This is a genomic window from Pseudomonas sp. 10S4 (assembly GCF_034344865.1).
Lineage (GTDB): Bacteria > Pseudomonadota > Gammaproteobacteria > Pseudomonadales > Pseudomonadaceae > Aquipseudomonas.
In genome coordinates, this window is record NZ_CP133774.1 from 4135070 (window position 1) to 4192740 (window position 57671).

The following is a 57671-nucleotide window of genomic DNA, read 5'->3' on the forward strand; positions in this document are numbered from 1 at the left end:
TGGCGATTTATTCCCGGAAAAAAACTTATTTTCCGACACGGAATAAAGACTCGCCTTGCTCGGTTGTATCTCCTGTCAGCTACATCACTGTAGTCCGCCAGCGAGGGCATACCGATGGACATTCACTCAAAATACGAACGGCGCACCGACGGTCCGCTCAACCCCGACCGCAGGACGCTGCTCAAGTGCTCCGCGTGGGCCGGCGCCGGCGTGATCTGGGCCTTGAGCGGCGGCATTCCGCGGGCCTTTGCGCTGGACGAGGCCGGCAACGCCTCCGACCCCAAAGCGCTGGCCGCGAGCACGTTCCACTTTGTGCAGATCAGCGACTCGCACATCGGCTTCAACAAAGAGGCGAACCCGGAACCGCTGAAAACCCTGCAGGTGGCCATAGACAAGGTCATTGCGCTGCCGAAACGGCCGTCGCTGATCCTGCACACCGGCGACATCACCCACCTGTCGAAACCGGAAGAGTTCGACACTGCCGCGCAACTGCTCAAGGGCTTGCCGTCCACGATTCACTACGTGCCGGGCGAGCACGACACCCTCGACGAGGGCGGCGGCAAGCTCTACCTCGAGCGCTACGGCAAGGGCACCAAGGGCAATGGCTGGTACAGCTTCGATGACCACGGCGTGCATTTCATCGCGCTGGTGAATGTCTTCAACTTCCAGGCCGGCCACGAAGCGACCCTCGGCGCCGATCAACTGGCGTGGCTGGCCGATGATTTGCGCGCCGTGTCCACCAGCACGCCCGTGGTGGTGTTTACCCATATTCCGTTGTGGACGATTTATCAGCCCTGGGGCTGGGGCACCGAGGACGGCGATCAGGCGATTGCCATGCTGCGCAAGTACGGTTCGGTGACGGTATTGAACGGGCATATTCATCAGGTTATCCAGAAGGTCGAGGGCAACATCACCTTCCACACCGCCCGCGGCACGGCTTATCCGCAGCCCGCACCAGGCACGGCGCCGGCACCTGGGCCGATGACGGTGGCGGCTGATCAATTGCGCAACTATCTGGGGATCACTGAAGTGCGAGCGACACAGGGCGAGCACCCGCTGGCGCTGATCGATTCGACACTGGTTTAGGGAGGATTTGAGATGAAAACGCGACTCTTGGCCGCGGTTTGCCTGATGCTGTCGATGCCGGTGTGGGCGGCGGAAGTGAAGGTCGATATCAAGGAATTCATGTTCGGCCCCAAGGATTTGATCGTGGCGGTGGGCACCAAAGTGACGTGGGTTAACGACGACCAGATCCCGCATACCGTGGCAGAAACCCACAAAGTGTTCCGCTCGGGAGCGCTGGACACCAATGACAGCTTTTCCTACGTGTTCAACACGCCGGGGGAGTTTGAGTATTTCTGTGTGCTGCACCCGCAGATGATCGGGAAGATTGTGGTCAGCCAATAAACGGGCGGCCCCGGGCTTTTTGATCAATACCGAATCACTGTGGGAGCGGGCTTGCTCGCGAAGGCGGCCTGTCAGTCGACATCATTGGTGAATGACAAACCGCTTTCGTGAGCAAGCCCACTCCCACAGTTGATTTCGTGTGGTCGACACTCAGCCTCGTGGGAGTGAGTCTGCTCGCGAAAGCAGCGTGGCAGTCGCCATCAATGTCGGATGTGAAGGCCTCTTCGTGAGCAAGCTCGCTCCCACAAGGGGAAGTGCAGGGGATCAGAGGTCCAGTCCCTCCTGTATCACCGACAGCAGATTCACTTCCGTCAGCGCCACTGCGTCCGGTTGTTGCCCGGATTGCTCGATTGCCTGCAACCACCACTGCGTTTCGCCGTGTTCGTTTACAGTTCGCAGCAGGGGGATTTCTTTGCCTTTGAGGTGAATCTCGACACGCCCTGCGCCGTCAGCGGTGAAGCGCACGATTGGGATCAAGGTGATGTGGCGGTGATTGCCTTCGATCATCAGTTGGTCAATGGCGTAGGCGTAGGTCGCGCCATCGGGGTGACGCTCGAAGACATGAGTGGGGTTTCGGCGGATGTTCAGGCCGGCCTCCAGCAGCGGCTTCAGCCAGGCTTCGATCTGGTGATACATTGCATAAACTTGGCTGGGCCAACTGTCGATCGCCTGATCGGTGCTGGTGCTCGCATCCGAGCTGGTTAGTCGGCTTTCTTTCAGTTTTGCGGCGAGCTCGTCTGCCTTACTCATTTCGGTTCCCTGTCGTGATGTAAGTGTGATCGTAGCCCTTTCAAGGTAATGCACGTTTTGCCCTGCGTCATGCGCTTGCAACACAAGCGTGACAAAAACCATCCGTTGGCCGTTCTTCGGTCAGGCATCAAATCTGTCACTGTCCCCAAGGAGTGGGTATATGAAGAAGCTTTACGCAGCCATCGCAATCCTTGCGATTACTTTCGGCAACATCGGCCTGAGTTCGGCTCGGCAATCACACCAAGGCAAAGCCCCGACCGAGTCGGTGGCGGGGGTGTTCGATTACTACTTGCTGACGCTGTCCTGGTCGCCGACGTTCTGCCTGACTCACAAAGACGACACGCAATGCTCCGGCAAAGGCTACGGCTTTGTGCTTCACGGCCTCTGGCCGCAATACGCCAAGGGTGGCTGGCCGGAGTCGTGCCCGCCAATGGTGGCGTTGTCGCCGGCCGAGCAGAAGCAGGGGCTGACGCTGTTCCCGACGCCCAAGTTGCTTGAGCATGAATGGTCCAAGCACGGCACTTGCAGTGGTCTCGGCGCCTCGGGTTATCTGGACGTGGCGGACAAGGCCGTCGGTGCGGTGAAAATCCCTGAGCAGTTGCAACCCTTCAGCACCACCACCCATTACTTCCAGGCCCAGGAAATCATCGACCTGTTCCGTCAAAGCAATCCCGGGATTGCCGCGAACGGTATCGCGGTGATCTGCAATGGCCCGCAGTTGTCGGAAGTGCGGGTATGCCTGGGCAAGGACCTGGGGTTTGGCGCGTGCGGGAAAGGTGTGAAGACCTCGTGTCGTGACGGCGATATTCGGGTGCCACCGTCGCGCTGAAATCGGTGAGTTAAAACGCAGAACCTGTGGGAGCGAGCTTGCTCGCGATAGCGGACGACCAGGCAACACACGTGTTGAATGTGAAACCGTCATCGCGAGCAGGCTCGCTCCCACAATTGATCTTCAGTGAGCACAGATTTTGTGCACGACACAGATCCAGTGGGGGAGTGAGCCTGCTCGCGAATGGGCATCCTCCAATTTCAGCCTGCTTGAAGCGGCAATCCCAGCGCCACCAAATCCTTGCGCAACTGCGCCGCGTCGAAGAACTGCACCGCGTGAAATCCTTCGCGCTGCGCCCCTTCAATGTTTGGCCGGTGATCATCAATGAACACCGCCCGAGTACTATCCACGTCGTAGCGTGACGCCAGCAACTGGAAGATCTCCGGTGAAGGCTTGATCACGCCCTCGACGCCCGACACCAGAATCCCCTCGAATCGCTGCAAAAACTCGAAACGCTCAAGGGCAATCGGGAAGGTTTCGGCGGACCAGTTGGTCAGCGCCAGCAGCCGAATGCCGTTGGCGTGCAGTTCATCAAGGATCGCTACGGTGTCTTCGATGGCGCCGCCGAGCATTTCTTCCCAGCGTTCGCGGTAGGCGCGGATCAGCGCTTCCTGGTCCGGATGCCGGGCGATGGCTTCCTCAATCGCTTCCTGCCAGGTCCGGCCCTGGTCTTGTTGTTCGTTCCAGGCGGTGTGGCAAACCTCTGCCAGGAAGGTTTCCATGGCCTCGACGTCATCTCCGAACAACTTTTTGTAAAGGTTTCTGGGGTTCCAGCGGATAAGTACATTACCGAGATCGAAAACGGCGGTATTGATGGTGGTTGGGTGAGGGTGGGCAGTCATGTTTTTTCCTCCTTGGGCAAACTTGTCGGGACAGGGTTTGAGGCCTGTGATCCTAGCAGAGATGGTTTTCCCATTGGCCCCTGACGCCCCCGTAGACTAAGCTCACAAAAAATAAGGGCTTTGGGCCTTTCGCCCACGCCGTGCCCTCCAGGAAGCACTTTTGCCGATCCCCATTCATGACTTGCACCACGCTCCTGGTGCCCTGAAACGCCTGCCTCTGCTCAAGGCTGCGGCGCTGTTTATTGCGGCGGTGTGCCTATGCCTGTGCGGCTTGCTGTACTTGCAACTGGAGCAGTCACGCCGTCATGACCTGGCCCTGGCGCAAATCGCATCATCTAACCTTACCCGGGCGATGGCGCAGCAGGCTGAAGACACGTTTACCAAGGCCGATCTGGTGCTGACCAGTCTTGTGGACTGGATTCAGGCAGATGGTTTCGATGGTGAACAAAAGCCGCGTTTGCAAAAACCTTCGCCCGACGGGTGCAGGCGTTGCACCAGTTGCACGGGATTTTCCTGTTCGACAAACAAGGTCAGTGGGTCGTGACCTCGTTTCAGGATTTGCCCCGGGGCTCCGGTGTAATGGATCGCGAATACTTCAAATACCACCAGCAAAACGTCTCGTCCCTGGCGCACATCGGGCCGGCGATTCGCAGTCGCGAGAACGGCGAGTGGATCATTCCGGTGACCAAGCGCATCAACGACAAGGACGGCAACTTCGAGGGCGTGTTGCTGGCCGGCATCAAGATGTCGTACTTCGATCAGTTCTTCAAAAGCTTCAGCATTGATGACCACGGGGCAATGTTTTTGGCGCTCACGGACGGCACGTTACTGGCGCGCCGACCGTTTGTTGAAGCGCAAATCGGCACCTCGTTGGCCCAAGGGGCGATTTTCCAGAAGCATCTGCCCGTCGCCACCTCTGGCAACGCGATGATCAGTTCGGTGGTCGACGACACGGTTCGCTTGTATGGCTACCGACAGTTGGAGAGTTATCCGCTGGTGGTGTCGGCGGCATCCTCCAGGGACGCGATTCTCAAGGAGTGGTACGCCACCGCGTTTCAATCCAGCGTCATTGTGGCCTTGGTGGTATTGGGCGTGGGGCTGTTCGGCTGGGTGTTCATTCATCAAGTGCGCGACGGGGGGCGGATCGAAGCTGACCTACGCAAGGCCCAGGAAGCGCTGGAACTGATCGCGACCCATGACAGCCTGACCGGCCTGGCAAACCGGCGTCTGTTCGAACGGGCGCTGGAGATCGAATTCGGCCGTGGCGCCCGACAGGGAAGCCCGCTGAGCCTGGTGATGCTCGATATCGATTTCTTCAAGCGTTACAACGATACCTACGGCCACGTGGCCGGAGATCACTGCCTGGCCGAAGTGGCGCGAGCGCTCAAGAGTTGCTGCCATCGCAAGGCTGATCTGGCGGTGCGCTACGGTGGCGAAGAGTTTGCGGCGTTGCTGCCCGACACCGACATTCACGGTGCGATGGCGATTGCCGAGCAGATCCGCCGCAGCGTCATGGACAAGAACATCACCCACAGCGGCTCACCCACCGGTTACGTGACGGTCAGTCTGGGTTGCTATTCGTTTGTGCCGACTGGGCGCGACAGTATCGAAGTATTCATCCAGCGGGCGGACGCTGCTTTGTATCAGGCCAAGCACTCGGGACGAAACCGATCAGCGGTATTGTCGATGGAGGGCGGCGTCGAGGCGTTGATGCGTTCGGACCGGTGAATCAGTCAATCGGCTGATAGCGCCCAAGGGGCGTACCTGACCCAATCATGTGTTTACAGCAGTCGACAGACCATGACTGATGTCATGGCCTGCGTTGATGCGTTCAACTGCCTTTACCGTTCCCGGCAGCGCTGGTTCCGCCGTCAGCAGGCTCCGTTCCGCCAGTGGTGCCGGCTCCCGAACCGCTGGCGCCACCGTTACTGCCAGTGGCCGGGCTGTCATTGTCCGACGTGTTACCGCCGGTGGGGGAGCTCGGGGTGTTGGTTTTATTGGGCGACGTTGTCGCGCTGCTGCTAGCGCCTGACGAGGTGCCACTGGAATCGTTGGATGCCGCGAACGTGGTCACGGACGCCGCTGACAGCACTCCGGCCAGCAACAACGCGGTGATTTTGGTATTCATCATGGTTCGTCTCCAGAAATGAGGCATTACATGATGTTGGTGTGACTCGCGGTCCGGTTTGTGCCGTTTGCGTGACGAGTGGTAGGCCCGACCGTCAACGGAACGCTGCACGTAAAAGGCAGATCGCCTCTTCTACGGTCGTGCGTCGTGCGGTTGGCGCTGGTGGCGTAAGTGTCGAGGAACACTTGAGTGGCGAGGCCGCTGATGCACAAGGCGTCAGCGGGTTGGCCCAAGCGATAGTGGAGGGGCATGGTGACGATTTCCTTTTCGTTCCAGGATTTAAGCATTGGCAAATTTCCACTGTGGGGGCGGGCTTGCTCGCGAAAGCGTCGGCACATCCAGCATTGCTGTAACTGACACACCGCTTTCGCGAGCAAGCCCGCTCCCACAGTAGATCGTGTGTTAACGGGGCTCGTATTCAGCCAGTTTCTTTTCCAGATTCTGCCTAACCAGTGGCCACTCATCATCAATGATGCTGAACCGCACCGAGTTGCGTTTGCGTCCGTCCGGCATGATCCGCTCGTGGCGCACGATGCCTTCCTGTTGTGCGCCCAGCCTGAGGATCGCGTTGCGGGATTTCTGGTTGTTTTCGTCGGTGATGAATTGCACCCGAACGCAATCGAGCACTTCGAAGGCATGGCGCAGCATCAGGTACTTGGCTTCGGTGTTGACGAAGGTTTTCTGCCAACTGGCGCCGATCCAGCTACTGCCGATTTCGAGCTTGCGGTTGAGCCGGTCGACTTTCCAGAAGCGTGTCGAGCCGATGACCTTGCCCGTGTCCTTGAGCACAATGACGAACGGCAGGACGCTGCCGGCATCGCGTCCGTCGAGGGCTTTTTTGAGGTAGCTGTCGACGGTGGTCGAGGAGGGCACGATGGTGACTGTCAGGTTCCACAGTTCGCCATCTGCGGCGGCGCGCACCAGCGCTTCGGCATCGGTGTATTGAAGCGGGCGCAGGATGATTCGGTTGCCTTCCAGGAGTGTTTCCATGAGGTCGATGTTCTCGGCAGATCGGGCAGGGCGCTGGGCACTTATTACGCCGTACATTGCTTCGTCGGCGCAACCACCTGAACGGGTCGATGTCACACACTAGGCACCTCGCTACCCGGAGCTTTGGTCGATGAAAAATTTGCGAATCGCGACGTTCAACGTCAACGGCTTGCGTGCGCGGTTGCCAAGCCTGCTGGCCTGGCTGACGCGAGAACAACCCGACATCGTCTGCTTGCAAGAGCTCAAATCAGTCGACAGTGCTTTCCCCGCCGCGGAGCTGGAAGCGGCCGGGTACGGTGCGATCTGGCACGGCCAGTCCTCGTGGAATGGCGTGGCGATCCTGGCCCGGGATGCGCAGCCGCTGGAGAGTCGGCGCGGCCTGCCGGGAGACGAAAGCGACACCCAGAGTCGCTACCTCGAAGCGGCGGTTCACGGGGTGCTGGTGGGGTGCCTGTACTTGCCCAATGGCAACCCGCAGCCGGGGCCGAAGTTCGATTACAAACTGGCGTGGTTCGAACGCCTGATCAGTTATGCACAGGCGCTTCAGGGCAGCGAGCATCCGGTGGTGCTGGCCGGCGACTACAACGTGGTGCCCACTGACCTGGACATCTACAACACACGCTCCTGGCTCAAGGACGCGCTGCTGCAACCCGAGAGTCGCGAGTGTTATCAGCGACTGCTGGATCAGGGCTGGACCGATTCCCTGCGTCATCTTTATCCCGAGGATCGTCTCTATACGTTCTGGGATTACTTCCGTCAGCACTGGCAGACAAACTCCGGCTTGCGCATTGATCATCTGCTGCTCAACCCGGCGCTGAGTCCGTACCTGCAAGAGGCTGGCGTCGATGCCTGGGTGCGCAACGAGCCCCATGCCAGCGACCACGCGCCGACGTGGATTCGGCTGGGGGCGCGCAAGCGGCGTTGATTTTTGTGGACGGCGATTGGCGAAATCAATTGTCGGACAAAGTGCTTTATCCCTTATATATGGCGCCCATCGGCGGAGTGATCCGCGGCACCGTGCATAAGGACCGAGCAATGAGTGAGCCACGCCTGACGTATCTGAACCTATATTTGCAACGCTTGGGTTTCAGCGCTACCCCTGCGCCAACCCTGGAAACCCTGCGTCAACTTCAACTGCGCCACACCGGTGCTTTCCCGTTCGAGAACCTCACCACGTTATCGGGCGAGCCGGTACTGATCGATTTGCCTTCGGTCGAGCAAAAAGTCCTGCACCAGGGGCGCGGTGGTTACTGCTACGAACTGAACAGCTTGTTCCTGGCCTTGCTGCAGGACTTGGGTTTTAACGTTCGCGGTATCAGCGGTCGCGTAGTACTCGGCCAGCCCGAAGGCACGTGGACGGCGCGCACCCACCGCTTGAGCCTGGTGACCCTGGACGGCGTACGCTACATCAGCGACGTCGGCTTCGGCGGCATGGTGCCCACCGCGCCGCTGATGCTCGACACCCTCGACGAACAGCTCACGCCCCACGAGACGTATCGCATCGAACAGCATGAGGACGGCTACACGCTACGCGCCAACGTTGCCGGTGAGTGGCGGGCGATGTACGTCTTCGACCTGCAACGCCAGGAAGACATCGATTACACCCTCGGCAACTGGTACGTCTCGACCCATCCAGATTCGCCGTTTAATAAGCGTTTGATGGTGTCGCTCACCGGGGAGGGGTGGCGGCGGACATTGAGCGACGGCAGTTTCACCATTCACCGGATTGGCAGCGAGAGCGAACGGCGTGAGGTGAGGGATGTGGATGAGGTGATCGGGGTGCTGGAAAGTGAGTTTGGGATTCGGGTGCCGCCGAATGTTCATCTGAGGCAGGTGATCGAGCGTTTGATTGAGCCTAAAGAGCAGGTTTGACTGATCAGGCGGAAGGCAGGCCTATCCGGTTTGCCTTCCTTGTTCAGGTCGTCGCAGGCCAAATTGTTGCTTGGGCCACTTTTTAACGAATGTCGCGCCTCCACAGCCCGTTGTTAACATTCAAGCGCCTGCAAGCGAGCCCCAGTCGTGGATAGATCCAAGGAATGCCAAATCGGCGAATGGTGAAATAAAACCGGTAGTCGGCCAAGCCGTCGATGGTGGCGTAGAAGTTTGCTGCGTCCAGCCAGATCACCTCCTCGAGCCAGAACGAGCTGTACATTTGGTAGATCGTACGTTCGCTCAACACCGTTTTGAGGTCCTGGCTGACCAGTACAAAACAAACGGCCTCTTCGTAGGGGCAGTCGAAGTCGGTCACCAGCAGATAACCGGCTGCGGTTTCGTACTGGCGCAATAGATTGAAGCCGGAAATCGCCAACGAAGATGCGCAGCCATCGATAATGACGGGGTTTTTCTCCGGCCAGTTTTCATAGGGGCCGTGATGCTGTACCAGTGCGAATCGCTCAATCGCTTTCATAGTCGTAACTCAGCGCCGGTTACTGACTATGGCCGAACATCCGGCGCCATCACCCGATGGATTTCGCTGAGGGCCTCTGCGAGTTTTTTCTCGAGGCTTTTCAGGTCGGTGGTCGTTACGCCTTTTTTAGATGGGCTGCGTTTGCGCCGCTGTATTGATCGGCCTTCGCGACGTGCCCCTTCTCGCAGAGCAAGGCCTGTCGCAACGTGTTGTTGATCACTGTCTGATAACCAAACCCCTCGTTCTCCGCGAGGGAGCGAGCCGCCTCGATCACGGCATCATCGAGCATGATGGTGATGCGGGTCTTGCCTTTGCTGGAGGCAGCCGCCCCGCGCTTGGCGTTACTGAAGTCGTACTCGTCTTTCATGGTCATGCCTCCTTGTACTGACGGCGCTCGTTTTTGGTGGCGATGCGCGCGGAAATAATTCGAACGAAATTCGGGTCGCGCCAAGTGTAGGCAACCACCAGCAAACGACCTTTCGCATCCTGCCCCAGGATGATCCAGCGCTGCTCATCGTGATCGCAGTCCGGCAGCGTCAGGGCTCGCTCGTCATCGAATATCGACTCGGTATCCGCAAGGCTGACGCCTCGATGCTTGAGTTTATTGGCCGCGTTCTTTGCCTTGTCGTACTGAATTTCGAATGGCTTAATTATGCATACTTTATATGTATAAAAAAGAGGGCATCCGTGCCGGCGGTCGCCATGAAGACAAAAGACTAGCGGGAGAAGGGATGTGTGCTGTGCTGGATGTATTGCAAGGTTTTTGGTGCGTCAGGCGCACCGCGCATTGATCAAAATGGATAGATGTCCATAATCTGACTGATGAGTTGTATACAACTCTATAGACATTTGTCCTGAGTCTTGCATACAGTGTGCGCATAACAAAAACCAGGGAACCCCCCAACCATGAAAACGCCCCATGTTTCACACCAACGGCCTGAGGATGAAAACCTTGGGATCGGCGCGAATATGGCTTACGGCCTGCAACACGTTCTGACCATGTACGGCGGCATCGTTGCGGTGCCATTGATCATTGGCCAGGCCGCCGGGCTCTCGCCGGCGGACATCGGTTTGTTGATTGCTGCATCATTGTTTGCGGGGGCTTGGCGACGTTGCTGCAGACCCTCGGGTTACCGTTTTTCGGTTGTCAGTTGCCGCTGGTTCAGGGCGTGTCGTTCTCCGGCGTCGCGACCATGGTGGCGATTGTCAGCAGTGGCGGGGAGGGTGGTTTTCAGTCGATTCTCGGGGCGGTCGTTGCCGCGTCGTTGATCGGTTTACTGATCACGCCGGTGTTCTCGCGAATTACCAAGTTCTTCCCGCCGCTGGTCACCGGCATCGTCATCACCACCATCGGCCTGACGCTGATGCCGGTGGCCGCCCGCTGGGCCATGGGCGGCAACAGTCATGCGCCGGACTTCGGCAGCATGGCAAATATCGGTCTGGCGGCGGTGACACTGGTGCTGGTATTGCTGCTGAGTAAAATCGGTAGCGCGACCATCTCCCGATTGTCGATCCTGTTGGCCATGGTCATCGGCACCGTGATCGCCGTATTTCTCGGCATGGCTGACTTCTCGTCCGTCGCCCAAGGCCCGATGTTTGGCTTTCCGGCGCCGTTCCACTTCGGCATGCCGACCTTCCACTTTGCCGCGATCCTGTCGATGTGCATCGTGATCATGGTGACCCTGGTTGAAACCTCCGCCGACATCCTCGCCGTGGGCGAAATCATCGGCACCAAGGTTGACTCCAAACGTCTGGGCAATGGCCTGCGCGCCGACATGTTGTCGAGCATGATCGCGCCGATCTTCGGTTCCTTCACCCAGAGTGCGTTCGCCCAGAACGTTGGCCTGGTGGCGGTGACCGGCATCAAGAGCCGCTTCGTGGTGGCCACTGGCGGTGTGTTCCTGGTGATCCTCGGCCTGTTGCCGTTCATGGGCCGGGTCATCGCCGCCGTGCCGACCTCGGTACTCGGCGGCGCCGGTATCGTGTTGTTCGGCACCGTGGCCGCCAGCGGCATTCGTACGCTGTCCAAGGTCGACTACCGCAACAACGTCAACCTGATCATCGTCGCCACCTCAATCGGCTTCGGCATGATCCCCATCGCCGCACCGAACTTCTACGATCACTTCCCGAGCTGGTTTGCGACGATCTTCCATTCGGGCATCAGTTCGTCGGCGATCATGGCCATTGTGCTGAACCTGACCTTCAACCACTTCACCACCGGCAACTCGGATCAGCAGTCGGTGTTCGCGGCCGGCACCGAACGTGTCCTGCGCTACCAGGATCTGGCGGCGTTGCGCGAGGGGGATTACTTCAGCGAAGGCAAGCTGCATGACTGCGACGGCAAGGAGATTCCGGTGGTGGAAGCCGCCCATGAGTCGAGCGAGCATCGAGCGGTTCATGCAAAAAGCAGTGAACATGTCTGACAGCCACTGGCTGTAACCGGAAGGAGCAGAGCGGATCGAATCCTCTCTGCCCTTTTTGCATGGCGCCGCCGCGATTGCCGGAACTTCACTACGCTAATGCTTCGGGAGTGCATTGTTTTCTCAACCTGAGCGAATGAACCCATGAACCGAATATGGCTGAGCCTGATCCTCGGCGTGGCGTTGGTCCTGATGATTCCGGCCGTCATGGGGATTATGAACTGGTCGTTAAGCGATGCGACGGCGGTGATTTTAGTACTCGCGGTGCCAGCCACGGTGATGGCGTTGTGGGTGCCGGGGAAGGGCAAGGCGCAGTGCAAAGTGTTGGAAGTCTGGATGTCCGCTGATGCTGAGCAGCTTGGAGTGACCAATGCGTTGTGGTCATTTTCCGTCAATGCCCGGGTCACCAATACCGGGGAGAGGGATGAGCTGTTGGAGGATGTGCTGCTTGAAGTGAGCAAAGGTCGAGAGCTACTTCATACCGCCAAGGCTATTTTCGGTGCCGGGCCGGTCGGCTTGCGGGAAGGAACGATACTGCCTTATGCGATGGCGCCGGGCGTGAGCATCGAAACGCGTGGGGTGTGTCACCTGAGCATGAAGCCAGTGGAGATGGACCGTTTGGCGGCCGACCTGCAACCGCCCTGGACGGTGACCTGCACGTTTGTTTTTTCTCGCAGCCGTAAGAAGCTTGTCCGGTTAACCGTCGACAATCCGCACTGGCCCTGAAACGTCGCCCACAAAAAAGCCCCTGGACCTTTCGATCCAGGGGCTTTTCGGTACTTCTGTCTGGCTCCACGACCTGGACTCGAACCAGGCGACCCAAGTGATTAAAAGTCCTTTGCTCTACCAACTGAGCTATCGCGGAATGGCGTGTATGTTACTGATTCAAAAAGAGAAGTCAAGCGCCCATTGGTAACTTGACCGATTCAATGGCACGAACGGTGGTTTATCGGCCATTGGCGGTTACCAGAACCGTAGCAGAGGTCTACCATAGCCGCCCGGAAGTGTTTACACGCGCTGCCGGCCATTCGCCGAAAAGGTAAGCGCCATGAACCATCCCGCATTCTTCACAGCACCTCGACTTAATGAGGTGTTCGCATGAGCATCGCTCAGATCAGCCTGCCCAAAGGGGTTGGCCCGCACGCCGAGAAACTGTTCGACGCCATCACTCAGGCCAGCACCGCCGACGAATTGAACCGCGCCGGTGGCAAGGCTGAAGGGTTCGTCCTTGGCCTGGAAAGCACCAAGGCCATCAAAAGCCAGGTCGCTGAGTCGCTTTACGTGGCCTATGACGACGCCGCCAGCCAGCGCGCGACCGAACTGGCCTAACCGCCGAAGGTGAAGGTGCCGAGCATCAGCTTGGCATACAGCATCGTTGCGCCCAATTGCACCAGCCATAAGGCCAGGCCGCCGAGAAACACACCGGCAGCCACTTGCAGCACCAGGCTGTTACCGCGTTTGGCCGGGGTGGTGCGGGGCACGAAGTGGTCCAGTTCGTCCCGGTCAGCGCGTAGGTCATCGTTTTTCATGTGGGTTCTCGTAGAATTCCAGGGTGTACACAAAACCTGTGGGAGCGGGTTTGTGTGGCGAGGGGCTTGCCCCCGTTCGGCTGCGAAGCAGTCGTAAACCATGGCATGCGGAGTACCTGATACTCCACTGTTGCAGGTTTTGGGGCCGCTTCGCGACCCAACGGGGGCAAGCCCCCTCACCACACAAGCTCGCTCCCACATTTGATCTGTGTGCAGTTTAGAGCGCTCGGTCGCCGGGTTGAGAATTTTCTGACACAAATAAAAAACGGGAAGCCCAAGGGCTTCCCGTTTTTCGTACCGCGTGAGACTCAGATCACCGCAACGATGGACTTCGTCACCACGTCGATATTGTTCTGGTTCAGCGCGGCCACGCAGATGCGGCCGGTGTCCAGAGCGTAGATGCCGAACTCGTTGCGCAGGCGGGTGACTTGCTCAACCGTCAGGCCGGAGTAGGAAAACATGCCGCGTTGACGACCGACAAAGCTGAAATCGCGCTGCGGAGCTTGCTTCGCCAGTTGCTCAACCATCTGGATGCGCATGCCGCGAATCCGCAGGCGCATTTCGGCCAGTTCCTCTTCCCACTGCGCGCGCAGTTCCGGGCTGTTCAGCACAGCGGCGACGATGCTTGCACCGTGGGTCGGCGGGTTGGAGTAGTTGGTGCGGATCACGCGTTTGACTTGCGACAGCACGCGCGCGCTTTCTTCTTTCGATTCGCTGACGATCGACAGGGCGCCAACGCGCTCGCCGTACAGCGAGAACGATTTGGAGAACGAGCTGGACACGAAGAAGGTCAGGCCCGACTCAGCGAACAGGCGCACAGCGGCGGCGTCTTCGTGGATGCCATCGCCAAAGCCCTGGTAGGCCATGTCGAGGAACGGCACGTGACCTTTGGCTTTCACCACGTCCAGAACGTTGTTCCAGTCGGCGGGGCTCAGGTCAACGCCGGTCGGGTTGTGGCAGCAAGCGTGCAACACAATGATCGAGCCGGACGGCAGGGCGTTCAGGTCTGCGAGCAGGCCGGTACGGTTAACGTCATGGGTCGCGGCGTCGTAGTAGCGGTAGTTCTGCACCGGGAAACCGGCGGTTTCGAACAGCGCGCGGTGGTTTTCCCAGCTCGGGTCGCTGATTGCCACAACGGCGTTCGGCAGCAGTTGTTTGAGGAAGTCGGCACCGATTTTCAGTGCGCCCGTGCCGCCAACGGCTTGGGTGGTGATGACACGGCCGGCAGCGATCAGTGGCGAGTCATTGCCAAACAGCAGTTTCTGCACAGCCTGGTCGTAGGCCGCGATGCCGTCGATTGGCAAGTAGCCACGGGAAGCGTGTTGAGCGGCGCGAATCGTCTCGGCTTCGACAACGGCGCGCAGGAGTGGAATTCGCCCCTCCTCGTTGCAATAAACACCGACCCCCAAGTTGACCTTGTCGGTTCGGGAATCGGCGTTGAATGCTTCGTTGAGGCCCAGGATTGGATCGCGTGGTGCCATTTCGACAGCGGAGAACAGGCTCATTTTTGCGGCGGCTCTGAATGGAGTGTGGAGGGACGTGTCGCGCTCCAGCCGAATGCACTAGAGCGGTGCACAAACGGGGAGCTAGTATAGAGGCCATCTGCGATTGCTGGCGACAGACGATTCGGCTTTTTGGTTAAGTTTTTTCGATTATTTTTCGACCGTTAGTCGAATGGCATCGTCAAAGACTTCGAGGGATGTAGGACGTTTGCCTTGAAAGCGAGGGCAATCGGCTCCACATTGAGCACAATCCAGTTTTTTCCTCGGGCGACGTGAGTCGTTTGCGGCCTTTCTCGCTCCTGTCGGTTTGACCGGGCTGGCGCGAAACCCTGCTCCGAGAACCCAGAGGTACTTCATGTCTGAATTCCAGCTAGTCACCCGCTTCGAGCCTGCCGGCGATCAGCCGGAAGCCATCCGCCTGATGGTCGAGGGCATCGAGGCCGGGCTGGCGCACCAGACGTTGCTCGGTGTGACCGGCTCGGGCAAGACCTTCAGCATCGCCAACGTGATCGCCCAGGTGCAGCGGCCGACCCTGGTGCTGGCGCCGAACAAAACCCTGGCCGCACAGTTGTACGGCGAGTTCAAGGCGTTCTTCCCGAACAACGCCATCGAGTACTTCGTGTCGTACTACGACTACTACCAGCCGGAGGCGTACGTCCCGCAGACGGACACCTTCATCGAGAAGGACTCCTCGATCAACGCCACATCGAGCAAATGCGGCTCTCGGCGACCAAAGCGCTGTTGGAGCGCAAGGACGCGATCATCGTCACCACGGTGTCGTGCATCTACGGTCTGGGCAGCCCGGAAACCTATCTGAAAATGGTGTTGCACGTGGATCGTGGCGATAAGCTCGATCAGCGTGCGTTGCTGCGTCGTCTGGCGGACCTGCAATACACCCGCAATGACATGGATTTCGCCCGGGCGACCTTCCGGGTGCGCGGTGATGTGATCGACATCCACCCGGCGGAATCCGACTTTGAAGCGATCCGCATTGAGTTGTTCGACGATGAAGTCGAAAAGATTTCCGCCTTCGACCCGTTGACCGGCGAAGTCACCCGCCAGTTGCCGCGTTTCACCTTCTACCCGAAAAGCCACTACGTGACGCCGCGGGAAACCCTGCTCGGTGCCATCGAAGGGATCAAGGTCGAGCTTCAAGAGCGTCTGGACTACCTGCGCAGCAACAACAAATTGGTGGAGGCTCAGCGCCTCGAGCAGCGCACCCGTTTTGACCTGGAGATGATTCTCGAGCTGGGTTACTGCAACGGCATCGAAAACTACTCGCGCTACCTGTCGGGCCGTGCCTCCGGTGAGGCGCCGCCGACCTTGTTCGACTACCTGCCGGCCGACGCGTTGTTGGTGATCGACGAGTCCCACGTCAGCGTGCCGCAGGTCGGCGCCATGTATAAGGGCGACCGTTCGCGTAAAGAGACGCTGGTGGAATATGGTTTCCGCCTGCCGTCAGCGCTGGATAACCGGCCGATGCGTTTCGATGAATTCGAAAACATCAGCCCGCAGACTATTTTCGTCTCGGCGACGCCGGGCAACTACGAGGCCGAACATGCCGGTCGCGTGGTCGAGCAACTGGTGCGCCCGACGGGTCTGGTGGACCCGCAAATCGAAATCCGTCCGGCGCTGACCCAGGTCGACGATTTGCTCTCGGAAATCGGCAAACGCGTGGCTCTGGAAGAGCGGGTGCTGGTCACCACGCTGACCAAGCGCATGTCCGAAGACTTGACCGATTACCTGGCCGACCATGGCGTGCGAGTGCGCTACCTGCACTCGGACATCGACACCGTCGAGCGGGTCGAAATCATCCGCGACTTGCGCCTTGGCACCTTCGACGTGCTGGTCGGGATCAACTTGCTGCGTGAAGGCCTGGACATGCCGGAAGTGTCGCTGGTGGCGATTCTCGATGCCGACAAGGAAGGCTTCCTGCGTTCCGAGCGCTCGCTGATCCAGACCATTGGCCGGGCGGCGCGCAACCTCAATGGTCGGGCGATTCTGTACGCCGACCGGATTACCGGTTCGATGGAACGGGCAATCGGCGAGACCGAGCGCCGACGCGACAAGCAAATTGCCTTCAACCTCGCCAACGGCATCACGCCCAAAGGCGTGTTCAAGGACGTCGCCGACATCATGGAAGGCGCCGTCGTACCAGGCTCGCGCAGCAAGAAGCGCAAAGGCATGGCCAAGGCTGCCGAGGAAAGCGCCAAGTACGAAGCGGAATTGCGTTCGCCGGGCGAGATCGCCAAGCGCATCAAGGCGCTGGAAGAGAAGATGTACCAGCTCGCCCGCGATCTGGAATTCGAAGCGGCGGCGCAGATGCGCGACGAGATTGGCAAGCTGCGGGATCGGTTGATCGCCGTCTGATATTTGCGACGTTAGTTATGGCCTCTTCGCGGGCAAGCCTCGCTCCTACAGGATCACATTGAACCCTGTAGGAGCGAGGCTTGCCCGCGAAGGCGTTCGAAAGAACACCTCAACAATATGCTAGTGCGCCTCACCAGCCTTCAACCCCGCCGGCAACGCCTTGGTCAGCAACACCGCAAGCATGCTGATCCCCAGCGCAATCCCGACAAAGTGAAACGCATCGTTGTAGGCCATGATCGACGCTTGCTGGTGCACGATTTCGCTCATCTTGCCCAGCGCCGCCGTGTCGCTGCCAAACCGGTCTGCCATCGATGCCATACGCTCGGCGACCTGCGGGTTGCTCGGCACAATCGACTCGCGCAAATAATCAAAGTAGGTCTTGGTCCGCGCATCCAGCAAGGTCGCGAGGAGGGCGATGCCAATCGCGCCGCCGAGGTTACGCAGGATGTTGAACAGGCTCGACGCCGACCCCGCGTCCTGGGGCAGGATGTACGCCGTGGCGATCAACGAGATGGTCACCATGATCAGCGGCTGGCCCAGTGCGCGGATGATCTGGATCTGATTGAACTGCGGCCCGGCAAAGTCCGGGTTCAGCACGCCTGATGAAAAACTCGCCAGCCCGAACAGCCCGAAACCGAGCGTGCACAGCCACTTCGGCGAGATGAACTTCATCAGCTTCGGTACCAGCGGAATCAGGAACAACTGCGGCACGCCCATCCACATGATCACTTCGCCGATCTGCAGGGCGTTGTAGTTCTGGATCTGCGCCAGGTACAGCGGCAATAGATAAATCGAGCCGTACAACCCGACCCCCATTCCCAGGCTGGAAATACTCGATAAACCAAAGTTGCGATTGCCCAGGATGCGCAGGTTGATCAGCGGGTTGGGCTTGGAAAATTGCACGATGACAAAGGTGATCAGGCTGAACAGCGCGATGCTGCCCAGAGTCACGATCAGGCTCGATTCCAGCCAGTCCTTGCGGTGGCCTTCCTCCAGAAATACCTGCAAACAGCCCAGCCCGACGCCGAGGGTGAGGATGCCCATATAGTCGGTGCTTTTAAGCAGTTCCCAGTGGGATTCCTTCTTCTCCAGGCCATACATCAGGCCGGCGATCATGATCAGGCCTGGTGGGATGTTGATGTAGAAGATGTACTGCCAGCCCCAGTTTTCCGTCAGCCAGCCACCGATAGTCGGGCCGATGGAGGGCGCAAAAGTGGCGGTCATGGCAAACATCGCCATGCCTTTGGCGCGGTGGTGTTCCGGGAGTTTGATCAGCGTCAGGGTGAACGCCAGCGGGATCAGCGCGCCGCCGGTGAAGCCCTGCAAGGCGCGGAACACGATCATGCTCTCCAGGCTCCAGGCCATCGAGCAAAGCAAGGAAGCGCCGAGAAATCCGAGCGACACCCACACCGCCAACCGTCGCGCCGAGAGCAACTGCACCAGCCATGCGGTCAGCGGGATCATGATGATTTCCGCCACCAGGTAGGAGGTGGAAATCCACGAGCCTTCCTCCAGGGTCGCCGACAGCGCGCCTTGAATGTCCTTGAGCGATGAGTTGGTGATCTGGATGTCGAGCACGGCCATGAAGGCGCCGAGCATCACGCTCATCACCGCAATCCAGTCCCGCCGGGTCGGCTCGCCGGCCGGGCGGAGCAGTTGATCACCGGCCATCGTCAGGGGCGTCTTTGATGTTCACTTTGACGGTGACCGACATGCCCGGGCGGATCTTGCCGTGCAGCGGGTTGTCCGCGGCGAAGGTCAGTTTGACCGGAATTCGTTGTACGACTTTGGTGAAGTTGCCCGTGGCATTGTCCGGCGGCAACAGGCTGAACTGTGCGCCAGAAGCGGCGAACAGGCTGTCGACCCGCGCCTGGATCGGCGTATCGCCGTAGGCATCGAAGGTCAGTTCGGCTTTTTGGCCGGGCTGCATATGGCCGATCTGGGTTTCCTTGAAGTTGGCCTGAATCCAGATGTCCTGATCCGGGACGATCGACAGCAAATAAGCGCCAGCCTGCACATATTGGCCATTGCGTGCGGCGCGCTGGCCGATCAAGCCGCTGATCGGTGCGTGGATTTCGCTGCGGGTCAGGTTCAGTTGCGATTGGGCCAGGTCGGCTTTGGCGTTGGCGATCATCGCATCGAGGCGTTTGATCTCGGCGCTCAGGGCGTTGACCTGCTGGCGCTGACTTTGCGCGTCGGCCTGGGCCTTGGTCACTTGCGAGCGGGCGATGTGGTTGTCGGCGGAGAGGGTGGTCACCCGTTCTTCCGAAACATAGCCGGGTTTGCGCAGGGTCTGGGCGCGGGACAGGTCGATTTGCGAGCGACCAAGGCTGGCCTGGCTGGAAGCGACTTGCGCATCGCTGGCGGCAATCAGACTGGCTTGCTGGGTCAGTTTGCTCTGGGCTTGCACGCGCTCGGCTTCGCGCATGGCGAGGGCGGCGTGGCGCGGTCGACGGCGAGGTGGAAGTCATCGCCTTCGAGTTTGACCAGCAACTGGCCCTTTTCGACGTGCTGGTTGTCCTGCACTAATACTTCATCGATGCGTGCGCCCAACTGACTGGAGACACGGGTGATCTCGCCCTGGACATAGGCATTGTCGGTGCTTTCATAAAAGCGTCCCTTGAGAAACCAATGCGCAAAGAAGCCACCAGCAATCAGCAGGACAATCAACAGAAAAATAAACAGGCGACGCTTGAGTTGGGCAGGCATGGGGCAAACTGTAGTCGAGAAGTGTAAGGAAAGTTATCAGCAGGCGAATCTGGCATACAGCCGATAAACGGTAAATGCCATTGGCTGATATTCGGCCATTCACCGCGGCATACGGGCGTTGTAGACGCAACCTTGGCTTAAATGCCCTGCTGACTGGAGCCGGGCGGGTATCGCCTGTTACCATTCGCCCTTTGTTTGATCTTCATTTCGAGACTTGCCATGACCACCGTCCGCACGCGCATCGCGCCATCGCCTACCGGGGACCCCCACGTAGGTACCGCTTACATCGCATTGTTCAACTACTGCTTTGCCAAGCAGCATGGCGGTGAGTTCATCCTGCGGATCGAAGACACCGACCAATTGCGTTCGACCCGCGAGTCCGAACAGCAGATCTTCGACGCCCTGCGCTGGTTGGGTATCGACTGGAGCGAAGGCCCGGACGTCGGCGGCCCACACGGTCCATACCGTCAGAGCGAGCGCGGCGAGATCTATCAGAAGTACTGCCAGCAACTGGTTGAAATGGGCCACGCCTTCCCGTGCTTCTGCACCGCCGAAGAACTGGACCAAATGCGCGCCGAGCAAATGGCCCGTGGCGAAACCCCGCGTTACGACGGCCGTGCACTGTTGTTGTCGGCGGAAGAAGTCGCCCGTCGCCTGGCCGCCGGCGAGCCGCATGTGATCCGCATGAAAGTGCCGAGCGAAGGCGTTTGCGTGGTGCCGGACATGCTCCGTGGCGACGTCGAGATCCCGTGGGATCGCATGGACATGCAAGTGCTGATGAAGACCGACGGCCTGCCGACGTACTTCCTGGCCAACGTGGTCGACGACGCGTTGATGGGCGTCACCCACGTGCTGCGCGGCGAAGAATGGCTGCCCTCGGCGCCGAAACTGATCTTGCTGTACGAGTACTTCGGCTGGGAACAACCGGAACTGTGCTACATGCCGCTGCTGCGTAACCCGGACAAGAGCAAGCTGTCCAAACGCAAGAACCCGACCTCGGTGACGTTCTACGAGCGCATGGGCTTCATGCCGGAAGCGATGCTCAACTACCTGGGTCGCATGGGCTGGTCGATGCCGGACGAGCGCGAGAAGTTCTCGCTGCAGGAAATGGTCGACAACTTTGACCTGAGCCGCGTCTCGCTCGGCGGCCCGATCTTCGACGTCGAGAAACTGTCGTGGCTGAACGGCCAGTGGCTGCGGGACTTGCCGGTGGAAGAATTTGCCAGCCGCTTGCAGACCTGGGCGCTGAACCCGGAATACATGATGAAGATCGCACCGCACGTGCAGGGCCGGGTTGAAACCTTCAGCCAGGTTGCGCCGTTGGCCGGGTTCTTCTTCGCGGGTGGCGTGAACCCGGACGCCAAGCTGTTCGAATCCAAGAAGCTCTCGGGCGATCAGGTTCGTCAGTTGATGCAATTGATTCTGTGGAAGCTCGAAAGCCTGCGTCAGTGGGAAAAGGACAGCATCACCGCGACGATTCAAGCGGTGGTCGAGTCCCTGGAGCTGAAGCTGCGTGACGCCATGCCACTGATGTTCGCTGCGATTACAGGCCAGGCCAGTTCGGTGTCGGTGCTTGATGCGATGGAAATCCTCGGCCCGGACCTGACGCGTTTCCGTCTGCGCCAGGCCATCGACTTGCTCGGTGGCGTGTCGAAGAAGGAAAACAAGGAGTGGGAAAAACTGCTGGGCAATATCGCCTCGTAGGAGCTGCCGAAGGCTGCGATCTTTTGATCTTCTTCTTCGGCACTTCGCAAAAGATCGCAGGCTTCGCCAGGTTCCATGGGCCTGCGTTCTTTCCCAAGGCCCCGGTTTTTCGGGGGAAGGGCGGTAAGTGATTGTTATGTCGGCAAAAAACTTTGAAATATTTTAAAAATAAGTTTGACAGGCTTTCGATGCGCCATTAAGATTCGCCCCGTCCTCAGCGATGAGGGGCTATAGCTCAGCTGGGAGAGCGCTTGCATGGCATGCAAGAGGTCAACGGTTCGATCCCGTTTAGCTCCACCAATTTACACTTCAAGGTCTGGCCACACCGGCTTTGAAGCGATCAACACTCAGTGTTGATCTGTTGTATAGAAGGGTTTGCGTCCCCTTCGTCTAGTGGCCTAGGACACCGCCCTTTCACGGCGGTAACAGGGGTTCGAGTCCCCTAGGGGACGCCAGTTTTACAGAAGTAGTGTCGCAAGATGCCGCTCCGCCGCCAGGCGATAAATCGGGGCTATAGCTCAGCTGGGAGAGCGCTTGCATGGCATGCAAGAGGTCAACGGTTCGATCCCGTTTAGCTCCACCAATTTTACAGTTCAAGGTCTGGCCACACCGGCCTTGAATCGATCAGCACTCAGCGCTGGTCAGTTGTATAGAAGGTTTGTGTCCCCTTCGTCTAGTGGCCTAGGACACCGCCCTTTCACGGCGGTAACAGGGGTTCGAGTCCCCTAGGGGACGCCACGATTACCCGCTTTGCGGGATTTATAAGGGTCATTCAATTATTGAATGGCCCTTTTGTTTGTCTGGCGTTTGGCCAATTCTCCTTTTTCTTCAAAACTGTTCTTCAGACCAGCGGTCACACCCATGACTTGCGCAAAATTATTATGCGAATAATATTCTAGTCGTAATATTCGGAGGCAACGATGAACGATAAAAAAGCTCAAACCCGCGAACGCATCCTCAAGGCTGCCAGCGCTGCGCTGATCCAGCGTGGCCCGGCCGAGCCGAGTGTGGGCGAAGTGATGGGTGCGGCCGGTCTGACGGTCGGCGGCTTCTACGCGCACTTTGAAAGCAAGGACGCGCTGATGCTGGAAGCGTTCAAGCAACTGCTCGGCCAGCGCCGAGGCTTGATCGCCGACATGGACGCCGAGTTGACCGGCGAAGAGCGTCGCGCCTTGGTCGCTGCGTTCTACCTGTCGCGTAAACACCGCGATTCCACCGAGCACGCGTGCCCGATCCCGGCTTCAGTCGGTGAGCTGGGACGTCTGCCGGACGAATTCCGTGTGGCGTTGAATGAGCACGTGGAAATGATGGTCGCGCAATTGGCGGCCAGCCCGGAAGACACCGATAAAGCCCTGGCTGACATGGCCTTGATGGTCGGTGGTTTGGCTCTGGCGCGGGCGCTGGGGCCAGGTGAGTTGTCCGATCGACTGCTGCGCGCCGCCAAATCAGCGGTGCTATGACCTGAAGGCAAAAGCCTGAGGAGTGGAGCGATGAGCACGTTAAAGTGGGTTCGTGGCGTTAATGGCACCTTAGGCTGGTTCGCACCAAAACTGGTCGCAAGCAAAATGCGACTGGCGTTCATGACACCGCGCACATTTGCGCCCCGTGACTGGGAGTTGCCGCTGCTGGCGAAATCCGAGCGGATCACCTTGCGGTTCGGCCTCTCGGCTTTGCGCTGGGGGCAGGGCCCGGCGGTCTTGTTGATGCACGGTTGGGAAGGGCGGCCCACCCAATTCGCCAGCCTGATCACCGCGCTTGTGGAAGCTGGCTACACCGTGGTGGCGCTGGACGGTCCGGCCCACGGTCGCTCCCCAGGTCGCGAAGCCAATGTGGTGCTGTTCGCCCGGGCCATGCTCGAAGCGGCCGCTGAGTTGCCGCCTCTGCAAGCGGTCATCGGCCACTCCATGGGCGGCGCCAGTGCGATGCTCGCGGTGCAATTGGGTTTGCGCACCGAGACCCTGGTGACGATTGCCGCTCCGGCACGGATTCTAGGTGTATTGCGTGGTTTCGCCCGCTATGTACGACTACCACCGAAAGCCCGCTCGGCGTTCATTCGCCAAGTCGAGAAAGACGTCGGCATGCGCGCCGCCACCCTGGATGTCGCGCACTATCAACTCGATATGCCGGGGTTGATCGTCCACGCCGAAGACGATTGCTTTGTGTCCGCCAAGGAAGCCCAACTGATCCACGAAGCCTGGTTCGACAGTCGCCTGTTGCGCCTGGAGGAGGGTGGTCATCAGCGCGTGCTGGCGGACCCTCGGGTGATTGATGGGGTGCTATCACTGCTGGCCGGCCGCAGCCTTCAGGCGCGGCAATTGGCCTGAGCATCCGTTACACTCCCCGGTCGAATTTATCTGACCGGGAGTGGGGCATGGGCTGGGATCGGACAACGCCATTTATCATTGATCTGGAAGTCGGCGCCGAGGACATCGACGGGCTGGGCCACGCGAACAACGCGGTGTACGTGACCTGGCTCGAACGCTGCGCCTGGCGCCACTCGCAACGGCTTGGCCTGGACCTGGTCGAGTACCGTCGAGCTGGATCGGGCGATGGCCGTGGTGCGCCACGAGATCGATTATCTCGCCGCAGCTTATGAAGGCGACGAGTTGCAATTGGCGACCTGGATCGTCGATTGGGACCAGCGCCTGAAAATGACCCGCCACTTCCAGTTGAAGCGCCCAAGCGACAACACCACGCTGCTGCGTGCCCAAACCACCTTCGTCTGCATCGAACTGTCCACCGGTAAGCCCAAGCGCATGCCTGTGGAATTTATCGAAGGCTACGGCCCGGCGTTGCAAGTCCTGACCTGAGCCAATCCCTGTAGGAGCTGCCGAAGGCTGCGATCTTTTGATCTTGACCTTCGTCGCAAAGTCAAAAGATCGCAGCCTTCGGCAGCTCCTACCCGGGCTAAACCTGTAAACTGCCGCACGTTTTTCGTTGAGTGTGTTTTCCATGCAAATTGCTTTGGCGCCCATGGAGGGGTTGGTCGACAACATCCTGCGGGACGTGCTCACCCGCGTCGGCGGTATCGATTGGTGTGTAACCGAATTCATTCGGATCAACGATCAACTGCTCACGCCGGCCTATTACCACAAGTTCGGTCCTGAACTGCTGAGCGGTGCGCGAACCGCGTCCGGTGTGCCATTGCGTGTGCAATTGCTTGGCTCCGACCCGGTGTGCCTGGCGGAAAACGCGGCGCTGGCCTGCGAGCTGGGCTCGGAAGTCATCGACCTGAACTTCGGCTGTCCGGCCAAGACCGTCAACAAGTCCCGTGGCGGTGCAGTGCTGCTCAAAGAACCCGAGCTGCTCAACCAAATTGTCGAACACGTCCGTCGTGCCGTGCCCGCACACATCCCGGTCACCGCCAAGATGCGCCTCGGCTTCGATAGCCCGGATGGCGCGCTGGTCTGCGCCACGGCCCTGGCCGAGGGTGGCGCGGCGCACATCGTGGTGCATGCGCGGACCAAGACCGATGGCTACAAACCGCCGGCCCACTGGGAGTGGATTCCACGGGTACAGGACGTGGTCAAGGTGCCGGTGTTCGCCAATGGCGACATCTGGAGCGTCGAAGACTGGCGTCGTTGCCGCGAAATCAGCGGTGTCGAAGACATCATGCTCGGTCGTGGCCTGGTGTCGCGCCCGGACTTGGCCCGGCAAATCGCCGCCGCGCGAGCCGGCGAAGAAGTGGTCGAGATGACCTGGGCCGAGCTACTGCCACTGATCCAGGACTTTTGGCTGCAAGCCAAGGCACAAATGACTCCGCGCCAATCGCCGGGTCGCTTGAAGCAATGGCTGGCAATGTTGACCCGCAACTATCCCGAAGCAGTGGAGCTGTTCACCGTGCTGCGGCGTGAGACCGAACTGGATCATGTCTCGCGTTTGCTGGGTTTGAAAGTCGCGCAAGCGGCCTGAAAAAATCTGCCGATCACATTGATGTACAAGCCTGCCCTGTAGGAGCTGCCGAAGGCTGCGATCTTTTGATCTTCGCGTCGGTCATTGCACTGCAAAACCAAGATCAAAAGATCGCAGCCTTCGGCAGTTCCTACACGGTCTGTGTTACTTCAGGAGTTTTTGAAACGCCTCCACCGGCAACGGTCGACTGTGCAGGAAGCCCTGATACAAATGGCAACCCAATCCCTGCAAAAACTCAAGTTGCTCCGGTGTTTCAACCCCTTCGGCAATCACCTCCAATTCCAGGCTGCGGGCCATGGCGACGATGGCGCGGATGATTTCGGCGTCGTTGGGGTCGGTGGTGGCGTCGCGGACGAATGACTGGTCGATTTTCAGCGTGTCCACCGGCAGGCGCTTGAGGTAAGTCAACGAGGAATAACCGGTGCCGAAGTCGTCCATGGCAAAGCTCACACCGAGTTTTTTCAGGCGACGCATTTTGCTGATGGTGTCTTCCAGGTTCTGGATGACGATGCCTTCGGTGATTTCCAGTTTTAGCAACGAGCAGGGCAGGCCATGGTTGCTGAGACTGCGTTCGATACGTTCGACAAAGTCGTTCTGACGGAATTGCCGCGGGCTGATGTTCACGCACAGGCTGAAGTTGAACGGGTCGATCAGGCCCTTGGCGATCAATTGCTTGAAGGCATCGCAGGCTTCGTCGAGGATCCAGGTGCCGACCTCCAGAATCAGCCCGCTGTCCTCAAGCACCTTGATGAACTCAGTAGGCGATTGCGCGCCCAGTTCCGGGTGGTTCCAGCGCACCAGGGCTTCGGCGCCAATGATGCGGTTGTCCTGAGCGTCGACTTGCGGTTGGTAATGCACGCTGAACTCGCCCCGGGACAGCGCCAGGCGCAGGTCGGTTTCCATGCGCAACCGTTCGCTGGCGGCCTTCTGCATGGTGTTGTGGTACATCTGCGTGGTGTTGCGCCCGGAATCCTTGGCCCGGTAAAGGGCAATGTCGGCGCGCTTGAGCAGGTCGGTTGGGGTCGAGCCGTGGTCGGGAATCAGTGCGATGCCGATGCTCGGCGTGACTTGCAGGCGCTGGCCGTCGAGGAACATCGGTTCCGAGAGCAATTCGCGCAAAGTGTCTGCCAGTTCCCGAACCTGCTCGCTGACTTCGCTGCGCGAACCTTCCAGACCGCTGAGCAACACCACGAACTCGTCACCGCCCAGCCTTGCGACGGTGTCTTCCATGCGCACGCTGGCTTCGAGCCGCGCGGTAATGATCTTCAGCACTGTATCGCCCACCGGGTGACCGAGGGAGTCGTTGATGTGCTTGAAGTGGTCGAGGTCTAGAAACAGCAACGCGCCACGCAGGTTGTGACGTTTGAGCAACGCGATCTGCTGGCTCAGCCGATCCATCAGCAGCGCGCGGTTGGGTAGGTTGGTCAACGGGTCGTGGTAGGCCAGGTGGCGGATCTGCGCTTCGGCGTTTTTTAACAGGCTGACGTCCCGGGCGGTCAGCAGCAGGCAGGCGGTTTCGTTGAGGGTGATCGGTTCGACCGAGACCTCGACGGTCAGCAGATCGCCTCCTTTGTTACGCCCGAGCATCTCCTGGTGGTGCACGCGGCCCTTGATCTGCAACTCGGCCAGCAGCGCCGAACGTTGTTTCTCTTCAGCCCAAATACCCACCTGATACACGGTTTTGCCCAGCACTTCATCGGCGCGATAACCGGTCAGGCGACAGAAACCGTCGTTGACCTCCAGATAGCGCCCGGTATCGCGTTCGGTGATAGTGATGGCGTCGGGGCTGGAGTGGAACGCTTTGGCGAATTTCTCTTCGCTGGCCTTCAGTGCCGCTTCCGAGCGCTGTTGCTGGGTGATGTCGCGCAGGGTGGTAACGATGCACGGGTGGTCGTCGACGCTGATCTGCCGGCTGGAAATCACACAGGTCAGGGACTGCCCGCTCTTGTGCTGGACCTGAATCGCGACGTTGTTCAGGCCTTGTTCGCGAATCACCTGCTCGATCCGTTGCAGGCTTTTCGACGAAGCGTCCCACAGGCCGATCTCATCGGCGCTGTGGCCAATCACGTCGGCGGCGGTCCAGCCGAAGGTCTGGGTGAAGGCGGAGTTGATTTCGATAAATTGTCCGCTTTCCTGACGCGTCACACAGATCGGGTCCGGGCTGACCTGGAACAGGGTGGCGAATTTCTCCTCCGAGGCCACCAACTGCTGCTCGCGCTCGACCTGATCAGTGATGTCCAGCAAGGTGCCGGCCATGCGCAACGGCAGGCCGTTTTCATCGCGGTAGAGTCGGGCACGGCTTTCCAGGTAGCGCGAGCTGCCGTCGGGTAATTGCACGCGATAGGTCAGTTGATAATTGCCCGCCGGGCCTTCGCGCAGACTGCGGTAGGCGTTGCGCATGCTGTCGCGCTCTTCGCCGGGCACGCCTTCGAAAAATTCATCGAAGGCTTCATGAAAGGGTTTGGCTTCCAGCCCGTGCAGCTGCGCCGCCCGGGCCGAGCCGTAGAGCATGCCGCTGGGAATGTGCCAGTCCCAGGTGCCGAGTTGCGCCGAATCCAGGGCCAGGTCGAGGCGCTCCTGGCTGTCCTTGAGCGCATGTTCGGCGGCTTTGCGTTCTGTGGTGTCGAGGAAGGTGCTCAGCAGATAAGGCTGGCCTTCGAGCTCGACCTTTTGCGCACTGAGGATGCCGTCGTGGACCTGGCCATTGCTGGCGCGAAACTGCACTTCCATGCTGATCAGTTCGCCCTTGGCCTTGGTGGCCTTGACCAGAGCGGCCCGTTGCTCGGGATGGACCCAGAGGCCCAGTTCCAGGGTGGTGCGGCCAATAGCACTTTGTACCGGCCAGCCGAACAGGCTTTCAAAATACTGGTTGGCCTCGCTGATCAAGCCGTCTTCCTGGCGGGTCAACAGCACCATGTTCGGGCACAGGTGAAACAACGTGGCGAAGCGCTTTTCCGAGCTGCTCAGGGCTTGTTCCCGTTGCCGCTGGTGAGTGATTTCACGGATCACCCCGATCATCCGCGGCCGGCCGTGCTTGTCCGGCAGCAGGCTGCCATTGATCTCGAGCCAGTGCAGGCTGCCGTCGGGCCAGCGGATGCGGTGGTGCATCGCCTGTTCCAGCGGGGCGCCGGCGATGACTGAGTTGAATGCGCGAATGGTTTTAGCCCGGTCCTCCGGTGGCAACAGGTCGAGGTATTCGAGGTCTGCCGGCATGGGTTGCTTGGGATCGAAGCCGAACAGCGCCTGCGTGCCCCGTGACCAACTGATCTGCCCGCGTTCGATGTCCCAATACCAGGCACCCAGATGCGCACCATTGAGCGCGGCCAACAACTGCGGGGCGCTTTCCCAACTCTGCTCCGAGCGCTGCGGGTCAATGGCCTGAATACGCGGCATCGGTGGAATACGGTCAACAGATTTGGGCATTGGCAACAGGCCTTGGGCTGAATGGGGCGTTAGGCACGGGGTTTTACAGCTCTATAGGAGTAGCACAAGTTAGCCGTGGGTCCCTGGCAGATCTATTTGTGCATCCAGCAGGGCCATAAAGGCGCGTGCCGCATTCGAAAGCGTCCTTTCGGTGTGCAGGATATAGCCTAGCTGGCGAGTGAGCTGTATGCCCGGCAAAGGAATGCGCGCCACCTGATCGTCGAGCATGGTGCGTGGCAAAACGCTCCAGGCCAGGCCAATCGAGACCATCATCTTGATGGTTTCCAGATAATTCGTGCTCATGGCGATGTTCGGCGTCAGGCCCTGGGCCTCGAACAAGCGCTGGACGATGTGGTGGGTAAACGTGTTGCCGCCGGGGAACACCGCCGGGTGCAGGGCGATGTCGGCCAGGCTGACGGGGCCATTGCTGATCAGCGAGTGCTCCGGGGCGACCACGAAATCCAGTGGGTCGTCCCACACCGGCATGGCCTTGACCAGTGCATGGGGCTCCGGCGCCAGGGTGATGACCGCCAGTTCGGCACGGCCATGGAGGATTTCTTCGTAGGCCACTTCCGAATCGAGGAACTGAATATCCAGCGCCACCAGTGGGTAACGGCGGGTGAACTCCCTTAATAACGGTGGCAAACGGTGCAGACCGATGTGGTGACTGGTGGCCAGTGTCAGGCGACCGCTCACTTCACCGGTCAGGTTGGTCAAGGCGCGGCGGGTGTCGTCCAGCACGTTGAGAATCTGATAGGCGCGCGGCAGCAGGGCGCGTCCGGCCTCGGTCAGACCGACTTCACGGCCCAGGCGATCAAACAGGCGCACCTTTAATTGCTGCTCCAGGCCGGCGATGCGCTTGCTGATGGCGGGTTGCGTCAGGTGCAGGCGCTCGCCGGCACCAGAGAAACTCCCGGTCTCGGCAATCGCGATAAAAGCGTTGAGGTTGGCCAGATCCATTGTGGTATTCCAGTTGGTTATCCAAAGCATAAAAAATATGAATTTGAGTTATTTAATGTAACCCCCTAGGATCGACCTCACAAGCCAAGGGGTTATTGAATTGCTCAAAACCCACGGCATAGAAACAAGCTGATGAGGACCGTCTGATGGCCGGCAAAACGCTTTACGACAAGCTTTGGGATTCCCATGAAGTGAAACGGCGCGACGATGGGTCGTCGCTGATCTATATCGACCGCCACATCATCCATGAAGTGACTTCGCCCCAAGCTTTCGAAGGCCTGCGTCTGGCCGGGCGCAAGCCTTGGCGCGTCGATTCGATCATCGCCACCCCGGACCACAACGTGCCGACCACCCCGGATCGCAAGGGCGGCATCGAAGCGATTACCGACCAGGTCTCGCGTTTGCAAGTTCAGACCCTCGATGATTACTGCGACGAATATGGCATCACCGAATTCAAAATGAATGACGTGCGTCAAGGCATCGTTCACGTGATCGGCCCGGAGCAGGGTGCGACCTTGCCGGGCATGACCGTCGTCTGCGGCGACTCGCACACCTCCACGCACGGCGCCTTCGGCGCCTTGGCTCACGGCATCGGCACTTCCGAGGTTGAACACGTGTTCGCCACGCAGACCCTGGTCGCCTACAGAAAATGAAGAACATGGCTGGTCTCGGTCGAAGGCGCACTGCGCGCTCGGCGTCACCGCCAAGGACGTCATCCTCGCCGTGATCGCGAAGATCGGCACCGGCGGCGGACAGGGCTACGTGCTCGAATACCGCGGCAGCGCCATCCGCGCCCTCTCGATGGAGGGCCGCATGACCATCTGCAACATGTCCATCGAGGCCGGCGCTCGTGTTGGTCTGGTAGCCGCTGACGAAAAAACCGTGGAATACGTCAAGGGCCGTCCATTCGCCCCGAAAGGCGCGGAATGGGACATGGCCGTCGAAGCCTGGAAAGACCTGGTCTCCGACGCTGACGCGGTGTTCGACACCGTGGTTGAACTCGACGCCGCTCAGATCAAGCCGCAAGTCAGCTGGGGTACTTCGCCCGAGATGGTCTTGGCCGTTGATCAGAACGTGCCGGACCCGGCGAAGGAAATGGACCTGGTCAAACGCGGTTCCATCGAACGCGCCTTGAAATACATGGGTTTGAGCGCCAATCAGGCGATCACCGATATTCAGCTGGATCGCGTGTTCATCGGTTCCTGCACCAACTCGCGGATCGAAGACCTGCGCGCTGCGGCAGTAATCGCCAAGGGCCGCAAAGTAGCGTCGACCGTCAAGCAAGCCATCGTGGTGCCGGGCTCGGGTCTGGTGAAGGCGCAAGCCGAGGCTGAAGGCCTGGACAAGATTTTCCTCGAAGCCGGTTTCGAGTGGCGTGAACCGGGTTGCTCGATGTGCCTGGCGATGAACCCGGACCGTTTGGAATCGGGCGAGCATTGCGCGTCGACCTCCAACCGCAACTTCGAAGGGCGTCAGGGCGCCGGTGGCCGTACGCACCTGGTCAGCCCGGCCATGGCCGCGGCGGCTGCCGTCAACGGTCGTTTCATCGACGTTCGCGAACTGATCTGAGGAACCGCACATGAGAGCTTTTACCCAACACACCGGTTTGGTCGCGCCATTGGACCGAGCCAACGTCGACACCGACCAGATCATTCCGAAGCAGTTTCTGAAGTCGATCAAACGCACCGGTTTTGGCCCGAACCTGTTTGACGAGTGGCGCTACCTGGACGTGGGCTATGCCTACCAGGACAACTCCAAGCGTCCGCTGAACAAGGATTTCGTGCTCAACGCCGAGCGTTATCAAGGCGCCAGCGTGTTGCTGGCCCGCGAGAACTTCGGTTGCGGCTCCAGCCGTGAACACGCGCCGTGGGCGCTTGAAGAGTACGGTTTTCGCAGCATCATCGCGCCGAGCTACGCCGACATTTTCTACAACAACAGCTTCAAGAACGGCTTGCTGCCGATCATCTTGAGCGACGCTGAAGTCGATGAACTGTTCCAGCAAGTTGAAGCGAATCCTGGTTACGAGTTGACGGTCGATCTGCAAGCCCAGACCGTGACCCGGCCTGACGGCAAGACCTACAGCTTCGAACTGGATGAGTTCCGTAAGCATTGCCTGGTCAATGGTCTCGACGATATTGGTCTGACATTGATGGATCACGAGGCGATTGCGTCGTTTGAAAGCAAACACCGGGCGAGCCAGCCGTGGTTGTTTCGCGACGTTTGATTGATCCGGGATTGATGTAGACAGGGCGGGCCTCTTCTCGAGCAAGCCCGCTCCCACAGTGGTTTTGTGAACGACGAAAAACCACTGTGGGAGCGGGCTTGCTCGCGAAGACGGCAGCCCAAACACCACAAGGCTTAACCCCAAAAGGAAGTCCCCATGACCAGTACCGCCCAGCACAGCCAAGTCGTACAAAAGCAATTCGGTGAACAGGCCTCGGCCTATCTGAGCAGCGCCGTTCACGCTCAAGGCACCGAGTTCGCACTGCTACAGGCTGAACTGGCCGGGCAGGGCAATGCCCGCGTGCTGGACTTGGGTTGCGGCGCCGGTCATGTGAGTTTCCATGTGGCGTCGCTGGTGAAAGAGGTGGTGGCCTACGACCTGTCGCAGCAAATGCTCGACGTGGTCGCCGCCGCCGCGATTGATCGTGGTTTCAGCAATGTCACCACCGTTAACGGCGCCGCCGAGCGCCTGCCGTTCGCCGATGGCGAGTTCGATTTCGTCTTCAGCCGTTATTCGGCGCATCATTGGAGCGATCTCGGCGTGGCCCTGCGCGAAGTGCGCCGGGTGCTGAAACCAGGCGGCGTGGCGGCGTTTGTCGACGTGTTGTCGCCGGGCAGTCCGTTGTTCGACACCTACCTGCAAAGCGTCGAAGTGCTGCGCGACACCAGCCATGTGCGCGATTATTCGGCGGGCGAGTGGTTGCGCCAGGTCAGCGAGGCGGGGTTGCATACCCGTAGCACCACGCGTCAGCGGCTGCGTCTGGAGTACACCTCCTGGGTCGAGCGCATGCGCACACCCGAAGTGATGCGCGCCGCGATCCTCGAGTTGCAGAAGTCGATGGGCAACGAAGTGCGCGAGTATTTTGAGATTGAGGCCGATGGTTCGTTCAGTACAGATGTACTGGTGCTGATGGCTGAACGATAAGCTCTGAACGATAGCGGCTGAACGAATTTTTCCGGGTGCGCCCACGGGCGCACCGACTGATGACATGAGGAAAGCATGAGCAAGCAGATTCTGATTCTCCCAGGTGACGGTATTGGCCCGGAAATCATGGCCGAAGCGGTCAAGGTGCTGGAGCTGGCAAGCGACAAGTACAGCCTGGGCTTCGAACTGAGCCACGACGTGATCGGCGGCGCAGCGATCGACAAGCACGGCGTGCCGCTGGCTGATGAAACCCTGGCTCGCGCCCGTGCTGCCGACGCTGTACTGCTGGGCGCCGTGGGCGGCCCGAAATGGGACACCATCGAGCGTGACATCCGCCCTGAGCGCGGCCTGCTGAAGATTCGTGCGCAGCTGGGCCTGTTTGGCAACCTGCGTCCGGCGATCCTGTACCCGCAACTGGCCGAAGCGTCGAGCCTGAAGCCTGAGATCGTTGCTGGCCTGGACATCCTGATCGTCCGTGAACTGACCGGCGGCATCTACTTCGGCGCGCCACGTGGCGTGCGTGTACTGGAAAACGGCGAGCGCCAGGCCTACGACACCCTGCCGTACAGCGAAAGCGAAATCCGCCGCATCGCCCGTGTCGGTTTCGACATGGCCATGGTCCGTGGCAAAAAGCTCTGCTCGGTGGACAAGGCCAACGTGCTGGCGTCCAGCCAGCTGTGGCGTGAAGTGGTCGAGCAAGTCGCCAAGGATTACCCTGAAGTCGAACTGAGCCACATGTACGTCGACAACGCCGCCATGCAACTGGTGCGCGCACCGAAGCAGTTCGACGTGATCGTTACCGACAACCTGTTCGGCGACATCCTGTCCGACCAGGCCTCGATGCTCACCGGTTCCATCGGCATGCTGCCGTCGGCGTCCCTGGACACCAATAACAAAGGCATGTACGAGCCGTGCCACGGTTCGGCGCCGGACATCGCTGGCAAAGGCATTGCCAACCCGTTGGCGACCATTTTGTCGGTGTCGATGATGCTGCGTTACAGCTTCAATCTGCAGGATGCAGCCGATGCGATCGAGAAGGCCGTCAGTCTGGTTTTGGACCAGGGCCTGCGCACCGGCGACATCTGGTCGACCGGTTGCACTAAAGTCGGTACGCAGGAAATGGGTGACGCAGTAGTCGCCGCGCTGCGGAATCTGTAATCTCTCGGGCCCGCTGCCACTTTCAACTTCGAAAGCAGCGGCCCACTTTTTAAAGAAGGTGTAGTTGCGATGAAACGTGTAGGTCTGATCGGTTGGCGCGGTATGGTCGGTTCCGTGCTCATGCAGCGGATGCTGGAAGAGCAGGATTTCGATCTTATTGAGCCGGTGTTTTTCACCACTTCCAATGTCGGTGGCCAAGGCCCGTCCGTGGGCAAAGACATTGCTCCGCTCAAGGACGCTTACAGCATTGAAGAGCTGAAAACCCTCGACGTGATTCTGACCTGCCAGGGTGGCGACTACACCAGCGAAGTCTTCCCGAAACTGCGCGAAGCCGGCTGGCAGGGTTACTGGATCGACGCCGCTTCCAGCCTGCGCATGCAGGATGACGCGGTGATCGTGCTGGACCCGGTGAACCGCAAGGTCATCGACCAGCAGCTCGACGCGGGCACCAAGAACTACATCGGCGGCAACTGCACCGTCAGCCTGATGCTGATGGGCCTGGGCGGTCTGTTTGAAGCCGGGCTGGTGGAGTGGATGAGCGCCATGACGTATCAGGCGGCCTCCGGTGCCGGCGCGCAGAACATGCGTGAACTGATCAAGCAAATGGGCGCGACCCACGCCGCTGTCGCCGATCAACTGGCCGACCCGGCCAGCGCCATCCTCGACATCGACCGCCGTGTGGCCGAAGCCATGCGCAGCGACGCGTACCCGACCGAAAACTTCGGCGTACCGCTGGCTGGCAGCCTGATCCCGTGGATCGACAAAGAACTGCCGAACGGTCAGAGCCGCGAAGAGTGGAAGGCCCAGGCCGAGACCAACAAGATCCTCGGCCGCTTCAAGAGCCCGATTCCGGTCGATGGCATCTGCGTGCGTATCGGCGCCATGCGCTGCCACAGCCAGGCACTGACCATCAAACTGAACAAAGACGTGCCGATCGCCGACATCGAAGGGCTGATCAGCCAGCACAACCCTTGGGTAAAACTGGTGCCGAACAGCCGCGAAGCCAGCATTCAGGAACTGAGCCCGACGAAAGTCACCGGCACCCTGAACGTACCGGTTGGCCGTCTGCGCAAGCTGAACATGGGCACCCAGTATCTGGGCGCGTTCACCGTCGGCGACCAACTGCTGTGGGGCGCGGCCGAACCGCTGCGTCGCATGCTGCGGATTCTGCTTGAGCGTTGATCGGTTGAAGCTGTGAAAGAACCCGTGCCTTGTAAAGAGGTGCGGGTTTTTTTATGGAAATTGTGTAGTCAGAGAGGCCGCCTTCGCGAGCAAGCCCGCTCCCACATGGGATTGCGATTAACCTGTGGGAGCGGGCTTGCTCGCGAAGGGGCCGGAACTGGTACCACAAATCTCCGCCCGAATTGCCTGCATGCCAGCCACCCGGTAAAGTGCCGCTCCCCCGTTTCGCCTGAGGTAGAACCATGAGCCAGTCCTTCGATATTGCCGTGATCGGCGCCACCGGTACTGTCGGCGAAACGCTCGTGCAGATTCTTGAAGAGCGAGACTTCCCGGTCGGCAACCTGCACCTGCTGGCCAGCAGCGAATCCGCCGGGCATTCGGTGCCGTTTCGCGGCAAGAACGTACGCGTGCGGGAAGTCGATGAGTTCGATTTCAGCAAGGTTCAGTTGGTGTTCTTCGCTGCCGGCCCGGCGGTGACCCTGAGTTTCGCCTCGCGCGCCACGGCTGCCGGTTGCTCGCTAATCGATCTGTCCGGCGCGTTGCCGGCCGATCAGGCGCCGCAAGTGGTGCCGGAAGCCAATGCTCAGGTGTTGGCGGGTCTGAAAAAGCCGTTCCAGGTCAGCAGCCCGAGCCCGTCGGCCACCACCTTGGCCGTGGTGCTCGCGCCGTTGCTCGGCGTGATCGACCTGCAGCGAGTCAACGTGACCGCCAGCCTGGCCGTCTCCGCCCAGGGCCGCGAAGCGGTGACCGAGTTGGCCCGGCAAACCGCCGAACTGCTCAATGTGCGTCCGCTGGAGCCGACTTTCTTTGATCGGCAAATGGCCTTTAATTTGCTGGCCCAAGTCGGTAAACCCGATGATCAGGGTCACACGCTGCTGGAAAAACGCCTGGTACGTGAGCTGCGTCAGGTGATGGCGCTGCCTTTATTAAAGATTTCCGCGACTTGCATTCAAGCCCCGGTGTTTTTTGGCGATAGCTTTAGTGTGACCTTGCAGTCAGCGAGCGCTGTGGACCTGGCAAAAGTGAACGCTGCACTGGAAGACGCGCCAGGCATTGAGCTGGTCGAAGCAGGCGATTACCCGACGCCGGTAGGTGACGCGGTAGGGCAGGATGTGGTCTACATCGGCCGGGTTCGCCACGGTGTCGACGACCTGTCGGAACTAAATCTGTGGCTGACGTCAGATAACGTACGCAAGGGCGCTGCGCTCAATGCTGTGCAGGTGGCTGAATTGTTGATAAAAGACCTGCTGTAAAAGATACTTGGCAACAATTTGTCGAATGATTCTAGCTGAGCGCTATGCTTGGCCGGAGTGCTGAAGGCGAGTCACCCTACGGGACTTTCCAGGGCATCAAAGAAATGATCGCGCGCGACGACCCTTCGCCGCCGCGCGCAATGCCTTACGGCAGCGACTTTCAACACCTTCTCGCTGGCCGAGGAATGTTCAAACAAAGGATGAGGCTATGGTTCAAGTTCGCAAACTGGTGTTAGCAATAGCGGCCGCCTCGGCGCTGTCCTCCGGTATGGCGCATGCCCTCGGGCTCGGGGAACTGACCCTGAAGTCGACGCTGAACCAGCCCCTGGTGGCAGAAATCGAGTTGCTCGACGTCAAGGACCTCACCGCTGCCGAAGTGGTGCCGAGCCTGGCCTCGGCCGACGATTTCGCCAAGGCCGGGGTTGATCGCCAGGCATTCCTCAATGACCTGACCTTTACCCCGGTGCTCAACGCCAGCGGTAAAAGCATCCTGCGCGTGACGTCCAGCAAACCGCTCTCCGAACCGATGGTGAAATTCCTGGTTCAGGTGATGTGGCCTAACGGTCGCTTGCTGCGCGATTACAGCGTGCTGCTCGATCCGTCCAAATTCTCGCCACAAACCGCCGACGCCGCCGCGCAACCTGCGCCGGCTCAAGCCGTTACCGCGCCAACCACCGGTGCCACCAAGCCATCGACTTACACCACCACGCCGCGCGATACCCTGTGGGAAATCGCAGCGAAGGCGCGTAATGGCGGTTCGGTGCAGCAGACCATGCTGGCCATCCAGGCGTTGAACCCGGATGCGTTCATCAACGGCAACATCAACCTGCTGAAGACCGGCCAGGTCTTGCGCATGCCGGATCAGGTGCAAAGCACCAGCCTGGCGCAACCCAAAGCCATCGCTGAAGTCGCCGCGCAGAACACCGCATGGCGCCAGGGGCGTCGTTACGTCGCCAAGCCTGGAACCGGCCAGCAGCAGCTCGACGCCACCAAGCGCGGTCGTGCGGATGCCGCGCCGACCCAGCCGGCGAAAGATAACCTGACCCTGGTCTCTGCCGAATCCGGCAAGGGCCGCAAGGGCGCTGCTGGCGATGCGAAGAATCTGAGCAACAAACTGGCGGTCACCCAGGAAAGCCTCGACACGACCCGTCGTGACAATGCCGAACTGAAAAGCCGCATGACCGATCTGCAAAGTCAGCTGGATAAGCTGCAACGCCTGATCGAGCTGAAAAACAATCAACTGGCCAAGTTGCAGGCTGACGGGGCTACGGGTACTCCGGTGGCTCCGGCGGCTGCCACTGCCACCGCTCCGGCGATGTCGGCTCAGTTGGCGCCCGCGCCTGGGGCAACTCCGACTGCGACGGCTCCAGCAGCGCCAGCGCCTGTCGTAACGGCGCCCGAGGCGACTCCGGCCCCGGCCGAAACGCCGATCGAGCCGAAGCCTGTGGCTTCTAGCGATCAGACCTTCAATGACTTGCTGACCAATCCGGTCCTGCTGGGGCTGGTGGGTGGTGGTGCAGTCGTTCTGCTGTTGTTGCTGTTGCTGCTGGCCCGTCGCCGCAAAGCCCAGCAAGAAGCCGAAAAGCATCTGCGCATGGCGCGCGCCTTGTCTGAGGAGCAGGAGCTTTCCACCGAGCAAGACTTGCCGGAAAGCAGCTTCGAAGGTCTTGAAGTGCCGCCGCCGACCGTGAAGCTCGCTAATGTGCCAGCTCCGGCACCTGCACCTGTGTCAGCTCCGGCTCCAGCTCCAGTGATTGCCCCAGTCGTGGTCACGCCGCCGATTGCCGCCCCCTGATTTCGCCTGCCGCCGAGCGCAACGACGACGTGCTGACTCACGCCCAGTCGCATATCACCGCCGGTCGTTTGAATCAGGCAGCGGCTTTGCTGGAAGACGGTATCAAGCAAGAACCGCAACGCAGTGATCTGCGTTTGAAGCTGATGGAAGTCTATGGTCAGCAAGGTGATCGTGATGCGTTCGTGGCCCAGGAGCGCAAGTTGGTGGCCAATGGCGATAACTTCGCCCAGGTCGAACAGCTGAAAAGCCGCTTCCCGGCCATGGCCCTCGTGGTTGCCGGTGGCATTGCTGCCGCCGCCGTCGCTGCCGAGCTGGACGCTCAGTACGTCAAGGACCTGTTGCTGGACGAGCCTGAAGCGCCGGCTCCAGAGCCGGCTGTCGATGATCTCGACAGCGCTTTCGACTTGAGCCTGGATGACCTGGAAAACGTTTCTCCGGCGGTGGTTGCTCCGGCTCCGGCAGCAGCACCTGAGCCCGAAGCGTTGGCAGAGCTGGACGAATTCCCGCTGGACGACGACCTGAGCTTTGGGTCGGTGCTGCAACAGCAGACGGACATCAAGGACAACCTCGACGACCTGTCGGACTTCGATCTCGACCTGGACCTCGGTGGCGATGCCTCGCCAGCGACCCTGGCCGATGACGACTTCCTGCTGGACCTGGATGAGGGTGTAAAAGACCTGCCGGGCGTTGAAGTGCCAACCGTGACCGAGGCGGCGCTGGACGATCTGGAACTGCCGGCCGATTTCGACCTGTCCCTGGCTGACGAAATGGACACCCCTGAGGCGCCGAATGCCTTCTCGGCAGAACTGGATGACGTCAACGCTGAGCTGGATAGTTTGTCCCATACCATCAATGAACCCACCTTCACCGCAGAAGACGCCGCTGCTTCCGTGGCTGACGAGCCGGAGTTCGACTTCCTCTCCGGCACTGACGAAGTCGCCACCAAGCTCGATCTGGCCCAGGCCTACATCGACATGGGCGACAACGACGGCGCGCGGGACATCCTCAATGAAGTCGTAACCGAGGGTGATGCGGGTCAGAAGACTGAAGCGAAGGAAATGCTTTCGCGTCTGGCTTGATGGGTAGGTAAGTAGTAAAAAAACGGCAGCCCATAGAGGCTGCCGTTTTTGTTTCTGCGATAGATGGTTGGTGTCTGGTCTATTGCTATCGCGAGCAAGCTCGCTCCCACATTGGATTTGCGGCGTACACAAATCCCTGTGGGAGCGAGCTTGCTCGCGATGAGGCTCTAACATTCAACATTGAATCTTAAGCCAGCAAATCCTCATAAAACGCGCCAAACGGCCGGGTAGGGTGGGCAATCTGGATCTCCAGAATCCACAACCCTACATTCGGGCAGTCCTCGAAACTGCCCAAATCACCGGCACGATAGATCGCATGGGGAAGTCACTGACCCGGTGGCCCTTGATTTCCAGGTTCAGCTTCCAGCCCATTGCGCTCGCCTGCTCGTCGGCATAGCGGTACAACTCAGGGCCGGCGACCTGCTGCGTGCGCCAGTACTCATGGACCTGATCGAACAACGCTTTTGCCGCCACGGCACACGCCTTCATCTCGGGGTCATTGCCGACGGTGAACGTCGCGCCCGAGTCGCCTTCATGGCGATCCCAGACCACGCCGAGGTCGATGAAGAAAATATCGCTTTCAGCCAGCACTGGATCGCCGTCAGAGGGCTGTTTGAATGTTTTCAGGGTGTTTTCGCCGAAACGAATTTTCGATGGGTGCCAGATTCGGTCCATACCCAGTTCATTCAGCACTTCAAGGCTCATCGTCTGGGCCTCGGATTCAAGCATGCCGGGTTTGATTCGGCGGGCCATTTCTTCGATGGCTTCCCACGTCTTGCGTTTAGCGTGCTGCATGCCTTCCAGGCTGTAGGCCAGGCCGACGGCTTCCTTGTTCAGAATGGCGGTCATCATCAGGTCTCGGTTTTGTGTTTGCGTTGTGTAGTTATCTATATAGCGAAATCTGTATGAACGATGCAATGGCGCAAATACCACGCGGCTCTGGCGTCCCGGACTTGCGGCCTTATAATGCCAGCCTTTGCGTACATCAGCAGGCTGTCACCCTTTGGCAAATATAGATAATCCGGCCGCCGAAATGGCGGCCGACGGCTTTTTCCGGATCGCGTTGGGCGTTGAATACAAAGGCTCGCGTTATCGCGGCTGGCAACGTCAGGCCTCTGGCGTGCTGACCGTCCAGGAAACCCTCGAAAAGGCGTTGTCCAAAGTCGCCGATTCACCGGTGTCGCTGCATTGCGCCGGTCGCACCGACGCGGGCGTGCATGCCTGCGGCCAAGTGGTGCATTTCGATACCCAGGTCGACCGTTCACTGAAGGCCTGGGTCATGGGGGCCAACATCAATCTGCCCCACGACATCAGCGTCAGTTGGGCAAAGGTCATGCCGGCGCACTTTCATGCACGGTTTAAAGCCATCGCCCGGCGCTATCGCTACGTGATCTACAACGATCAGATTCGCCCGGCGCACCTGAACGAAGAAATCACCTGGAACCACCGTCCGCTGGACGTCGAGCGCATGGCCGAAGCCGCCCAGTATCTGGTCGGTACTCACGATTTCAGCGCATTTCGTGCCGGACAGTGCCAGGCCAAGTCGCCGATCAAGCAATTGCATCACCTGCGCGTCACCCGGCACGGCAAGATGATTGTGCTGGACATCCGCGCCAACGCCTTCCTGCATCACATGGTGCGTAACATCGCCGGGGTGCTGATGACCATCGGTACCGGCGAGCGTCCGGTGGAGTGGATGAAGGAAGTGCTTGAGAGTCGTATTCGCCGCTCTGGCGGGGTTACGGCGCACCCGTACGGCCTGTATCTGGTGCAGGTGGAGTACCGCGACGAGTTCCCGCTGCCCGAGCGTTACATCGGTCCACACTTCCTGACCGGTTTCACCGAACTTGACGGCTGACGCCCTCGAACGCATTTGTTACCATCCGGGACTTTCTCGGATTTGCCTTGGGGTTCTATCGACATGTCAGCCGTTCGCAGCAAGATTTGCGGGATTACCCGCATAGAAGATGCGTTGGCGGCAGTCGAGGCCGGGGCTGATGCCATCGGGTTTGTGTTTTACGCCAAAAGCCCGCGGGCGGTGACGTTTCAGCAGGCGAGGGCGATCATCAAGGCCTTGCCGCCGTTCGTGACCACCGTGGGTTTGTTCGTCAACGCCAGTCGCTGCGAGTTGGGGGAAATTCTCGACGCGGTGCCGCTGGACTTGCTGCAGTTTCACGGTGACGAAGACGCTGCCGAGTGTGAAAGCTGGAATCGCCCGTACATCAAGGCGCTGCGGGTCAAGGCCGGCGATGACATTGGGGCGGCATGCGCTGCGTTCCCAAGTGCCAGCGGTATTCTGCTCGATGCCTATGTTGAAGGTGTGCCGGGCGGAACTGGCGAAGCCTTCGACTGGTCACTGATACCGCAAGGCTTGAGCAAGCCGATTATCCTGGCGGGCGGTCTGAGCCCCGATAACGTCGCCGAGGCGATTGCCCGGGTTCGGCCTTATGCCGTAGACGTCAGCGGCGGGGTGGAGGCGAGCAAGGGCATCAAGGATCACGCAAAGATTCAGGCATTTATCAAAGCGGTACGCGGGATGTGACGGCTGGCAGACTGCCGCCGTCCATAACTTCACTTGCACGAAAGCAGGCACGGCTGAGGGTTTTTGGGGTGTACGAAGGTCAGTTTCACTGACCCGGCAATCCATCAATCATCGCCACACACATGAATTTAGCTCAAGGGCATACGCGGGGCTGCGAACCAAAGCGTTCGGGCCGCCGGTACTGGAGAAAGAAAGCATGAGCAACTGGTTAGTAGACAAACTGATCCCTTCGATCATGCGTTCCGAGGTCAAGAAGAGCTCGGTGCCTGAAGGTCTTTGGCACAAATGCCCGTCTTGCGAGGCTGTGCTGTATCGTCCGGAGCTGGAAAAGACCCTGGACGTTTGCCCCAAGTGCAACCACCACATGCGTATCGGAGCTCGCGCCCGTATCGACATTTTCCTCGACGCCGAAGGCCGTGCCGAACTGGGCGCTGAGCTGGAGCCGGTTGACCGTCTGAAATTCCGCGACGGCAAGAAGTACAAGGATCGCCTGACCGCTGCGCAGAAAGCGACTGGCGAGAAAGACGCACTGATCTCCATGAGCGGCACCTTGCTGGGCATGCCGGTGGTGGTCTCGGCCTTCGAATTCTCCTTCATGGGTGGTTCGATGGGCGCCATCGTTGGTGAGCGTTTTGTTCGCGCCGCCAACTATGCGCTGGAAAACAAGTGCCCGATGATCTGCTTCGCTGCCTCCGGTGGTGCGCGGATGCAGGAAGCCCTGATCTCCCTGATGCAAATGGCCAAGACCTCGGCGGTACTGGCGCGTCTGCGTGAAGAAGGCATTCCGTTTATCTCGGTACTGACCGACCCGGTCTACGGTGGCGTTTCCGCCAGTCTGGCGATGCTGGGCGACGTGATCGTCGGCGAGCCAAAAGCCCTGATCGGCTTCGCCGGTCCGCGCGTAATCGAACAAACCGTGCGTGAAAAACTGCCGGAAGGCTTCCAGCGCAGCGAGTTCCTGCTGGAGCACGGCGCGATCGACATGATCATTCACCGTCAGGAACTGCGCCCACGTCTGGGCAACCTGCTGGCACAAATGATGGGCCTGCCGACGCCGAAATTCGTCGCTGCGCCAATCGAGCCAATCGTGATTCCACCGGTACCTGCGAACATATGACCGAGCGCACCCTTGGCGAATGGCTCGCCTACCTTGAGCAGTTGCACCCTTCGGCCATCGACATGGGCCTGGAGCGCTCGCAACAGGTAGCGTCCCGCATGGGACTGGGCAAGCTGGCGCCTCGGGTGATTACGGTCACCGGCACTAACGGCAAAGGCTCGACGTGTGCGTTTGTGGCGTCATTGCTGCGGGCGCAAGGCCTGAATGTCGGTGTCTACAATTCTCCGCACTTGCTGCGTTACAACGAGCGGGTGCAGGTCAATGGCGTCGAAGCCACTGACGCCGAACTGTGCAATGCCTTTGCGGCGGTCGAAGCCGGCCGTGCCGAAACGTCCCTGACCTACTTCGAAATGGGCACCCTGGCAGCATTCTGGCTGTTTCAACAGGCCAGTCTGGATGCGGTGGTGCTGGAAGTCGGCCTGGGCGGACGTCTGGACACGGTCAACGTGGTCGACGCGGACATGGCGCTGGTCACCAGTATTGGCGTCGATCACGTCGATTACCTGGGCGATACCCGTGAATCCGTGGCCTACGAGAAGGCTGGCATCTTCCGTCAGGGCGCGCCTGCGCTCTGCGGCGATCTGAATCCTCCCCAACCCCTGCTGGACAAGGCGCGCGAGCTGGCTTGCCCGTTTTTCCTGCGTGGGCGCGATTTTGATCTCGGGATCACCGATCACAACTGGCAGTGGCGTGGCGTTGACGCTCAAGGGCGTGTCGTCGAGCTGCATGATTTGCCGTTGCTGGATCTGCCGATGGAAAACGCTGCGCTGGCATTGCAGGCTTATCTGTTGTCAGGTTTGACGTGGGTTGATGCACAGATTGTTGAAGCGCTGAAAGCGACGCGAATCGTCGGTCGGCTGGATCGTCGGCAATTCAACTGGCAGGGAAAGCGCCTGAATTTGTTACTGGATGTGGGGCATAACCCGCATGCGGCAGAGTATCTGGCCCGGCGTCTGGCCAGTCGGCCGCCGGTCGGCAAGCGTCTGGCAGTGTTCGGATTGCTGGCGGACAAGGATCTGGATGGTGTGGTCGGCGAATTGAATGCTAGTGTCCAGTCATGGGCTGTTGCGCCGCTGGATTCGCCGCGAGCACGTCCGGTTGCAGATTTGCACGCGGCGTTACAGAACCTTGGCGCTTCGGTAGCGTCGTATGACAGCGTGGCAGCAGCCTTGGAAGGGCAGTGCGCGCTGGCGACGAGTGACGATGAGATTTTGTTGTTCGGATCATTTTATTGTGTTGCCGAGGCCCTTGAATGGCTGGCCCGGCGCTCCACGGAGGAAGCGGCAAATGGCTTTGCTGGATAAGGCTTACAAACAGCGTATGGTCGGTGCCCTGGTGTTGGTGGCGCTGGCGGTGATTTTCTTGCCGATGCTGTTTTCCCGTCAGGACGAACAGCGACAAGTGACGGTGCAGGCGCCGTCTGCGCCGCAAGCCCCTGCGGTGGCGCAAGTACAGGTCGAGCCGGTGGTGGTGCCTGAACCGCAAGCCTTGCCTCAGGAGCCGGTGCCAAGCGACGACGAGATTGCTGATGATCAAGCACCGTCGATGCCGATCAAACCGGCTGTGCCCGTGGCGCCAGTCGCCAAACCGGTGGCACCGGCGCCAGCGCCTGTTGCGAAACCGGCACCGACCCAGCCGATTGCTGCCGCACCGGCCAAGCCGGACACCACTCAGAGTCGCGTTGATGCCAATGGCCTGTCGATCAGTTGGTCGGTGCAATTGGCCAGTCTGGCAAGCCGCGACAGTGCAGAAAGTCTGCAGAAAACCCTGCGCAGCCAAGGCTATAACGCCTACATCCGGACTGCCGACGGCAAGAATCGGGTGTTTGTCGGGCCGCTGATCGAGCGTGCAGAAGCCGATCGCCTGCGTGACTTGCTGGGTCGCCAGCAGAACCTGAAAGGTTTTGTCGTACGTTTCCAGCCTGAGCGCGGTTAAAACTATCCATCCGATTTGAAATGCACTGACAATCGCAGCTTACCGATAAGCATGGGCTCTGCTAAAATGCGCCGCCTTATCTGTCTGTAGGCTGCACTGTGCCATTTACCTTGGTTGACTGGGCGATCGTTGCAATCGTCGCCATCTCCGCATTGATCAGTTTGAGCCGCGGCTTCGTCAAAGAAGCATTATCGCTGGTGACCTGGATCATCGCAGGAGTCGTCGCCTGGATGTTCGGTGGTTCATTGTCCGAGTACCTCGGCGGGTACATCGAAACGCCTTCGGCTCGTGTGATCACGGGCTGCGCCATCATGTTTGTCGCCACGTTAATCGTAGGCGCAATGATCAATTATCTTATCGGCGAGTTGGTTCGCGTTACCGGGCTATCCGGGACCGATCGATTCCTCGGCATGGCCTTCGGCGCCGCGCGTGGCGTGTTGCTGGTGGTCGTGGCGGTCGGGCTGTTGAGCCTGGGGCCGGTACAGCAGGACGGCTGGTGGAAAGAATCACAGCTCGTGCCAAAATTTTTATTGGTCGCAGACTGGTCCAAAAACCTGATTCTTGGGTGGAGCAGTCAGTGGCTTGCCAGCGGTATCAGCGTACCCGCTGAATTACCGTTCAAGGAACACCTCTTTCCGACGGCCAAAACGCCTCAGTGAGTTGTGTTCAGTTCAGATCCATTAAGTAGGGGTTGCGTCGCATGTGTGGCATCGTCGGTATCGTCGGTAAGTCGAACGTCAATCAGGCGCTGTATGACGCGCTAACCGTGCTCCAGCACCGCGGCCAGGACGCTGCCGGTATCGTGACCAGCCATGATGGCCGGTTATTCCTGCGCAAGGACAATGGCCTGGTGCGTGACGTGTTCCATCAGCGTCACATGCAGCGCCTGGTCGGCCACATGGGCATTGGCCATGTGCGTTATCCGACCGCAGGCAGCTCGACTTCGGCCGAAGCTCAACCGTTTTACGTCAACTCGCCTTACGGCATCACGTTGGCGCACAACGGTAACCTGACCAACGTTGAACAATTGGCCAAGGAGATTTACGAATCTGACCTGCGCCACGTCAACACCAACTCCGATTCGGAAGTACTGCTCAACGTGTTCGCTCACGAGCTGGCCCAGCGCGGCAAGTTGCAGCCAACCGAAGAAGACGTATTCGCTGCCGTGACTGACGTGCACAACCGTTGCGTCGGTGGTTACGCGGTCGTGGCGATGGTGACCGGTTACGGCATCGTTGGTTTCCGCGACCCGCACGGCATCCGTCCGATCGTCTTCGGCCAGCGTCACACCGACGAAGGCGTCGAGTACATGATCGCCTCCGAAAGCGTGTCCCTGGACGTGCTCGGTTTCACCCTGATTCGCGACCTGGCACCGGGCGAAGCGGTCTACATCACTGAAGACGGCAAGCTGCACACCCGTCAGTGCGCGACCAACCCGTCCCTGACCCCGTGCATCTTCGAACACGTCTACCTGGCGCGTCCGGACTCGATCATCGATGGCGTTTCGGTCTACAAGGCCCGTCTGCGCATGGGTGAGAAACTCGCCGAGAAGATCCTGCGCGAGCGTCCAGAGCACGACATCGACGTGGTCATCCCGATTCCGGACACCAGCCGCACCGCGGCCCTGGAGCTAGCGAACCACTTGGGCGTCAAGTTCCGCGAAGGCTTCGTGAAGAACCGCTACATCGGCCGGACCTTCATCATGCCGGGCCAGGCTGCGCGGAAAAAATCCGTACGCCAGAAGCTCAATGCCATCGAACTGGAATTCCGCGGCAAGAACGTGATGCTGGTGGACGACTCGATCGTTCGCGGCACCACGTGCAAGCAGATCATCCAGATGGCCCGTGAAGCTGGCGCGAAAAACGTCTACTTCTGCTCCGCAGCGCCAGCCGTTCGCTACCCGAACGTCTACGGCATCGACATGCCAAGTGCTCACGAACTGATCGCCCACAACCGTTCGACCCAGGACGTGGCTGATCTGATCGGCGCCGACTGGTTGATCTATCAGGACTTGCCTGACTTGATCGAAGCGGTCGGTGGCGGCAAGATCAAGATCGAGAACTTCGATTGCGCGGTGTTTGACGGCAAGTACGTCACCGGCGACGTCGACGAGGCTTACCTGAACAAGATCGAGCAGGCGCGCAACGATGCCTCCAAGGTCAAGACACAGGCAGTCAGTGCGATCATTGATCTGTATAACAACTGAGTAACTACCGGCCCTGAGGGGCCGGTTTTGTATCTACTAAAAGAGCAAGGCAAGGAGTGACAGCATGAGTCAGGATTGGGATGCCGGTCGGCTGGACAGCGACCTCGATGGCGTAGCGTTCGATACCCTGGCCGTACGCGCCGGTCAACACCGTACGCCGGAAGGCGAACACGGTGATCCGATGTTCTTCACTTCCAGCTACGTGTTCCGTACCGCTGCCGACGCGGCGGCACGCTTCTCCGGTGAAGTGCCGGGCAACGTTTACTCGCGCTACACCAACCCGACCGTGCGTGCGTTCGAAGAACGTATCGCCGCGCTGGAAAGCGCCGAGCAAGCGGTGGCCACTGCCACTGGCATGGCCGCGATCATGGCGGTGGTGATGAGCCTGTGCAGCGCCGGTGACCACGTGCTGGTTTCGCGCAGCGTGTTCGGCTCGACCATCAGTCTGTTCGAGAAGTACTTCAAGCGTTTTGGCGTCGAAGTCGACTACGTACCTCTGGCGGACCTGTCCGGCTGGGATGCTGCGATCAAGGCCAACACCAAATTGCTGTTCGTCGAATCGCCGTCCAACCCACTGGCCGAGTTGGTGGATATCGCCGAACTGTCGAAAATCGCTCACGCCAAAGGTGCGATGCTGGTGGTCGACAACTGCTTCTGCACGCCTGCCTTGCAACAGCCGCTGAAACTGGGCGCCGACATCGTCGTGCACTCGGCGACCAAGTTCATCGAGCGGCCAGGGCCGTTGCATGGGTGGCGTCGTGGCTGGTCGCAGCGAACAGATGAAAGAAATCGTCGGTTTCCTGCGCACCGCCGGGCCGACCCTGAGCCCATTCAATGCCTGGATCTTCCTCAAGGGCCTCGAAACCCTGAACCTGCGCATGAAGGCGCACTGCGCCAACGCTCAGCAACTGGCCGAATGGCTGGAACAGCAGGACGGCATCGAGAAAGTCCACTACGCCGGCCTCAAGAGCCATCCGCAGCACGAACTGGCCCAGCGTCAGCAGAAAGGCTTCGGTGCGGTCGTAAGTTTTGAAGTCAAGGGCGGCAAAGAGGGCGCCTGGCGCTTTATCGACGCAACCCGACTGATTTCCATCACCGCCAACCTCGGCGACACCAAGACCACCATCACTCACCCGAGCACTACCTCTCACGGCCGTCTGGCGCCGCAAGAACGTGAAGCCGCGGGCATCCGTGACAGCCTGATTCGTGTTGCGGTCGGCCTGGAAGACGTAGCAGACCTGCAAGCCGATCTGGCGCGCGGGTTGGCTGCCTTGTGATCGAGTTGGCCACGCCGGCTACGGGCACCCATGGCCGCGTTGCGCTGGTCACCGGTGCCGCGCGCGGTATCGGCCTGGGCATCGCGGCCTGGCTAATCAGCGAAGGCTGGCAGGTGGTGTTGACGGACCTGGACCGCGTGCGGGGTTCGAAAGTGGCGAAGGTGCTGGGCGACAATGCCTGGTTCATCGCCATGGACGTCTCGAACGAAGGGCAGGTGGCGCTGGGCGTCGCCGAGGTGCTGGGGCAGTTCGGGCGTCTGGATGCGTTGGTGTGCAATGCGGCAGTCGCCGATCCGCACAACATCACCCTGGAAAGCCTCGATCTGGCCTACTGGAATCGTGTGTTGGCAGTGAATCTCAGTGGGCCGATGTTGCTGGCCAAGCACTGTGCGCCGTACCTGCGTGCTCACAACGGCGCAATCGTCAACCTGGCCTCGACCCGTGCCGGGCAGTCGGAACCTGACACAGAGGCTTATGCGGCGAGCAAGGGTGGCCTGTTGGCCCTGACTCACGCATTGGCGATCAGTCTGGGGCCGGAAATCCGCGTCAATGCGGTCAGTCCGGGCTGGATCGATGCACGGGACCCGTCAGTACGGCGTGCCGAACCGCTGACCGATGCCGACCATGCCCAGCATCCGGCGGGCAGGGTAGGGACGGTCGAGGATGTGGCGGCGATGGTGGCTTGGTTGCTGTCCAGGAACGCCGGTTTCGTCACGGGCCAGGAATTCGTGGTCGATGGCGGCATGACCAAGAAGATGATTTACAGCGAATAATGTGAGGAGGGGCAGCAGCTGTCAGCATTGATGTTGAATGTGCTGTCCTCATCGCGAGCAGGCTCGCTCCGACAGTAGACCGGGTTTCTTCTGGCAGAATGCATTTCCATTGTGGGAGCGAGCCTGCTCGCGAATGCGGTCTGACTGTTGCCGATGTCGTCGGGAATGACACGATTTTGTCTTTTTCAGAAAAACTTCAATCCTGCTATTGACTTAGGTTCGCTACCTGCGTAAATTTCGCGGCCTCGGAGATGCAAACGGGTGATTAGCTCAGCTGGGAGAGCGTCTGCCTTACAAGCAGAATGTCGGCGGTTCGATCCCGTCATCACCCACCACTTCCGAGAGTCTTGCGAAAGCAAGATGGAAGCTTTTAAAAGCCTCCACCGACGCGCAGCGGTAGTTCAGTCGGTTAGAATACCGGCCTGTCACGCCGGGGGTCGCGGGTTCGAGTCCCGTCCGCTGCGCCATATTACCGAAGCAGGTTTTTACCTTCTTCGAGATTGAAAAGCCTCGAAGCTTTCAGTCAGACGAGTTACTTGGGCGAAAGTCCAAAGCGATACGCAGCGGTAGTTCAGTCGGTTAGAATACCGGCCTGTCACGCCGGGGGTCGCGGGTTCGAGTCCCGTCCGCTGCGCCATATCTGCCTCAAGGCCCACTGAACGCCTTGGAGCTACGAAGAAAGCTGCTGGTAATGCCAGCGCCTTATTCGAGTCGATAGCAAAGACCCTGGTCGAAAGACCGGGGTTTTTTGTGTCTGCGATTTGGCTTTTCTCTTCCTTCCCCTGGTCCTCAGGGATTCGCCTCCGCCAACCAAGCGCGGATGTGCAATGAATTCTGACGCTTCCCGAAGATTTTCCTCAATGCCCCGCAGCCCTGATTAACCGGTGCCTGCACGCCCGAACTACCCGGTGGTATTACCTTTTTTCAAGTATTTACTGGGTGTAAACCGCACAAAGCACTTGGTTTGAAGTCTCAACACTAATTAGAATGAGTCGCATTTAAAATATTTCTTCGCGCAGGGTTTTCTTTAGATGAGTGATGCAGCGATGCCGACGGGGCAAACCTTCCACGACCTGTACCGCGACCATCGTGGCTGGCTCGAAAGCTGGTTGAGACGACGCATGAGCAATGGCCATGATGCGGCGGACCTCAGCCAGGATACGTTTGTGCGTTTACTCGCCAGTTCCCAGCGCATTGCTGACCTGCAAGAACCTCGCGCCTACCTGGCAACAGTCGGTAAACGGCTGCTGACCAATTTCTACAAGCGCCGAAGCCTGGAACAAGCCTACCTCAGTGCGCTGGCATTGCTGCCTGAGGACTGCGTGCCGTCCCCCGAGCAGCGCTGGATTCTGCTGGAAACCCTGCAGGCCCTGGACGAATTGCTCGATGGATTGCCACGCCCGGTGCGACGGGCGTTTCTCTGGAGCCAACTGGAAGGCCTGGGCTATCAAGAGATCGCCGAGCGCCTGCAAGTCTCGGAACGCACGATCAAGCGCTACATGGCTCAAGCCTATGAGCATTGTCTGCTGGTGGGGCTGTGATCGGTTCGGCACCGTCGGCCGAAGCCCGCCAAGTCGTGCGGGCCGCTGCGCAGTGGTTGGCGCTCATGGAGTCCGGCTCCGCCAATGAGCGCGATCATGCCGAGCTGCAGAGCTGGCGCGATAGTCATTCCAGTCACGAACAAGCCTGGCAAAAAGCTCAACTCTTGCGCCAACGCTTCGCCGACCTGCCATCGGCTCTGGCCATGGCCAGTCTGGATCGGCCGCAAACCAGTCGACGCACCGTCCTCAAGCGCGCTGTCGGCGCGGTGGCGCTGGTGCCGGCAGCGTGGCTGATCAGTCGACAATTGCCTTTGGATGTCTGGCGCGCTGATCTGCGGACTGCGACCGGGGAGGGCAAAAAAGTCCAGTTGGCCGATGGCAGCTCGCTGCAATTGAACACGGCGAGTGCCGTCGACATCAACCTGAAGAATCGGCGGCTGAAACTCGTAGAAGGCGAGATAGCGCTAAAAGTCCCCGGCACCTCGCCGTTGACGATCCAGACGCACTTCGGGGACGTCGTGGTCAGTCAGAGCGAAGTGTGTGTTCGTCAGGGCCAGTCGGGCTGCAAAGTCTCTGTGCTCAACGGCACGGTGCAGTTGCAGCCATTGCGCGGGCCGGTCTTTTCGTTGCGCGGTGGTCAGCAAGTGAGCCTTCTGGCGGCGGGTGCTGGCAACGTGGAGCCATTCGACGTACTCGCCCCAGGCTGGCGCGACGGCGTGCTGATGGCGCAAAACCAGCCCTTGGGGGATTTTCTGCGGGAGCTCAGCACCTATCGCCCGGGCATCTTGCGCTGGGAGCCAGAATTGGAGTCCCTGCGCGTCACTGGCAGTTTTCGTCTGGAGGACACTGGTCGCGTTCTGGCGCTGTTGGCGGCCAGCCTGCCGTTGGAGGTGCATTCGCGTACGCGTTATTGGGTAACGCTGCTGCCGCGCAAAAATATTGTTTAAAGCCTGTCCCCTTTTTTCGCGTCGCTTGTCATTCAAGGCAAGTGAAACGAAATCAGAGAGATTATCAATGCCCGTAGTGATGCCCTGCAGTACGCGTCTGGCTTCTTCCAGGCTACGCCCGTTGTTGCGCTTGAGTCTGTTGTTGAGTTTGAGTGCCTGCCCGTTGTTCATCACGGCCGGTTGGGCTGACGACGCATCTCGACGCAGTTATCAGGTGCCGGCCGGCAGCCTCAGTGCAGCGCTGACTCGTTTCGCCGGGCTGGCCGGGGTCAACCTGTCAGTGGACCCGACGCTGGTGGGTGGTCGCACCAGTCCTGGTCTTACTGGCGAATTCGCGGTCGAGGAGGGTTTCGCCCAACTGCTGCAAGGTTCCGGTCTGCAACTTCAGTCGGTGGGTGAGCAGGCGTACATCCTGACCCCAGCGCCAGAGGGCGGCAGCCTGCAACTGGCCCCTACCTCGATTCTCGGTGCCACCGGTTCGGCAGACGGCGAAGCGTTTGCCGGTGGCCAGGTCGCACGCAAGGGCTCGCAGGGCTTGCTGGGTTCGAAAGACTTCATGGAAACGCCGTTCAGCATGACCACCTACACCAGCGAGGCGGTCAAAAACCTGCAAGCCCGCACCTTGGGTGACCTGGTCGCCAGTGATCCGTCGGTTCGCGCGACCAACCCGGCGGGTGGCCGCTATGAGCAGTTCACCATTCGCGGGCTCAGCCTGTTCAACAGCGATGTTTCCTACAACGGCCTCTATGGCGTCTTGCCGACGTATACGATCGACATGGAGATGGCCGACCGCGTCGACATCCTCAAAGGCCCGAGCCAGCTGATCAACGGCATCTCGCCGCGTGGCAGCGTCGGGGGAGGGATCAACGTGGTGCCCAAGCACGCCACCGACAAGCCCATCACTTCGTTCACCACCAGCTACGCCTCCAACAACCAGGTCGGTGGTGCCGTGGATGTCGGCCGTCGTTTTGGTGAAGATGACAAGTTCGGTATTCGGTTCAATGGCGTGAAGCAGTCCGGTGACACCGAATGGGATCACCAGAGTGTCGATCGAGAGATGGCCGTGCTGGGTCTGGATTTTCGTGGTGACCGCCTGCGGCTCTCGACGGACATCGGGCACACCGAGCGCGATACCGATGCCCCGCAGGAACGTGTGATAGTCGGCGCCAACGCGCAGGTTCCCCATGCCAGCGAAGTGCGCAGCAACTATGCGCAACCCTGGAGCAAGGCGCGGACCAAAGACACCTTCGGCACGGTGAACGGCGAGTTCGATGTCAGCGATTCGGTCATGCTTTATGGCGGTGTGGGCGCGCGCAAGAGTAATCATGACTTCCTCCGTCATGCCGTTACGGTTACCAACGATGCGGGCGATTTCAGCGTTCAACCCCGTGACTTCACCCGTGACGAAAATGTCCGGACGGCCAACGCGGGCGTGCGCAACTGGTTCCATACCGGCTCGGTGAGCCATGAAGTCAACCTGGCGGCCAGCTACTTCTACATGGACTTCGAAAACGGCGGCGCCCGTTATGCCTCGGCTCCCAGCAACCTCTACGATCCGGTGGAAACCCCAACGCCTAATATCGCCACCCGACAGGACTCGAAGGTCTACACCGAAAACCGCTTCAGCGGCGTGGCGTTGTCCGACACCTTGGGCTTCTTCGATGACCGCGTGCTGCTGACCCTCGGTGCCCGCTGGCAGCGGGTGAAGGTGGACGACTGGACCGATAACGTCAAAGGCGACACCGCCTACGACGAGGAAAAGGTTTCTCCATCGGGTGGCATCCTGTTCAAGGCTACCGACAAGCTGTCGCTGTACGCCAACTACATGGAAGGCCTGAGCCAGGGCAAGATCGCGCCGTCGACCTCGGTGAACGAAGACGAGATCTTCCCGCCGTTCATCAGCCGGCAGGTCGAGGTCGGTGCCAAATATGACGCGGGTCCGTTCGCGGTCACGGCGGCGGTGTTCCGGATCAAGCAGCCGGCCTACGAGACCAACGCCACGACGCGGGTCTTCGGTCCGAACGGCAAGCGCGAAAACACCGGTGTGGAAGTGAGCGTGTTCGGCGAACCGCTTGACGGTTTCCGCCTGCTCGGCGGGGTCATGTACATCGACAGTGAGTTGAAAAACACCACCAACGGCACCTTCGACGGTAACCGCGCACCGGCCACGCCGAAATACAACGTCAACCTGGGCGCCGAGTATGACGTGCGGTCCGTACAGGGCCTGACCCTGACCAGCCGCGCGATCTATTCCAGCTCGCAATATCTGGACCAGTCCAACGTCAAGGAAATCGACGCCTGGACGCGTATGGATGTCGGCGCCCGCTACGCGTTCAAGGTCGACGAAAAGAACGTCACCCTGCGAGGCAATATCGAAAACGTGGCGAACAAACGCTACTGGAGTTCGGCCGGTGCCTCGGATGACAGCGAGCCTGGATTGACGCTCTCGACCCCACGAACCTACCTCCTGTCGGCGACTGTCGACTTCTGATTCGATTCAACGTGCGTTGCGCCACAGGAAGGGCGCCGCCGTGTTGTTTCTTCAGCTGAATACTTTAGAGGAAGAATCCATGATGAACGATCGCGATAATTATCTATAAGTTAATGCCCATTCGAAGGTACTAACAAAGTTATCAGTTTTATAACAAAAACATGGCCGGGTAATGGCACTGATGATCGCCTTTTCAAGTTTGAATAACTTGCGAAGTTGTGTGCGTGAACGGTTTTAACGAGCGATTATCGAGTTATGTAAATATTCCGGAAAAGTGCAAGCGAACAGTTGCGTCATTTTGTAAATGGGAATAGTTTTCATATCGAAAGTTATCGAGGATAAACCGATGTTGAATGATGGCGTATTGCACTCTAATCCATTGCAAAAAACCAATGCCGACTATCTGGCTCGACAAAGCAAGTTCGAATCCAATGTGCGCAGTTATCCACGCAAGTTGCCTCTGGCAATCGCCAAGGCGCACGGACTTTGGGTCACTGATGTCGAAGGCAATACGTACCTCGACTGCCTGGCCGGCGCTGGCACGTTGGCCCTGGGGCATAATCACCCGGCCATCATGGCCAGCCTCGACAGTTTCCTCACCTCAGGCCTGCCGATGCACACCCTCGATCTGACCACTGTGGTCAAGGACGCCTTCAGCGAAACCCTGCTTAGCCTGTTGCCGAACCAGGGCCGTGATTACTGCCTGCAATTTTGCGGGCCGTCCGGGGCGGATGCGGTGGAGGCGGCGCTGAAACTGGCCAAGACCTACACCGGGCGCAACAACATCATCAGTTTCTCCGGGGCTTACCACGGCATGACCCACGGTGCCCTGGCCCTGACCGGTAACACCGGGCCGAAAAATGCCATCGCCAGCCTGATGCCCGGCGTGCAGTTCATGCCGTTTCCCCATGAATATCGTTGCCCGCTGGGCATTGGCGGTGAGGCCGGGGTCGAGGCCTTGACCCACTATTTCACCCAGTTCATCGAAGACGTCGAAAGCGGCGTGTCACTGCCGGCGGCGGTGATCCTTGAAGCGGTGCAGGGTGAGGGCGGGGTCAACTGTGCTCCGGCGAGCTGGCTGCGGGCGATCCGCGAGGTGACGCGCAAGCTACGGCATCCTGCTGATCCTCGACGAAGTGCAGACCGGCTTCGCCCGCACCGGCAAAATGTTTGCCTTCGAACATGCCGAGATCGAGCCGGACCTGATCGTCATGTCCAAAGCGCTCGGCGGCGGTTTGCCGATGGCGGTGCTGGGCATCCGGCGTGAATTCGACGCCTGGGAGCCCGGCAACCACGCCGGCACCTTCCGCGGCAATCAGATGGCCATGGCCACCGGGCTGGCCACATTGCAGGTGCTGCAACAGCAAAACCTGGCCGTCCAGGCCGAGCTCCGTGGCCAGTGGCTCAAGGACCGACTGGTCGAGTTGCAGGCGCATTATCCGGCCCTCGGCCAGGTACGCGGACGTGGCCTGATGTTGGGCATCGAGATCGTCGACGAGCGCCAGCCGGCTGACCGCCACGGGCATTTCCCGATGGACCCGGCGCTGGCCGTGGCCATTCAGCAACAGTGCTTCAAGCAAGGCCTGTTGCTGGAACGCGGCGGGCGTCAGGGCAATGTCATCCGCTTATTACCGCCACTGATTATCGACGAAGAACAATGCCGGCAAGTGATTCAGCGTTTTGATAACGCCGTGGCTGCTGCACTAATGCAGTTGCGTCCTTGAATGAATCAATCGAAGTTGCATTAGGAATCCCGCCGGGCTTCAGTTTCATGTCAATAACTTCGACAGTCGTTTGATTATTAAAAGGTTCGGCTAAGTGATGTCATTACCTGGGGCTTTGTCGTCCGATAAATCGGTCGACCAGCAACTAATTTTTCGCGATATAACGAATTCAGTGACCTCACGGGCTACTGTGGAGCACCCATGAATCATCCGAATCGCAGTGTTTTACCGAATATGGTCAGTGAATTGGCGACGTCGCACGCATTGCTTAATTGTTTGATCAAAGAGTTCGCCTTGCCGGAAAACTGCCTCAGTTATAGTTGGCCGGCGCAGATGCAAGGTATCGCCCCGGGCAGTTACCTCGAGGGCCTGGAATGGAAGGGCATTCCCCTGACCATCAGCCTGCCCAACCAGCAGCAGTTCTTTGTGATGGTGGACCGCCGCGATGGTCTCGGCAGTCACCGCTACCTGTCGGACGTCTATGCCCGGCGCGGTGAGGGCGACTGGGCGAGCCTCAGGTTTGCCGAGTTCGTCGAACAGTTGCTTGGCGCTTGTGAACACATGACCCGCGCCAGCAACGACGAGTTGCTCGATCAGGTGTTGCAAAGCCAGTTGCTGACCGCCGCCATCGTCGGCCACAACACACCGATGGACGCGGACCCGCTCAGCGGTTACCTGGCCAGCGAGCAGGGCTTGTGGTTTGGTCACCCGAACCACCCGGCACCCAAGGCGCGGCTGTGGCCCGCGCACCTGGCCCAGGAAACCTATGCCCCGGAATTCCAGGCGCGAACGCCGTTGCATCTGTTCGAGGTGCCACTGGAAGGGTTGAGCGTCGGCGCCAACGGCTTGAGCAAAGCCCAAGTGTTGGCCGGTTTTGCCGATCAGTCGCAGGCTCGGCCCGGGTACGCAGTGATCTGCATGCACCCGGTGCAGGCGCAGTTGTTCATGCAGGACGGCCGGGTGCAGCGTCTGCTGAAATCCGCGGCCATCGTCGACCTGGGCGCCACCGGCCTGATGGCCAACCCGACGGCGTCGATTCGTACCTGGTACATCGAGGGCCATGAGTTTTTCATCAAGGGCTCGCTGAACGTGCGTATCACCAATTGCGTACGGAAAAACGCCTGGTACGAGTTGGAAAGTGCGCTGATGATCGACCGCATTTTCCGCAACCTGCAACTGACCCAGCCCGAGACCCTCGGCGGGTTGTCGGTGGTGGCCGAGCCGGGCCTGTTGAGCTGGGCACCGCAGCAGGCCAGCGAAGCCGATAGCCATTGGTTCCGTGAACAGACCGGGGCAATCCTGCGCGAGAACTTCTGCCTCGACACCGGCACCGACAGCAGCATCATGGCAGGCACGCTGTTCGCCCGAGGCCTGCATCTGCGCCCCTTGGTCCATGAGTTCCTGACCCGCTTCAACGGTAACGACCTCCACGACCAACAGCTGTTGAGCTGGTTCGACGACTATCAGGCGCTGCTGCTGCGACCGGTGCTGGCGCTGTTCTTCAACCACGGCATCGTCATGGAACCGCACCTGCAAAACAGTGTGCTGGTGCATGACAACGGTCGCCCGCAACGCTTGCTGTTGCGGGATTTCGAAGGGGTAAAACTGACCGAGGAGCTTG

The 57671-nt window shown here is 59.7% G+C and carries 40 protein-coding genes, 8 tRNA genes and 11 pseudogenes (1 of these 59 cut by a window edge); 43 read left to right on the top strand and 16 right to left on the bottom strand.

The features are described from left to right. Positions 1 to 114: 114 nt before the first annotated feature. Together RHM58_RS19255 and RHM58_RS19260 are read left to right on the top strand one after the other, a co-directional pair. A complete protein-coding gene (locus RHM58_RS19255; RefSeq protein ID WP_322267888.1) occupies positions 115 to 1086 on the top strand; it encodes a metallophosphoesterase family protein in 972 nt (323 codons plus the stop codon). A gap of 12 nt (positions 1087 to 1098) precedes the next feature. Continuing rightward, the gene (locus tag RHM58_RS19260) at positions 1099 to 1407 is read left to right on the top strand and encodes a cupredoxin domain-containing protein (RefSeq protein ID WP_322267889.1); all 309 of its coding nucleotides are present in this window, start codon (positions 1099 to 1101) and stop codon (positions 1405 to 1407) included. 264 nt (positions 1408 to 1671) lie between these two features. On the opposite strand, the gene RHM58_RS19265 is transcribed toward RHM58_RS19260, so the two are convergent. Next, positions 1672 to 2157: a hypothetical protein gene (locus RHM58_RS19265; RefSeq protein WP_322267890.1), complete on the bottom strand. Its 486-nt coding sequence runs from the start codon at positions 2155 to 2157 to the stop codon at positions 1672 to 1674. A 160-nt stretch (positions 2158 to 2317) separates the two neighbouring features. Between RHM58_RS19265 and RHM58_RS19270 the strand changes: the two genes are divergently transcribed. After that, positions 2318 to 2986, top strand: a complete 669-nt coding sequence (locus tag RHM58_RS19270; protein WP_201255266.1) for a ribonuclease T2 family protein — start codon at positions 2318 to 2320, stop codon at positions 2984 to 2986. 200 nt (positions 2987 to 3186) lie between these two features. Here the strand turns inward: RHM58_RS19270 and RHM58_RS19275 are convergent, their stop codons facing one another. Then, entirely contained in the window at positions 3187 to 3828 is a 642-nt protein-coding gene (locus RHM58_RS19275) for an HAD family hydrolase (protein WP_201255265.1), read from the bottom strand. 160 nt (positions 3829 to 3988) lie between these two features. Here RHM58_RS19275 and RHM58_RS19280 point away from each other — a divergent pair. Then, positions 3989 to 5556 (top strand): annotated as a pseudogene (locus tag RHM58_RS19280) (diguanylate cyclase). Between the two features lie 103 nt (positions 5557 to 5659). Here the strand turns inward: RHM58_RS19280 and RHM58_RS19285 are convergent. The 3 genes from RHM58_RS19285 to RHM58_RS19295 all read right to left on the bottom strand — a co-directional run bounded on the left by RHM58_RS19285 (position 5660) and on the right by RHM58_RS19295 (position 6946). Continuing rightward, positions 5660 to 5959, bottom strand: coding sequence for a hypothetical protein (locus tag RHM58_RS19285; protein ID WP_322267891.1), 300 nt, complete (start codon positions 5957 to 5959; stop codon positions 5660 to 5662). A gap of 23 nt (positions 5960 to 5982) precedes the next feature. Continuing rightward, positions 5983 to 6243, bottom strand: a complete 261-nt coding sequence (locus RHM58_RS19290; RefSeq protein WP_322267892.1) for a hypothetical protein — start codon at positions 6241 to 6243, stop codon at positions 5983 to 5985. Positions 6244 to 6358: 115 nt separating this feature from the next. After that, complete coding sequence (locus tag RHM58_RS19295; RefSeq protein ID WP_322267893.1) at positions 6359 to 6946, bottom strand: GNAT family N-acetyltransferase; 588 nt, start codon at positions 6944 to 6946, stop codon at positions 6359 to 6361. Between the two features lie 130 nt (positions 6947 to 7076). On the opposite strand from RHM58_RS19295, the gene RHM58_RS19300 reads away from it, so the two are divergent. Together RHM58_RS19300 and RHM58_RS19305 are read left to right on the top strand one after the other, a co-directional pair. Further along, positions 7077 to 7871, top strand: coding sequence for an exodeoxyribonuclease III (locus RHM58_RS19300; RefSeq protein WP_201202247.1), 795 nt, complete (start codon positions 7077 to 7079; stop codon positions 7869 to 7871). 110 nt (positions 7872 to 7981) lie between these two features. After that, entirely contained in the window at positions 7982 to 8818 is an 837-nt protein-coding gene (locus RHM58_RS19305) for an arylamine N-acetyltransferase family protein (protein WP_322267894.1), read from the top strand. A gap of 82 nt (positions 8819 to 8900) precedes the next feature. Here the strand turns inward: RHM58_RS19305 and RHM58_RS19310 are convergent, their stop codons facing one another. From RHM58_RS19310 to RHM58_RS19320, 3 genes and pseudogenes are all read right to left on the bottom strand, one after another. Beyond that, positions 8901 to 9353: a hypothetical protein gene (locus RHM58_RS19310; protein WP_322267895.1), complete on the bottom strand. Its 453-nt coding sequence runs from the start codon at positions 9351 to 9353 to the stop codon at positions 8901 to 8903. Positions 9354 to 9379: 26 nt separating this feature from the next. Next, positions 9380 to 9720: pseudogene (locus RHM58_RS19315) on the bottom strand (BrnA antitoxin family protein). 2 nt (positions 9721 to 9722) lie between these two features. Then, entirely contained in the window at positions 9723 to 10004 is a 282-nt protein-coding gene (locus RHM58_RS19320; protein ID WP_322270867.1) for a BrnT family toxin, read from the bottom strand. Positions 10005 to 10259: 255 nt separating this feature from the next. Here RHM58_RS19320 and RHM58_RS19325 point away from each other — a divergent pair. Further along, positions 10260 to 11776 (top strand): annotated as a pseudogene (locus RHM58_RS19325) (nucleobase:cation symporter-2 family protein). A 141-nt stretch (positions 11777 to 11917) separates the two neighbouring features. Then, positions 11918 to 12499: a hypothetical protein gene (locus RHM58_RS19330; protein WP_322267896.1), complete on the top strand. Its 582-nt coding sequence runs from the start codon at positions 11918 to 11920 to the stop codon at positions 12497 to 12499. 61 nt (positions 12500 to 12560) lie between these two features. Here RHM58_RS19330 and RHM58_RS19335 read toward each other — a convergent pair. After that, positions 12561 to 12638 (bottom strand) — tRNA-Lys (locus tag RHM58_RS19335). Between the two features lie 233 nt (positions 12639 to 12871). Between RHM58_RS19335 and RHM58_RS19340 the strand changes: the two genes are divergently transcribed. After that, on the top strand, positions 12872 to 13102 hold the full coding sequence (locus tag RHM58_RS19340; RefSeq protein ID WP_008007186.1) for a hypothetical protein: 231 nt from the start codon (positions 12872 to 12874) through the stop codon (positions 13100 to 13102). On the opposite strand, the gene RHM58_RS19345 is transcribed toward RHM58_RS19340, so the two are convergent. After that, complete coding sequence (locus tag RHM58_RS19345) at positions 13099 to 13302, bottom strand: hypothetical protein (protein WP_201202254.1); 204 nt, start codon at positions 13300 to 13302, stop codon at positions 13099 to 13101. The two genes, RHM58_RS19340 and RHM58_RS19345, sit on opposite strands and share 4 nt — an antisense overlap. A 308-nt stretch (positions 13303 to 13610) precedes the next feature. Then, positions 13611 to 14807 (bottom strand): amino acid aminotransferase, encoded by a 1197-nt coding sequence (locus RHM58_RS19350; protein ID WP_322267897.1) that lies wholly within the window; start codon positions 14805 to 14807, stop codon positions 13611 to 13613. 352 nt (positions 14808 to 15159) lie between these two features. Between RHM58_RS19350 and uvrB the strand changes: the two are divergent. Then, positions 15160 to 17174, top strand: a pseudogene (uvrB, locus tag RHM58_RS19355) (excinuclease ABC subunit UvrB). Between the two features lie 120 nt (positions 17175 to 17294). On the opposite strand, the gene RHM58_RS19360 reads toward uvrB, so the two are convergent. Both RHM58_RS19360 and RHM58_RS19365 read right to left on the bottom strand, forming a co-directional pair. Then, positions 17295 to 18785, bottom strand: a complete 1491-nt coding sequence (locus RHM58_RS19360; protein WP_201205196.1) for an MDR family MFS transporter — start codon at positions 18783 to 18785, stop codon at positions 17295 to 17297. Between the two features lie 49 nt (positions 18786 to 18834). After that, positions 18835 to 19883, bottom strand: a pseudogene (locus tag RHM58_RS19365) (HlyD family secretion protein). A 219-nt stretch (positions 19884 to 20102) separates the two neighbouring features. On the opposite strand from RHM58_RS19365, the gene gltX reads away from it, so the two are divergent. The 9 genes and pseudogenes from gltX to RHM58_RS19410 all read left to right on the top strand — a co-directional run bounded on the left by gltX (position 20103) and on the right by RHM58_RS19410 (position 25499). Then, a complete protein-coding gene (gene gltX, locus RHM58_RS19370; RefSeq protein ID WP_322267898.1) occupies positions 20103 to 21587 on the top strand; it encodes a glutamate--tRNA ligase in 1485 nt (494 codons plus the stop codon). Positions 21588 to 21811: 224 nt separating this feature from the next. Beyond that, positions 21812 to 21887 (top strand) — tRNA-Ala (locus RHM58_RS19375). Between the two features lie 79 nt (positions 21888 to 21966). Next, positions 21967 to 22042, top strand: a tRNA-Glu gene (locus RHM58_RS19380). Between the two features lie 52 nt (positions 22043 to 22094). After that, positions 22095 to 22170, top strand: a tRNA-Ala gene (locus tag RHM58_RS19385). A gap of 79 nt (positions 22171 to 22249) precedes the next feature. Continuing rightward, a tRNA-Glu gene (locus RHM58_RS19390) sits at positions 22250 to 22325 on the top strand. 182 nt (positions 22326 to 22507) lie between these two features. Next, positions 22508 to 23047, top strand: a complete 540-nt coding sequence (locus tag RHM58_RS19395) for a TetR/AcrR family transcriptional regulator (RefSeq protein ID WP_201202264.1) — start codon at positions 22508 to 22510, stop codon at positions 23045 to 23047. 30 nt (positions 23048 to 23077) lie between these two features. Then, positions 23078 to 23911, top strand: a complete 834-nt coding sequence (locus RHM58_RS19400) for an alpha/beta fold hydrolase (RefSeq protein ID WP_201202266.1) — start codon at positions 23078 to 23080, stop codon at positions 23909 to 23911. Positions 23912 to 23958: 47 nt separating this feature from the next. After that, positions 23959 to 24397, top strand: a pseudogene (locus tag RHM58_RS19405) (acyl-CoA thioesterase). A gap of 142 nt (positions 24398 to 24539) precedes the next feature. Continuing rightward, the gene (locus tag RHM58_RS19410; protein ID WP_322267899.1) at positions 24540 to 25499 is read left to right on the top strand and encodes a tRNA dihydrouridine synthase; all 960 of its coding nucleotides are present in this window, start codon (positions 24540 to 24542) and stop codon (positions 25497 to 25499) included. Between the two features lie 144 nt (positions 25500 to 25643). Here the strand turns inward: RHM58_RS19410 and RHM58_RS19415 are convergent, their stop codons facing one another. Both RHM58_RS19415 and RHM58_RS19420 read right to left on the bottom strand, forming a co-directional pair. Then, positions 25644 to 28922 carry an EAL and GGDEF domain-containing protein gene (locus tag RHM58_RS19415; RefSeq protein ID WP_201255493.1) on the bottom strand — a complete coding sequence of 1093 codons (3279 nt, stop codon included), beginning with the start codon at positions 28920 to 28922 and terminating at the stop codon, positions 25644 to 25646. Positions 28923 to 28991: 69 nt separating this feature from the next. Next, complete coding sequence (locus RHM58_RS19420) at positions 28992 to 29882, bottom strand: LysR family transcriptional regulator (protein ID WP_201202278.1); 891 nt, start codon at positions 29880 to 29882, stop codon at positions 28992 to 28994. A 146-nt stretch (positions 29883 to 30028) separates the two neighbouring features. Between RHM58_RS19420 and leuC the strand changes: the two are divergent. The 7 genes and pseudogenes from leuC to RHM58_RS19455 all read left to right on the top strand — a co-directional run bounded on the left by leuC (position 30029) and on the right by RHM58_RS19455 (position 39497). After that, a pseudogene (leuC, locus tag RHM58_RS19425) lies at positions 30029 to 31451 on the top strand (3-isopropylmalate dehydratase large subunit). A 10-nt stretch (positions 31452 to 31461) separates the two neighbouring features. Next, the gene (leuD, locus tag RHM58_RS19430) at positions 31462 to 32106 is read left to right on the top strand and encodes a 3-isopropylmalate dehydratase small subunit (protein ID WP_201202280.1); all 645 of its coding nucleotides are present in this window, start codon (positions 31462 to 31464) and stop codon (positions 32104 to 32106) included. Between the two features lie 156 nt (positions 32107 to 32262). Then, the gene (locus tag RHM58_RS19435) at positions 32263 to 33030 is read left to right on the top strand and encodes a class I SAM-dependent methyltransferase (RefSeq protein WP_201202281.1); all 768 of its coding nucleotides are present in this window, start codon (positions 32263 to 32265) and stop codon (positions 33028 to 33030) included. 75 nt (positions 33031 to 33105) lie between these two features. Then, the gene (gene leuB / locus RHM58_RS19440; protein ID WP_322267900.1) at positions 33106 to 34188 is read left to right on the top strand and encodes a 3-isopropylmalate dehydrogenase; all 1083 of its coding nucleotides are present in this window, start codon (positions 33106 to 33108) and stop codon (positions 34186 to 34188) included. Between the two features lie 69 nt (positions 34189 to 34257). Then, entirely contained in the window at positions 34258 to 35370 is a 1113-nt protein-coding gene (gene asd / locus RHM58_RS19445; protein ID WP_149658895.1) for an aspartate-semialdehyde dehydrogenase, read from the top strand. Positions 35371 to 35612: 242 nt separating this feature from the next. Then, a complete protein-coding gene (locus tag RHM58_RS19450) occupies positions 35613 to 36623 on the top strand; it encodes an aspartate-semialdehyde dehydrogenase (protein ID WP_201202285.1) in 1011 nt (336 codons plus the stop codon). A 208-nt stretch (positions 36624 to 36831) separates the two neighbouring features. After that, a pseudogene (locus RHM58_RS19455) lies at positions 36832 to 39497 on the top strand (FimV/HubP family polar landmark protein). 187 nt (positions 39498 to 39684) lie between these two features. On the opposite strand, the pseudogene RHM58_RS19460 reads toward RHM58_RS19455, so the two are convergent. Further along, positions 39685 to 40349, bottom strand: a pseudogene (locus tag RHM58_RS19460) (M24 family metallopeptidase). Between the two features lie 181 nt (positions 40350 to 40530). Between RHM58_RS19460 and truA the strand changes: the two are divergent. The 17 genes and pseudogenes from truA to RHM58_RS19545 all read left to right on the top strand — a co-directional run. Then, positions 40531 to 41355, top strand: coding sequence for a tRNA pseudouridine(38-40) synthase TruA (gene truA, locus RHM58_RS19465; protein ID WP_201205198.1), 825 nt, complete (start codon positions 40531 to 40533; stop codon positions 41353 to 41355). Between the two features lie 63 nt (positions 41356 to 41418). Next, positions 41419 to 42039, top strand: a complete 621-nt coding sequence (locus tag RHM58_RS19470) for a phosphoribosylanthranilate isomerase (RefSeq protein WP_201202288.1) — start codon at positions 41419 to 41421, stop codon at positions 42037 to 42039. Between the two features lie 196 nt (positions 42040 to 42235). Next, on the top strand, positions 42236 to 43156 hold the full coding sequence (gene accD / locus RHM58_RS19475) for an acetyl-CoA carboxylase, carboxyltransferase subunit beta (protein WP_201202289.1): 921 nt from the start codon (positions 42236 to 42238) through the stop codon (positions 43154 to 43156). Beyond that, positions 43153 to 44460, top strand: coding sequence for a bifunctional tetrahydrofolate synthase/dihydrofolate synthase (folC, locus tag RHM58_RS19480; protein WP_201202290.1), 1308 nt, complete (start codon positions 43153 to 43155; stop codon positions 44458 to 44460). Before accD ends, folC begins: the two co-directional genes overlap by 4 nt. Beyond that, entirely contained in the window at positions 44444 to 45091 is a 648-nt protein-coding gene (locus tag RHM58_RS19485) for an SPOR domain-containing protein (RefSeq protein ID WP_201202291.1), read from the top strand. The genes folC and RHM58_RS19485 overlap by 17 nt, the downstream gene beginning before the upstream one ends. Before the next feature lie 98 nt (positions 45092 to 45189). Further along, complete coding sequence (locus RHM58_RS19490; protein ID WP_201202292.1) at positions 45190 to 45750, top strand: CvpA family protein; 561 nt, start codon at positions 45190 to 45192, stop codon at positions 45748 to 45750. Between the two features lie 41 nt (positions 45751 to 45791). Beyond that, positions 45792 to 47297 carry an amidophosphoribosyltransferase gene (gene purF / locus RHM58_RS19495; protein ID WP_123425738.1) on the top strand — a complete coding sequence of 502 codons (1506 nt, stop codon included), beginning with the start codon at positions 45792 to 45794 and terminating at the stop codon, positions 47295 to 47297. 64 nt (positions 47298 to 47361) lie between these two features. Beyond that, positions 47362 to 48574, top strand: a pseudogene (locus RHM58_RS19500) (O-succinylhomoserine sulfhydrylase). Further along, positions 48571 to 49347, top strand: coding sequence for an SDR family oxidoreductase (locus tag RHM58_RS19505; RefSeq protein ID WP_322267901.1), 777 nt, complete (start codon positions 48571 to 48573; stop codon positions 49345 to 49347). The pseudogene RHM58_RS19500 and the gene RHM58_RS19505 overlap by 4 nt, the downstream one beginning before the upstream one ends. A 259-nt stretch (positions 49348 to 49606) precedes the next feature. Then, positions 49607 to 49682 (top strand) — tRNA-Val (locus RHM58_RS19510). A gap of 55 nt (positions 49683 to 49737) precedes the next feature. After that, positions 49738 to 49814: transfer RNA gene (locus tag RHM58_RS19515), tRNA-Asp, on the top strand. Between the two features lie 93 nt (positions 49815 to 49907). Continuing rightward, a tRNA-Asp gene (locus RHM58_RS19520) sits at positions 49908 to 49984 on the top strand. Positions 49985 to 50378: 394 nt separating this feature from the next. Next, positions 50379 to 50888: a sigma-70 family RNA polymerase sigma factor gene (locus tag RHM58_RS19525; RefSeq protein WP_322267902.1), complete on the top strand. Its 510-nt coding sequence runs from the start codon at positions 50379 to 50381 to the stop codon at positions 50886 to 50888. Beyond that, entirely contained in the window at positions 50885 to 51835 is a 951-nt protein-coding gene (locus RHM58_RS19530) for a FecR domain-containing protein (RefSeq protein ID WP_322267903.1), read from the top strand. Before RHM58_RS19525 ends, RHM58_RS19530 begins: the two co-directional genes overlap by 4 nt. Before the next feature lie 67 nt (positions 51836 to 51902). Further along, positions 51903 to 54326: a TonB-dependent receptor gene (locus RHM58_RS19535; protein WP_201257024.1), complete on the top strand. Its 2424-nt coding sequence runs from the start codon at positions 51903 to 51905 to the stop codon at positions 54324 to 54326. Positions 54327 to 54672: 346 nt separating this feature from the next. Beyond that, positions 54673 to 56050, top strand: a pseudogene (locus RHM58_RS19540) (diaminobutyrate--2-oxoglutarate transaminase). 201 nt (positions 56051 to 56251) lie between these two features. Beyond that, positions 56252 to 57671, top strand: partial view of an IucA/IucC family protein gene (locus RHM58_RS19545; protein WP_322267904.1) — the 5' portion only. It continues 362 nt past the right edge of the window; 1420 of the gene's 1782 nt are visible here — the first part of the coding sequence; the start codon lies at positions 56252 to 56254; the stop codon falls past the right edge of the window.

What these genes read in the sequence shown, in the direction of transcription:
- leuD (WP_201202280.1), top strand. Translation starts at nt 31,462, where the DNA reads ATGAGAGCTTTTACCCAACACACCGGTTTGGTCGCGCCATTGGACCGA.
- RHM58_RS19535 (WP_201257024.1), top strand. Translation starts at nt 51,903, where the DNA reads ATGCCCGTAGTGATGCCCTGCAGTACGCGTCTGGCTTCTTCCAGGCTA.
- RHM58_RS19295 (WP_322267893.1), bottom strand. Translation starts at nt 6,946, where the DNA reads ATGGAAACACTCCTGGAAGGCAACCGAATCATCCTGCGCCCGCTTCAA.
- RHM58_RS19270 (WP_201255266.1), top strand. Translation starts at nt 2,318, where the DNA reads ATGAAGAAGCTTTACGCAGCCATCGCAATCCTTGCGATTACTTTCGGC.
- RHM58_RS19410 (WP_322267899.1), top strand. Translation starts at nt 24,540, where the DNA reads ATGCAAATTGCTTTGGCGCCCATGGAGGGGTTGGTCGACAACATCCTG.
- RHM58_RS19265 (WP_322267890.1), bottom strand. Translation starts at nt 2,157, where the DNA reads ATGAGTAAGGCAGACGAGCTCGCCGCAAAACTGAAAGAAAGCCGACTA.
- RHM58_RS19450 (WP_201202285.1), top strand. Translation starts at nt 35,613, where the DNA reads ATGAGCCAGTCCTTCGATATTGCCGTGATCGGCGCCACCGGTACTGTC.
- RHM58_RS19300 (WP_201202247.1), top strand. Translation starts at nt 7,077, where the DNA reads ATGAAAAATTTGCGAATCGCGACGTTCAACGTCAACGGCTTGCGTGCG.
- truA (WP_201205198.1), top strand. Translation starts at nt 40,531, where the DNA reads ATGGCGGCCGACGGCTTTTTCCGGATCGCGTTGGGCGTTGAATACAAA.
- RHM58_RS19470 (WP_201202288.1), top strand. Translation starts at nt 41,419, where the DNA reads ATGTCAGCCGTTCGCAGCAAGATTTGCGGGATTACCCGCATAGAAGAT.
- RHM58_RS19435 (WP_201202281.1), top strand. Translation starts at nt 32,263, where the DNA reads ATGACCAGTACCGCCCAGCACAGCCAAGTCGTACAAAAGCAATTCGGT.
- RHM58_RS19400 (WP_201202266.1), top strand. Translation starts at nt 23,078, where the DNA reads ATGAGCACGTTAAAGTGGGTTCGTGGCGTTAATGGCACCTTAGGCTGG.
- RHM58_RS19345 (WP_201202254.1), bottom strand. Translation starts at nt 13,302, where the DNA reads ATGAAAAACGATGACCTACGCGCTGACCGGGACGAACTGGACCACTTC.
- RHM58_RS19415 (WP_201255493.1), bottom strand. Translation starts at nt 28,922, where the DNA reads ATGCCCAAATCTGTTGACCGTATTCCACCGATGCCGCGTATTCAGGCC.
- RHM58_RS19305 (WP_322267894.1), top strand. Translation starts at nt 7,982, where the DNA reads ATGAGTGAGCCACGCCTGACGTATCTGAACCTATATTTGCAACGCTTG.
- RHM58_RS19255 (WP_322267888.1), top strand. Translation starts at nt 115, where the DNA reads ATGGACATTCACTCAAAATACGAACGGCGCACCGACGGTCCGCTCAAC.
- RHM58_RS19350 (WP_322267897.1), bottom strand. Translation starts at nt 14,807, where the DNA reads ATGAGCCTGTTCTCCGCTGTCGAAATGGCACCACGCGATCCAATCCTG.
- accD (WP_201202289.1), top strand. Translation starts at nt 42,236, where the DNA reads ATGAGCAACTGGTTAGTAGACAAACTGATCCCTTCGATCATGCGTTCC.
- RHM58_RS19310 (WP_322267895.1), bottom strand. Translation starts at nt 9,353, where the DNA reads ATGAAAGCGATTGAGCGATTCGCACTGGTACAGCATCACGGCCCCTAT.
- RHM58_RS19420 (WP_201202278.1), bottom strand. Translation starts at nt 29,882, where the DNA reads ATGGATCTGGCCAACCTCAACGCTTTTATCGCGATTGCCGAGACCGGG.
- RHM58_RS19260 (WP_322267889.1), top strand. Translation starts at nt 1,099, where the DNA reads ATGAAAACGCGACTCTTGGCCGCGGTTTGCCTGATGCTGTCGATGCCG.
- purF (WP_123425738.1), top strand. Translation starts at nt 45,792, where the DNA reads ATGTGTGGCATCGTCGGTATCGTCGGTAAGTCGAACGTCAATCAGGCG.
- leuB (WP_322267900.1), top strand. Translation starts at nt 33,106, where the DNA reads ATGAGCAAGCAGATTCTGATTCTCCCAGGTGACGGTATTGGCCCGGAA.
- RHM58_RS19395 (WP_201202264.1), top strand. Translation starts at nt 22,508, where the DNA reads ATGAACGATAAAAAAGCTCAAACCCGCGAACGCATCCTCAAGGCTGCC.
- folC (WP_201202290.1), top strand. Translation starts at nt 43,153, where the DNA reads ATGACCGAGCGCACCCTTGGCGAATGGCTCGCCTACCTTGAGCAGTTG.
- asd (WP_149658895.1), top strand. Translation starts at nt 34,258, where the DNA reads ATGAAACGTGTAGGTCTGATCGGTTGGCGCGGTATGGTCGGTTCCGTG.
- RHM58_RS19330 (WP_322267896.1), top strand. Translation starts at nt 11,918, where the DNA reads ATGAACCGAATATGGCTGAGCCTGATCCTCGGCGTGGCGTTGGTCCTG.
- gltX (WP_322267898.1), top strand. Translation starts at nt 20,103, where the DNA reads ATGACCACCGTCCGCACGCGCATCGCGCCATCGCCTACCGGGGACCCC.
- RHM58_RS19340 (WP_008007186.1), top strand. Translation starts at nt 12,872, where the DNA reads ATGAGCATCGCTCAGATCAGCCTGCCCAAAGGGGTTGGCCCGCACGCC.
- RHM58_RS19525 (WP_322267902.1), top strand. Translation starts at nt 50,379, where the DNA reads ATGAGTGATGCAGCGATGCCGACGGGGCAAACCTTCCACGACCTGTAC.
- RHM58_RS19290 (WP_322267892.1), bottom strand. Translation starts at nt 6,243, where the DNA reads ATGCTTAAATCCTGGAACGAAAAGGAAATCGTCACCATGCCCCTCCAC.
- RHM58_RS19275 (WP_201255265.1), bottom strand. Translation starts at nt 3,828, where the DNA reads ATGACTGCCCACCCTCACCCAACCACCATCAATACCGCCGTTTTCGAT.
- RHM58_RS19285 (WP_322267891.1), bottom strand. Translation starts at nt 5,959, where the DNA reads ATGATGAATACCAAAATCACCGCGTTGTTGCTGGCCGGAGTGCTGTCA.
- RHM58_RS19485 (WP_201202291.1), top strand. Translation starts at nt 44,444, where the DNA reads ATGGCTTTGCTGGATAAGGCTTACAAACAGCGTATGGTCGGTGCCCTG.